At 69.0% G+C, this 54,942-nt stretch carries 59 protein-coding genes, 2 tRNA genes and 1 pseudogene (1 of these 62 only partly in view); 33 read left to right on the top strand and 29 right to left on the bottom strand.

Translation table 11 applies throughout. From position 1 onward, the window contains the following. Window positions 1–390: the 3' portion of a SigE family RNA polymerase sigma factor gene (locus ACWC09_RS17055; RefSeq protein WP_450851327.1), read on the top strand. It extends 168 nt beyond the left edge of the window; the window shows 390 of its 558 coding nt (coding positions 169–558); its start codon lies off the left edge, out of view; the stop codon is at window positions 388–390. 139 nt (window positions 391–529) lie between these two features. Continuing rightward, the gene (locus ACWC09_RS17050) at window positions 530–2,185 is read left to right on the top strand and encodes a long-chain fatty acid--CoA ligase (protein ID WP_450851326.1); all 1,656 of its coding nucleotides are present in this window, start codon (window positions 530–532) and stop codon (window positions 2,183–2,185) included. A gap of 174 nt (window positions 2,186–2,359) precedes the next feature. Here ACWC09_RS17050 and ACWC09_RS17045 read toward each other — a convergent pair whose 3' ends face one another. Beyond that, window positions 2,360–3,559 (bottom strand): MFS transporter, encoded by a 1,200-nt coding sequence (locus tag ACWC09_RS17045; protein WP_450851325.1) that lies wholly within the window; start codon window positions 3,557–3,559, stop codon window positions 2,360–2,362. Between the two features lie 221 nt (window positions 3,560–3,780). Between ACWC09_RS17045 and ACWC09_RS17040 the strand changes: the two genes are divergently transcribed. Beyond that, a complete protein-coding gene (locus ACWC09_RS17040) occupies window positions 3,781–4,362 on the top strand; it encodes a TetR family transcriptional regulator (protein WP_450851324.1) in 582 nt (193 codons plus the stop codon). Between the two features lie 94 nt (window positions 4,363–4,456). Next, window positions 4,457–5,641, top strand: coding sequence for a carboxylesterase family protein (locus ACWC09_RS17035; protein WP_450851323.1), 1,185 nt, complete (start codon window positions 4,457–4,459; stop codon window positions 5,639–5,641). Between the two features lie 88 nt (window positions 5,642–5,729). Here the strand turns inward: ACWC09_RS17035 and ACWC09_RS17030 are convergent, their stop codons facing one another. After that, window positions 5,730–10,715, bottom strand: a complete 4,986-nt coding sequence (locus ACWC09_RS17030; protein WP_450851322.1) for a PAS domain-containing protein — start codon at window positions 10,713–10,715, stop codon at window positions 5,730–5,732. 193 nt (window positions 10,716–10,908) lie between these two features. Next, window positions 10,909–11,445 (bottom strand): SSI family serine proteinase inhibitor, encoded by a 537-nt coding sequence (locus ACWC09_RS17025; RefSeq protein ID WP_450851321.1) that lies wholly within the window; start codon window positions 11,443–11,445, stop codon window positions 10,909–10,911. Between the two features lie 160 nt (window positions 11,446–11,605). On the opposite strand from ACWC09_RS17025, the gene ACWC09_RS17020 reads away from it, so the two are divergent. Together ACWC09_RS17020 and ACWC09_RS17015 are read left to right on the top strand one after the other, a co-directional pair. Next, window positions 11,606–11,696 (top strand) — tRNA-Ser (locus ACWC09_RS17020). A 332-nt stretch (window positions 11,697–12,028) separates the two neighbouring features. Next, window positions 12,029–12,101 (top strand) — tRNA-Arg (locus ACWC09_RS17015). A gap of 82 nt (window positions 12,102–12,183) precedes the next feature. Here the strand turns inward: ACWC09_RS17015 and ACWC09_RS17010 are convergent. From ACWC09_RS17010 to ACWC09_RS16970, 9 genes are all read right to left on the bottom strand, one after another. Further along, a complete protein-coding gene (locus ACWC09_RS17010) occupies window positions 12,184–13,416 on the bottom strand; it encodes a site-specific integrase (protein ID WP_450851320.1) in 1,233 nt (410 codons plus the stop codon). Further along, window positions 13,413–13,619, bottom strand: a complete 207-nt coding sequence (locus ACWC09_RS17005; RefSeq protein WP_450851319.1) for an excisionase family DNA-binding protein — start codon at window positions 13,617–13,619, stop codon at window positions 13,413–13,415. The genes ACWC09_RS17010 and ACWC09_RS17005 overlap by 4 nt, the downstream gene beginning before the upstream one ends. Then, the gene (locus ACWC09_RS17000) at window positions 13,616–14,890 is read right to left on the bottom strand and encodes a replication initiator (RefSeq protein ID WP_450851318.1); all 1,275 of its coding nucleotides are present in this window, start codon (window positions 14,888–14,890) and stop codon (window positions 13,616–13,618) included. The genes ACWC09_RS17005 and ACWC09_RS17000 overlap by 4 nt, the downstream gene beginning before the upstream one ends. A 172-nt stretch (window positions 14,891–15,062) precedes the next feature. Then, the gene (locus ACWC09_RS16995) at window positions 15,063–15,308 is read right to left on the bottom strand and encodes a SpdD protein (RefSeq protein ID WP_450851317.1); all 246 of its coding nucleotides are present in this window, start codon (window positions 15,306–15,308) and stop codon (window positions 15,063–15,065) included. Between the two features lie 25 nt (window positions 15,309–15,333). Next, window positions 15,334–15,528, bottom strand: a complete 195-nt coding sequence (locus tag ACWC09_RS16990; protein ID WP_240869941.1) for a hypothetical protein — start codon at window positions 15,526–15,528, stop codon at window positions 15,334–15,336. Between the two features lie 16 nt (window positions 15,529–15,544). Then, window positions 15,545–15,736: a mobile element transfer protein gene (locus ACWC09_RS16985; RefSeq protein ID WP_360834947.1), complete on the bottom strand. Its 192-nt coding sequence runs from the start codon at window positions 15,734–15,736 to the stop codon at window positions 15,545–15,547. Window positions 15,737–16,003: 267 nt separating this feature from the next. Continuing rightward, window positions 16,004–16,690, bottom strand: a complete 687-nt coding sequence (locus tag ACWC09_RS16980) for a DUF2637 domain-containing protein (RefSeq protein WP_450851316.1) — start codon at window positions 16,688–16,690, stop codon at window positions 16,004–16,006. 83 nt (window positions 16,691–16,773) lie between these two features. Further along, a complete protein-coding gene (locus tag ACWC09_RS16975; protein ID WP_450851315.1) occupies window positions 16,774–18,150 on the bottom strand; it encodes an FtsK/SpoIIIE domain-containing protein in 1,377 nt (458 codons plus the stop codon). Then, window positions 18,150–18,506: an SCO3933 family regulatory protein gene (locus ACWC09_RS16970; protein WP_030938661.1), complete on the bottom strand. Its 357-nt coding sequence runs from the start codon at window positions 18,504–18,506 to the stop codon at window positions 18,150–18,152. Before ACWC09_RS16970 ends, ACWC09_RS16975 begins: the two co-directional genes overlap by 1 nt. Before the next feature lie 183 nt (window positions 18,507–18,689). On the opposite strand from ACWC09_RS16970, the gene ACWC09_RS16965 reads away from it, so the two are divergent. Then, the gene (locus tag ACWC09_RS16965) at window positions 18,690–19,052 is read left to right on the top strand and encodes a hypothetical protein (RefSeq protein ID WP_450851314.1); all 363 of its coding nucleotides are present in this window, start codon (window positions 18,690–18,692) and stop codon (window positions 19,050–19,052) included. 22 nt (window positions 19,053–19,074) lie between these two features. Here the strand turns inward: ACWC09_RS16965 and ACWC09_RS16960 are convergent, their stop codons facing one another. Further along, window positions 19,075–19,866 carry a GntR family transcriptional regulator gene (locus tag ACWC09_RS16960; RefSeq protein ID WP_450851313.1) on the bottom strand — a complete coding sequence of 264 codons (792 nt, stop codon included), beginning with the start codon at window positions 19,864–19,866 and terminating at the stop codon, window positions 19,075–19,077. 109 nt (window positions 19,867–19,975) lie between these two features. Between ACWC09_RS16960 and ACWC09_RS16955 the strand changes: the two genes are divergently transcribed. The 5 genes from ACWC09_RS16955 (at window position 19,976) to ACWC09_RS16935 (ending at window position 23,834) form a co-directional block, all read left to right on the top strand. Then, window positions 19,976–20,383: an NUDIX hydrolase gene (locus ACWC09_RS16955; RefSeq protein ID WP_450851396.1), complete on the top strand. Its 408-nt coding sequence runs from the start codon at window positions 19,976–19,978 to the stop codon at window positions 20,381–20,383. Between the two features lie 46 nt (window positions 20,384–20,429). Then, window positions 20,430–20,858, top strand: a complete 429-nt coding sequence (locus ACWC09_RS16950; RefSeq protein WP_450851312.1) for an ATP-binding protein — start codon at window positions 20,430–20,432, stop codon at window positions 20,856–20,858. Continuing rightward, window positions 20,852–21,235 carry a hypothetical protein gene (locus ACWC09_RS16945; RefSeq protein ID WP_450851311.1) on the top strand — a complete coding sequence of 128 codons (384 nt, stop codon included), beginning with the start codon at window positions 20,852–20,854 and terminating at the stop codon, window positions 21,233–21,235. The genes ACWC09_RS16950 and ACWC09_RS16945 overlap by 7 nt, the downstream gene beginning before the upstream one ends. Before the next feature lie 443 nt (window positions 21,236–21,678). Beyond that, entirely contained in the window at window positions 21,679–22,170 is a 492-nt protein-coding gene (locus ACWC09_RS16940; protein ID WP_450851310.1) for a HEPN domain-containing protein, read from the top strand. Continuing rightward, entirely contained in the window at window positions 22,167–23,834 is a 1,668-nt protein-coding gene (locus ACWC09_RS16935) for a hypothetical protein (protein ID WP_450851309.1), read from the top strand. Before ACWC09_RS16940 ends, ACWC09_RS16935 begins: the two co-directional genes overlap by 4 nt. 59 nt (window positions 23,835–23,893) lie before the next feature. Here ACWC09_RS16935 and ACWC09_RS16930 read toward each other — a convergent pair whose 3' ends face one another. Further along, on the bottom strand, window positions 23,894–24,697 hold the full coding sequence (locus ACWC09_RS16930; RefSeq protein ID WP_450851308.1) for a hypothetical protein: 804 nt from the start codon (window positions 24,695–24,697) through the stop codon (window positions 23,894–23,896). Between the two features lie 345 nt (window positions 24,698–25,042). On the opposite strand from ACWC09_RS16930, the gene ACWC09_RS16925 reads away from it, so the two are divergent. Then, entirely contained in the window at window positions 25,043–25,648 is a 606-nt protein-coding gene (locus tag ACWC09_RS16925; RefSeq protein ID WP_450851307.1) for an SMI1/KNR4 family protein, read from the top strand. 279 nt (window positions 25,649–25,927) lie between these two features. After that, window positions 25,928–26,116, top strand: coding sequence for a hypothetical protein (locus tag ACWC09_RS16920; protein WP_381335886.1), 189 nt, complete (start codon window positions 25,928–25,930; stop codon window positions 26,114–26,116). Window positions 26,117–26,155: 39 nt separating this feature from the next. Here the strand turns inward: ACWC09_RS16920 and ACWC09_RS16915 are convergent, their stop codons facing one another. Next, the gene (locus ACWC09_RS16915) at window positions 26,156–26,374 is read right to left on the bottom strand and encodes a hypothetical protein (RefSeq protein WP_450851306.1); all 219 of its coding nucleotides are present in this window, start codon (window positions 26,372–26,374) and stop codon (window positions 26,156–26,158) included. Between the two features lie 344 nt (window positions 26,375–26,718). Between ACWC09_RS16915 and ACWC09_RS16910 the strand changes: the two are divergent. The 6 genes and pseudogenes from ACWC09_RS16910 to ACWC09_RS16885 all read left to right on the top strand — a co-directional run. Continuing rightward, a pseudogene (locus ACWC09_RS16910) lies at window positions 26,719–26,924 on the top strand (ATP-binding protein); the annotation flags it as partial. Next, window positions 26,921–27,322, top strand: a complete 402-nt coding sequence (locus tag ACWC09_RS16905; RefSeq protein WP_450851305.1) for a hypothetical protein — start codon at window positions 26,921–26,923, stop codon at window positions 27,320–27,322. The pseudogene ACWC09_RS16910 and the gene ACWC09_RS16905, both read left to right, overlap by 4 nt. 102 nt (window positions 27,323–27,424) lie before the next feature. Beyond that, the gene (locus ACWC09_RS16900) at window positions 27,425–27,859 is read left to right on the top strand and encodes a hypothetical protein (protein ID WP_450851304.1); all 435 of its coding nucleotides are present in this window, start codon (window positions 27,425–27,427) and stop codon (window positions 27,857–27,859) included. A gap of 265 nt (window positions 27,860–28,124) precedes the next feature. Next, window positions 28,125–28,340 carry a hypothetical protein gene (locus tag ACWC09_RS16895; protein WP_450851303.1) on the top strand — a complete coding sequence of 72 codons (216 nt, stop codon included), beginning with the start codon at window positions 28,125–28,127 and terminating at the stop codon, window positions 28,338–28,340. A 68-nt stretch (window positions 28,341–28,408) separates the two neighbouring features. Then, window positions 28,409–28,732, top strand: coding sequence for a hypothetical protein (locus tag ACWC09_RS16890; RefSeq protein WP_450851302.1), 324 nt, complete (start codon window positions 28,409–28,411; stop codon window positions 28,730–28,732). Window positions 28,733–28,998: 266 nt separating this feature from the next. After that, on the top strand, window positions 28,999–29,493 hold the full coding sequence (locus tag ACWC09_RS16885) for a nitroreductase/quinone reductase family protein (RefSeq protein ID WP_450851301.1): 495 nt from the start codon (window positions 28,999–29,001) through the stop codon (window positions 29,491–29,493). 178 nt (window positions 29,494–29,671) lie between these two features. Here the strand turns inward: ACWC09_RS16885 and ACWC09_RS16880 are convergent, their stop codons facing one another. Together ACWC09_RS16880 and ACWC09_RS16875 are read right to left on the bottom strand one after the other, a co-directional pair. Next, window positions 29,672–29,896 (bottom strand): hypothetical protein, encoded by a 225-nt coding sequence (locus ACWC09_RS16880; RefSeq protein WP_450851300.1) that lies wholly within the window; start codon window positions 29,894–29,896, stop codon window positions 29,672–29,674. A 58-nt stretch (window positions 29,897–29,954) separates the two neighbouring features. Beyond that, complete coding sequence (locus ACWC09_RS16875) at window positions 29,955–30,173, bottom strand: hypothetical protein (RefSeq protein ID WP_450851299.1); 219 nt, start codon at window positions 30,171–30,173, stop codon at window positions 29,955–29,957. A gap of 230 nt (window positions 30,174–30,403) precedes the next feature. Between ACWC09_RS16875 and ACWC09_RS16870 the strand changes: the two genes are divergently transcribed. Continuing rightward, entirely contained in the window at window positions 30,404–31,942 is a 1,539-nt protein-coding gene (locus ACWC09_RS16870) for a hypothetical protein (RefSeq protein WP_450851298.1), read from the top strand. An 89-nt stretch (window positions 31,943–32,031) separates the two neighbouring features. After that, window positions 32,032–32,733, top strand: coding sequence for a nucleotidyl transferase AbiEii/AbiGii toxin family protein (locus tag ACWC09_RS16865; RefSeq protein ID WP_450851297.1), 702 nt, complete (start codon window positions 32,032–32,034; stop codon window positions 32,731–32,733). Between the two features lie 151 nt (window positions 32,734–32,884). Here the strand turns inward: ACWC09_RS16865 and ACWC09_RS16860 are convergent, their stop codons facing one another. After that, on the bottom strand, window positions 32,885–33,088 hold the full coding sequence (locus ACWC09_RS16860) for a hypothetical protein (RefSeq protein WP_450851296.1): 204 nt from the start codon (window positions 33,086–33,088) through the stop codon (window positions 32,885–32,887). 175 nt (window positions 33,089–33,263) lie between these two features. Here ACWC09_RS16860 and ACWC09_RS16855 point away from each other — a divergent pair, with 175 nt between their 5' ends. Next, the gene (locus ACWC09_RS16855) at window positions 33,264–34,016 is read left to right on the top strand and encodes a phosphotransferase family protein (RefSeq protein WP_450851295.1); all 753 of its coding nucleotides are present in this window, start codon (window positions 33,264–33,266) and stop codon (window positions 34,014–34,016) included. Between the two features lie 52 nt (window positions 34,017–34,068). Here ACWC09_RS16855 and ACWC09_RS16850 read toward each other — a convergent pair whose 3' ends face one another. Next, the gene (locus ACWC09_RS16850) at window positions 34,069–34,599 is read right to left on the bottom strand and encodes a hypothetical protein (RefSeq protein ID WP_450851395.1); all 531 of its coding nucleotides are present in this window, start codon (window positions 34,597–34,599) and stop codon (window positions 34,069–34,071) included. Between the two features lie 78 nt (window positions 34,600–34,677). Continuing rightward, window positions 34,678–34,851, bottom strand: coding sequence for a hypothetical protein (locus ACWC09_RS16845; protein ID WP_450851294.1), 174 nt, complete (start codon window positions 34,849–34,851; stop codon window positions 34,678–34,680). Window positions 34,852–35,016: 165 nt separating this feature from the next. On the opposite strand from ACWC09_RS16845, the gene ACWC09_RS16840 reads away from it, so the two are divergent. From ACWC09_RS16840 to ACWC09_RS16800, 9 genes are all read left to right on the top strand, one after another. Beyond that, window positions 35,017–35,892: a DUF2797 domain-containing protein gene (locus ACWC09_RS16840; protein WP_450851293.1), complete on the top strand. Its 876-nt coding sequence runs from the start codon at window positions 35,017–35,019 to the stop codon at window positions 35,890–35,892. A gap of 121 nt (window positions 35,893–36,013) precedes the next feature. Beyond that, window positions 36,014–36,382, top strand: a complete 369-nt coding sequence (locus ACWC09_RS16835; RefSeq protein WP_450851292.1) for an antibiotic biosynthesis monooxygenase family protein — start codon at window positions 36,014–36,016, stop codon at window positions 36,380–36,382. Then, window positions 36,375–37,280: an amidohydrolase family protein gene (locus ACWC09_RS16830; protein WP_450851291.1), complete on the top strand. Its 906-nt coding sequence runs from the start codon at window positions 36,375–36,377 to the stop codon at window positions 37,278–37,280. Before ACWC09_RS16835 ends, ACWC09_RS16830 begins: the two co-directional genes overlap by 8 nt. A 230-nt stretch (window positions 37,281–37,510) precedes the next feature. Then, window positions 37,511–38,251: a response regulator transcription factor gene (locus ACWC09_RS16825; RefSeq protein WP_026179246.1), complete on the top strand. Its 741-nt coding sequence runs from the start codon at window positions 37,511–37,513 to the stop codon at window positions 38,249–38,251. Continuing rightward, the gene (locus ACWC09_RS16820) at window positions 38,248–39,942 is read left to right on the top strand and encodes a sensor histidine kinase (RefSeq protein ID WP_450851290.1); all 1,695 of its coding nucleotides are present in this window, start codon (window positions 38,248–38,250) and stop codon (window positions 39,940–39,942) included. The genes ACWC09_RS16825 and ACWC09_RS16820 overlap by 4 nt, the downstream gene beginning before the upstream one ends. A 14-nt stretch (window positions 39,943–39,956) precedes the next feature. Continuing rightward, entirely contained in the window at window positions 39,957–41,474 is a 1,518-nt protein-coding gene (locus ACWC09_RS16815; RefSeq protein ID WP_450851289.1) for a glycosyltransferase, read from the top strand. Between the two features lie 2 nt (window positions 41,475–41,476). Beyond that, window positions 41,477–43,711, top strand: coding sequence for a glycosyltransferase family 39 protein (locus tag ACWC09_RS16810; protein WP_450851288.1), 2,235 nt, complete (start codon window positions 41,477–41,479; stop codon window positions 43,709–43,711). Between the two features lie 61 nt (window positions 43,712–43,772). Continuing rightward, entirely contained in the window at window positions 43,773–45,200 is a 1,428-nt protein-coding gene (locus ACWC09_RS16805) for an MFS transporter (protein ID WP_450851287.1), read from the top strand. Window positions 45,201–45,355: 155 nt separating this feature from the next. Further along, window positions 45,356–46,120 (top strand): TetR/AcrR family transcriptional regulator, encoded by a 765-nt coding sequence (locus ACWC09_RS16800; protein WP_450851286.1) that lies wholly within the window; start codon window positions 45,356–45,358, stop codon window positions 46,118–46,120. Between the two features lie 17 nt (window positions 46,121–46,137). On the opposite strand, the gene ACWC09_RS16795 is transcribed toward ACWC09_RS16800, so the two are convergent. The 4 genes from ACWC09_RS16795 to ACWC09_RS16780 form a co-directional block, all read right to left on the bottom strand. Beyond that, window positions 46,138–46,614: a PPOX class F420-dependent oxidoreductase gene (locus tag ACWC09_RS16795; protein ID WP_450851285.1), complete on the bottom strand. Its 477-nt coding sequence runs from the start codon at window positions 46,612–46,614 to the stop codon at window positions 46,138–46,140. A gap of 9 nt (window positions 46,615–46,623) precedes the next feature. Further along, entirely contained in the window at window positions 46,624–47,463 is an 840-nt protein-coding gene (locus ACWC09_RS16790; protein ID WP_450851284.1) for a YceI family protein, read from the bottom strand. A gap of 98 nt (window positions 47,464–47,561) precedes the next feature. Next, on the bottom strand, window positions 47,562–50,093 hold the full coding sequence (locus ACWC09_RS16785; protein WP_450851283.1) for an MFS transporter: 2,532 nt from the start codon (window positions 50,091–50,093) through the stop codon (window positions 47,562–47,564). Between the two features lie 13 nt (window positions 50,094–50,106). Beyond that, entirely contained in the window at window positions 50,107–50,616 is a 510-nt protein-coding gene (locus ACWC09_RS16780; RefSeq protein WP_450851282.1) for a MarR family winged helix-turn-helix transcriptional regulator, read from the bottom strand. 195 nt (window positions 50,617–50,811) lie between these two features. Here ACWC09_RS16780 and ACWC09_RS16775 point away from each other — a divergent pair, with 195 nt between their 5' ends. Next, window positions 50,812–51,015, top strand: coding sequence for a hypothetical protein (locus ACWC09_RS16775; RefSeq protein ID WP_450851281.1), 204 nt, complete (start codon window positions 50,812–50,814; stop codon window positions 51,013–51,015). Window positions 51,016–51,024: 9 nt separating this feature from the next. Here ACWC09_RS16775 and ACWC09_RS16770 read toward each other — a convergent pair whose 3' ends face one another. The 5 genes from ACWC09_RS16770 to ACWC09_RS16750 all read right to left on the bottom strand — a co-directional run bounded on the left by ACWC09_RS16770 (window position 51,025) and on the right by ACWC09_RS16750 (window position 54,459). After that, window positions 51,025–51,717 carry a hypothetical protein gene (locus ACWC09_RS16770; RefSeq protein ID WP_450851280.1) on the bottom strand — a complete coding sequence of 231 codons (693 nt, stop codon included), beginning with the start codon at window positions 51,715–51,717 and terminating at the stop codon, window positions 51,025–51,027. A gap of 39 nt (window positions 51,718–51,756) precedes the next feature. Further along, a complete protein-coding gene (locus ACWC09_RS16765) occupies window positions 51,757–52,647 on the bottom strand; it encodes an RNA polymerase sigma factor SigF (protein ID WP_356352418.1) in 891 nt (296 codons plus the stop codon). A gap of 325 nt (window positions 52,648–52,972) precedes the next feature. After that, complete coding sequence (locus ACWC09_RS16760; protein ID WP_450851279.1) at window positions 52,973–53,839, bottom strand: RNA polymerase sigma factor SigF; 867 nt, start codon at window positions 53,837–53,839, stop codon at window positions 52,973–52,975. A 124-nt stretch (window positions 53,840–53,963) separates the two neighbouring features. Then, complete coding sequence (locus ACWC09_RS16755; RefSeq protein WP_450851278.1) at window positions 53,964–54,257, bottom strand: Dabb family protein; 294 nt, start codon at window positions 54,255–54,257, stop codon at window positions 53,964–53,966. 25 nt (window positions 54,258–54,282) lie between these two features. Further along, a complete protein-coding gene (locus tag ACWC09_RS16750; RefSeq protein WP_450851277.1) occupies window positions 54,283–54,459 on the bottom strand; it encodes a hypothetical protein in 177 nt (58 codons plus the stop codon). Window positions 54,460–54,942: the final 483 nt, after the last annotated feature.

Below are 54,942 nucleotides of genomic sequence, written 5' to 3'. Positions count from 1 at the left end.
GCGCTCACCAAGACGTATGTCGCCTGGGAGCGGATCGAGGACCACCGTGCGCTGGACGGCTATGTGCGCCGGGCCCTGCTGAACACGCGCACCTCGCAGTGGCGCAAGCGCAAGGTCGACGAGTTCGTGTGCGAGGAGCTGCCCGAGCCGGAGCCCGTGCCCGGCGGGGACGACCCGGCCGAGCAGCAGGCGCTGCACGACGCGATGTGGCGGGCGATCATGAAGCTGCCCGACCGGCAGCGGGCGATGGTCGTTCTCAGGTACTACGAGGACCTCAGCGAGGTGCAGACGGCCGAGGTGCTCGGGGTGTCGGTGGGCACGGTGAAGTCGGCGGTGTCGCGTGCGCTGGGGAAGCTCCGCGAGGATCCTGAGCTGGGGCTGGTCCGGTAGTCCTCGACCGCCGAGGGGCCGGATATGTCAACGTGACTTGATCGATCACCGGCACCTAGTGACATACCGAGCGGTATGTGCGCAGAATCAGGCGCAGCCCCTTACTACCGCGTAGGCAATGTCGCCCCGGGAGGACGCCGTGCTGAGCACGATGCAGGACGTACCGCTGACCGTTACCCGCATCCTCAACCATGGGGTGCAGGTGCACGGAAGGTCCCAGATCACCACCTGGACCGGCGAGGGCGAGCCGCAGCGGCGCAGCTTCGCCGAGGCGGGCACCCGCGCGGTGCAGCTGGCGAACGCCCTGCGCGACGACCTCGGCGTCCAGGGCGACGAGCGGGTCGCGACCCTGATGTGGAACAACGCCGAGCATGTCGAGGCGTACTTCGCGATCCCCTCCATGGGCGCGGTCCTGCACACGCTCAACCTCCGGCTCCCGGCCGAGCAGCTGGTGTGGATCGTGAATCACGCGGCCGACAAGGTGGTGATCGTCAACGGTTCGCTGCTGCCGCTGCTCGCGCCGCTGCTGGAGAAGCTGCCGACGATCGAGCACATCGTCGTGTCCGGGCCCGGCGACCGTTCGCTGCTCGCGGGTGCCCGTGCGCGAGTGCACGAGTACGAGGAGCTGATCGCGGGCCGCCCGACGACCTTCGACTGGCCGGAGATCGACGAGCGGCAGGCCGCCGCCATGTGCTACACCTCGGGCACCACGGGCGACCCGAAGGGCGTGGTCTACAGTCACCGTTCCATCTACCTGCACTCCATGCAGGTGAACATGGCCCAGTCGATGGGTCTGACCGACCAGGACACCTCTCTCATCGTGGTCCCGCAGTTCCACGTCAACGCCTGGGGCCTGCCGCACGCGACCTTCATGACCGGCGTCAACATGCTGATGCCGGACCGCTTCCTGCAGCCCGCGCCGCTGGCCGAGATGATCGAGAGCGAGCGGCCGACGCATGCGGCGGCGGTCCCGACCATCTGGCAGGGCCTGCTCGCCGAGCTCACCGCCAAGCCCCGTGACGTCTCCTCGCTCACCCAGGTCACCATCGGCGGCTCGGCCTGTCCGCCCTCCCTCATGGAGGCCTTCGACAACTTGGGCATGCGGGTCTGCCACGCCTGGGGCATGACGGAGACCTCGCCGCTCGGCACGATCGCCCGCCCGCCGGCCCACGCGATCGGCACGGAGGAGGAGTTCGCGTACCGGCTGACCCAGGGCCGTTTCCCGGCCGGCGTCGAGGCCCGCCTCACCGGCCCCGGCGGCGAGCGCCTCCCCTGGGACGGCGAGTCGGCGGGCGAGCTGGAGGTGCGCGGCAACTGGATCGCGGGCGCGTACTACAACGGCCCGGACGCCGAACCCCTGCGCCCCGCCGACAAGTTCAGCGAGGACGGCTGGCTGAAGACCGGCGACGTCGGCACCATCTCCCCCGAGGGCTTCCTCACCCTCACCGACCGCGCCAAGGACGTCATCAAGTCCGGCGGCGAGTGGATCTCCTCGGTCGATCTGGAGAACGCGCTGATGTCCCACCCGGACGTCGCCGAGGCCGCCGTGGTGGCCGTCCCCGACGAGAAGTGGGGCGAACGCCCCCTGGCCACGGTCGTCCTCAAGGAGGGTGCCACCGCCGACTTCGAGACCCTGCGCGCCTTCCTCGCCGGCGAGGGCAGGATCGCCAAGTGGCAGCTCCCGGAGCGCTGGACGATCATCGAGGCGGTGCCGAAGACGAGCGTGGGCAAGTTCGACAAGAAGGTGCTCCGCAGGAAGTACGCCGACGGCGACCTGGACGTCACCCGGCTCTGACACACGCGATCAGCGCATAAGCAGGACGTACGGAAGCAGGACGTACGGAAGCAGGACGTAACGGAAGCAGGACATACGGCAGCGCCGGGCGGGGTTCCCGAAAGCCCCCCGCCCGGCGCACGTCGACGTCACCGCCGTACGGTCACGTCGCTCAACGCCGTGCGGCCGCATCCGTCACCGCCGTGCCGCGGTGGTCGCCCATCCGGCGGTCAGCCACACCCCCGCGACCGCGCACACTCCGCCCCAGCCCCAGTGGCTGAAGGCGACCCCCGCCAGGGCGGAGGCGGTCGCGCCGCCCGCGAAGCCCGCGACGACGTACGCGGTGTTCGCGGTGGCCGGAGTGGAGGTGGTCGTCAGGGCCAGGGTCTGGTTGGCGATGTGGGAGGCGACCAGAGCGGCGTGGATCGCGATCGCCGCCACGAACAGGGCCGCGATCACCTGGCCGCCCAGCCAGAACAGGGGGACGGAGACGGCCGCGAGCAGATACGCGGACCGTACGACCTTGGCCGCGCCGAAGCGGTCCACCAGCCCGCCCGCCAGCGGAGCCACCACGCTCGCCGCGAGCCCGAAGAGGCCGAACAGACCGGCCGTGGCGGTGGAGAAGTCGTAGGAGCCGCTGGTCAGCAGCAGGGCCAGTGAGGTCCACAGGGCGCTCCAGGCGCCGTACATCCCGGCCTGGCGTACGCACGCGCGCCACAGGTCGGGCGAGTGGCGGACCAGGGACGGGAGGGCGGTCAGGCCGGCGAGGAGCGGGCCCTCGCGGCGGTGGGACTCGGACGGCAGGACGTAGGCGGTCGCGAGGCCCAGGACCGCCGTCAGCAGCGCCGCGCCCACGAACACCACCCGCCAGCCGAAGGCCTGTCCGACCAGTCCGCCGAGCACCCGGGCCGCGACGATGCCGGTGAACAGGCCCGCGATGACGGCCGCGACATGGCGGGCCCGGCGGTCGGCCGGTGCGCGCTGGGCGACCAGCGGGACCAGCAGCTGCGGTACGACGGTCGCCGCGGAGGCGACCAGGACGGCGGAGGCGAGTGCGGTGGTGCCGGTGGCGGTCGCACCGGCGGTCAGGGCTGCCGTCGTGACCAGGGACAGGACCGCGACCAGCCGGCGCCGGTCGACGCTGTCGCCGAGCGGGGCGAACAGGAGGAGACCGGCCGCGTAGCCGAACTGCGCGACCGAGGCGATCCAGGCCACCGCCGAGGGCGTCGAGCCGAAGTCATGGGCGATGAGGGGAAGCAGCGGGGCCGCGAGGTAGATGTTGGCGGCCGTGACGGCGGTGCAGAGGGCGATGAGGGGGAGGAGCAGACGGTGAGCGGCGCCTTCCGTGTCGCGGACGGGTGCGTGGCCCTCGCGGGTGGCGGTGGTCGAGGACATGAGCGGACGGGCTCCTTCGAGTTCCTGGAAGAGTTCAAAAGTTCCTGGCGAGGCCTTCGAGCGGTCCTTCGAGCGGTCCCTTCGAGCGGTTCCTTGAGCGGTTCCTTCGAGCCGACTCCAGCAACTAACTGGTTGGTTGGAACGATGGGAGAACAGACTGCATCGCCCCCGAATTCCCTGTCAACCAAATAGTTGGTTACTTGCCCCGCTACCCTGGCTCCATGGCAGCAGTGAGAGACCCCGAGGCCACCAGGGCCCGGATCTTCGAGGCGGCGGTCGCCGAGTTCGCGCGGCACGGCATCGCGGGCGCCCGTATCGACCGCATCGCGTCCGCGGCCAAGGCCAACAAGCAGCTGATCTACGCCTACTTCGGCAACAAGGCGGAGCTGTTCACGCAGGTCCTCGGCAGGAGCATGGTCGACCTCGCCGCCGCTGTCCCCGTCGATCCGGACGACATGGACGGCTGGATCGACCGCCTCATGGACTACCACGCCGCCCACCCCGAAGTGCTGCGCCTGCTCTTCTGGGAGGGCATGGAGTACGGCCTCACCGAACTCCCCGACGAGGACGAGCGCCAGGAGCACTACCGCCGCAAGGTCGCCGCCGTCCAGGACGGCCAGGACCGCGGCGTCATCACCGACGTGATCCCCGCCCGCGACCTGCTCTTCCTGCTGGTCGCCCTCGCCAACTGGGCCACCGTCGTCCCGCAGATGCGCCGCGTCCTGGTGGGTGCCGACGACACCGACACGGACCGCCTGCGCGACTCCATCAAGGAGGCGGCCCGCAGGCTCGTCGCCAAGTGAGCCGTAGGAAGTGCTGGTCGCTGGCCTCGTCGGCCCCCGCGCGAGCGGTGGTTTCCTGAACGGCCCGGAGCAGGCCGCTGGATAGGGTCGGGACGTGGACCGCAGCAGCAGGGAGCCGGACGACGCGTTCGCCGGGGAGGCCCGGGGCGAGCTGTCGCCCCGGGCGGTCCGGGCGCTGTGGTGGGGGTCGGCCGGGTTGGTGCTCGGCGTGCTCGGCACCTCGGTGCTGGTCGCCGGAGCGGACCACGGCCGACGGCTGCCCGTGGCCCTGGCGCTGGTCCTCGCGCAGGTCTGCGCTCTGAGGTGGCAGGCCGCCTTCGGCGGCGACGCGCACCACGTGACGCTGGCCGGCGAGTCGGCGGGCGGCTACAGCGTCTGCGCCCAGCTCGCCTCGCCCGCCGCCGCGGGGCTCTTCGACCGGGCGATCATCGAGAGCGGCCCGTGCACCGGCCGCCCCGACCGGCCGTTCGCCCCGTCCTCCGTCCCGCTGTCCACGGCACGCGCATCGGGCGCGGACCTCGCGGCGAAGGTCGGCTGCGGCGCAGCGCGCGATGTCGTCGCCTGCCTGCGACGCGTGCACGTCTCCCGGCTGCTCGCCGCCCAGGACACCGATCAACAGCCGGCTCACGCGACCCCGTTGCTGCCCGGCGACCCCGCGGGGGCGATCGCCGCCGGCCGCTTCCGCCGAGTCCCCGTCCTCATCGGCGACAACCACGACGAGGGCAACGGCTGGGCTGCCGGGATCGTCCAGGCCGGCAACCCGGTCACCCCCGACACCTGGCCCGATGTCGTGGCCGCCTTTTTCCCCGCCCCGGGGCAGGCGAAGGCGATCGTCCACGAGTACCCCGTGCACCGCACCGACGGGGGCCCGGTGTTCGGCGCGGTCATCGGCGACGCGGACTTCGCCTGCCCGACCGCGCGCACCGACGCCCTGCTCGCCGCCCACGTGCCCGTCTGGCGCTACGAGTTCGCCGATGAGCACGCCCCGCCGCTCACCCCGGGCACACCGCCGTTCCCACTCGGCGCACCGCACGCGAGCGAACTGCCCTACCTGTTCGACCTGGGCGGCCGCCCGCGCGACCTGACCCCGGCGCAGCACCGGCTGGCCGACACCATGATCGACTACTGGACCCGCTTCGCCCGCACCGCCGACCCGAACGGCCCGTCGTCACCGCACTGGCCCCGCCGTACGGTCCTGTCCCTGGCACCGGACGACTTCGTCCCCAGCCGCACGACGCAGCTCCGTCACCACTGCGCGTTCTGGAACGCCCTTGGCTGACGACGCGGACGACCGCCGGGAGGGTCGGCGCCTCTGGTCGGTGCCGGCCCTCCCGGCGGTCAGTGGGTTCAGCCGACCAGCCAGCCGGTCAGTTGGTACCGATCCGCGACAGCAGGTCCACGATCCGCGACTGAACCTCGGGACTCGTGGACCGTTCCGCGAGGAAGAGGACGGTCTCGCCGGACGCCAGCCGCGGCAGGTCCGCCTGGTCGACGGCGGCGGTGTAGACGACGAGCGGGGTGCGGTTGAGCTGCCCGTTCGCGCGAAGCCAGTCGATGATCCCGGCCTGGCGCCGATGCACCTGCATCAGATCCATCACCACCAGGTTCGGCCTGAGCTGCCCCGCCAGCGTCACGGCATCCGCATCGCTCGCGGCCCGCGCCACCTGCATCCCGCGCCGCTCCAGCGTCGCGGTCAGGGCCAGCGCGATCTCCGCGTGCTCCTCGATGAGTAGCACCCGCGGCGGGTGCTGCTCGGTGTCGCGCGGGGCCAGGGCCTTCAGGAGTACGGCGGGGTCGGCGCCGTAGGCCGCCTCGCGCGTCGCCTGCCCCAGCCCGGCCGTCACCATGACCGGCACCTTGGCGGTGACGGCGGCCTCCCGCAGCGACTGCAGCGCGGTCCGCGTGATCGGACCGGTCAGCGGGTCCACGAACAGCGCGGCCGGGAACGCGGCGATCTGCGCGTCGACCTCCTCGCGCGAGTGCACGATGACCGGCCGGTACCCGCGGTCGCTGAGCGCCTGCTGGGTCGTCACGTCCGGCGCGGGCCACACCAGCAGCCGCCGCGGGTTGTCGAGCGGCTCGGGAGGCAGCTCGTCGTCCATGGGCTGCGGGCGCGGCGGGTCCGCGACCTCGACCGCCCCGCCCGGACCGTCCAGTGGCTCGGGCCCCTCGGCGGCGTTCTCGTCCGGTGCGCCTATGGCGTACGACCGTCCGTTGCCCTCGGTCGCCTGCGCCAGCCGCGACTGACCGGCGAGCGACGGCTGGGGCTGCGGCTGCGGTGCCACGGCGGCCTGTTCGGCGGTCGGGTGTGAACGCGCCGCCTGTTCCGAGCCGCCCGGGTCGGGCCGCGTCCCCAGCTTGCGACGCCGGCCGGAACCACCGGGGGTGTTCGGCGCGGGCGTGGCCGTCGGCTGCTGCACCTGCGCGGCCTGCCGGGTGAACGGCACGCCCTGCCCGAGGGTCCGCACGCTGATCGCCCGGCCCTGTGTGGAGTTGGGGTCGACGGGGGCGGCGGCCGCCTCGGCGGGGAGCGGCTGAGCGGCACGCGCCTCCGCCGGGGGCTGCGCTGCGGCGACGGCCCTGGGGGGCAGCGGTGTGCCGGGTGCGGGGGCGCCGGTCGGCGGCACGGGGGCTGCCTCGGCCGGGAGTTGGCCGGAGGCGGCGGCCTGCGCGCCGGGTGCAGGGAGGGGCGGGGTGCCGGGCGTGCCCGGCAAAAGCTGCTGACCGGGGCCGGCCGCCGGGACCGGGGCACCTTGCGCACCGGGCGGAAGGTGCTGGCCGGGGGCGCCTGCCGGAGTTGCGCCCTGCGTGCCGGGCGCCAACTGCGGCTGCCCGGCGGTAGTCGCCGTGGCCGGAGCGCCCGGCGCCGGAATCTGCTGAGCTGCGGCGGCGACGGCCTGGGCGGGCAGCGGCTGCTGCGCGGGTACGGCGATCTGCGCGGGTGCCATCTGGCCGGGAACGGCGGGTGCTTGGGCGATGGCGGGAGTGGAGGCGGGGTTGGGCTGACCGGGGAGGCCTTGCGCCTGGACCGGCTGGCCGAGGAGTCCCTGGGCGGGGACGGCTTGGCCGGGGAATCCCTGGGCCGGAACCGGCTGACCCGGAAGTGCCTGTGCCGGAACCGGCTGGCCTGGGGCCACCTGTGCCGGGATCGGCTGGCCTGGGGCCTCCTGCACGCCGCTCGGCAGGGCACCCTGTGCGGGTACGGCCTGCTGGGCCTGCGGCTGTCCCTGCGGGACGTGCTGACCGGCCGCCGCACCGCCGACCACGCCGGCGTCCTGCGCCGGTACCCCCTGCGCGGGCGTCCCGACCGCCGCTCCCGGCCCTGCCCCGGCACGGCGACGGCGGCCCGTCGGTGCGCTCGTGGGGTGCGGCTGGGGCGGGGTGTGATCACCGGACTGGTCGTGCGGAACGGCGTCGTGCATACCGTCGTCGATCAGAGCGTCACCGGAGACGTCCTGACCGCTCTGCCCGGGGAGCTGCGGCTGCGCGGCCGACTGCGGCTGACCGGGAAGCTGGGGCTGACCTGCGACCACGGGCTGGCCCGGCGCTTGAGGCTGGCCCGAGAGTTGAGGCTGACCGGGAAGCTGCGGCTGCCCGGCGACCGCGGCCTGTCCGGGCGCCTGGGGCTGACCAGGAAGCTGGGGCTGCCCCGAGCTCTGGGGCTGACCGGGTACCTGGAGCTGGCCCCCGGTCTGGCCCGCCTGGCCCTGACCCGCACCCTGCGGTTGCCCCGGCCCTTGAAACTGCGCCTGCCCCAGGACCTGCTCGGTACCTTGCACCTGACCCGGCCCTTGCACCTGAGCCGGCCCTTGCACCTGCCCCGGCCCTTGAAGCTGCGCCTGCCCCAGGACCTGCTCGGCACCTTGCACCTGACCCGGCCCCAGCACCAGACCCGGCCCCTGCACCTGACCCGGACCCTGCACCAGACCCGGCCCCTGCACCAGACCCGGACCCTGGACCTGCCCTGGAATCTGGCCCTGCACCGGCGACTGACTACTGCCCGCCGCCCCGGTGCCCCGGTCCGCCTCCGCCGGCGGCAGTGCGAACACCGTGCGAGGTGCCGCTTCCTGTGCCGCAGCCCGCTCGCCCGCTGCCGCCAGCGCACGCCGCCGACGGCCGGTCGGCTGGCCTCCCTCGGCGGGAACCGCCTGCTCGACCTGGCCACCCGGAGCCGACGAAGCGTCCGCAGCCGAACCGCCGGAGGCCGCCGCACCCGTCCCCGCAGGCAACGCCGCCGCGGGCAGCGCACTCTGCGCGCCACCCCCGTGCCGAGCGCGCCGCCCGCCGCCGACGGGCACGCCCTGCGGCGGAACCGTGCCGCCCAGCCCCGTACCGGCCGCCGCGGTCCCAGCGGCATGCTCCGCGGCCGTCACGACGGCACCCTCGGAGACCCCGCCACCGGCACCCTCGGCGCCGTCACCCGCACCCTCGGCCGACCGCCCGCGCCGCCGCCCGGTGCCGCCGGACACCTCCACGGCCGCCGACGCGTGCGCCGCGGCCGACTCCTCGACCGCACGCCTCCGACGGCGCCCGGTCGGCGCACCGGCCTCCGCGACGGACGTAGCCGCGTCCCCGCCCTCTCCCGGACCTTCGCTGTCCAGGAAGGCGTCGACGGAGGACCGCCGCCGTCCGCCGACGGAGGTCTCGTCGGCAACGGCGAGCTCGGCGGGCGTCGCAGCCGGTACGGCCCCCGCGCCGCCCCCGATGGGGACTTCCAGCACATACGCGCTGCCGCTCATGCCCGGCACTTCATGGGTCTGCAGTACGCCACCATGCGCGCGCACGATCCCGCGCACGATCGGCTCGTGCACCGGGTCTCCCCCGGCGTACGGCCCGCGCACCTCGATCCGTACGACCTCACCGCGCTGCGCGGCGGCCACGACGACCGTGTTGTCCATGTATCCGCCCGCCGACACGGGCGCGTTGCCGGTCGCGTCGACTCCGGCGACGTCGGCGATGAGATGCGCTAGCGCGCCGGCCAGCCGCTGCGGGTCGACCTCGGCCTCGATGGGCGGCGCGTGCACGGCGAACTGCACGCGTCCCGGCCCGATCAGCTCCACGGCCCCGTCCACGCCCGCCGCGACGACCGCGTCGAGCATCACCTTCGTACGACTGATCTGCTCACTGCCCGCGTCGAGCCGCTGGTAGCCGAGGACGCTGTCGATGAGGGTGGTGATCCGCGAGTACCCGGCGGAGAGGTGGTGCAGCACCTGGTTGGCCTCGGGCCACAGCTGCCCCGCGTCATCGGCGGCGAGAGCGGCCAGTTCACGCCGGAGTTCGTCCAGCGGGCCCCGCAACGACTGCCCCAGCAGCGTCAGCAGCTGCTCGTGCCGGCCGGCGAGCGCCTCGTACCGGTCCTTCTCCCTCTCACCCAGCGCCGCGTACCGGTCCTCGCCGATGGCGATTTCCTCGTCGTGCTGTTCCTGGAGGTCCTCGAGCTCGTTGAGGTGCTTCTGGCGCAGGGCGGTCAGCTCGGAGGCATGCTCCTCCTCGATCCGCTCCAGCTCGTCCGCGTGCCGCTTCTCGAGGGCGGTCTTCTCCTCGACGACGGCGTCGTAGGACCGCCGGTCGGTGAAGGTCATGACGGCGCCGACGAGCTGGTCGCCGTCGCGCACCGGCGCGGTGGTGAGGTCGACCGAGACCTTGTCGCCGTTCTTGGCGAACACGACCTGCCCGCGCACCCGGTGCTTGCGCCCGGAGCGCAGGGTGTCGGCGAGCGGCGACTCCTCGTACGGGAACGGCGACCCGTCGGCACGCGAGTGCAGGATGAGGGTGTGCAGCTCCTTGGCGCCGAGGTCGCTGGCCCGATAACCCAGTATCTGAGCGGCGGCCGGATTGACGAGCACGATCCGCCCGTCGGTGTCGGTCCCGACCACGCCCTCGGACGCCGCCCGCAGGATCATCTCGGTCTGCCGCTGCGAGCGCGCCAGCTCCGCCTCGGTGTCCACGGTCCCGGTGAGGTCGCGCACGACGAGCATCAGCAGCTCGTCGCCGCTGTAGCCGTAACCGTCGTAGGCCTGCTGGCCGTTCTCGAGATTGGCGCTGGTGACCTCGACGGGGAACTCGGTGCCGTCCGTCCGCCGGGCGATCATCCGGGTCGGTTTGGTCCTGCCCTGCGGGTCCATGTGGTCGGGCCGGCGCATGGAGCCGGGAATCAGCTTGGAGTCGAACTGCGGCAGCAGGTCCAACAGCCCCCGCCCCACCAGTGCGGTCCCCGGGGTCTCGAAGGCCTCCAGGGCGATGGTGTTGGCGTTGACGACCGTCCCGTTGGCGTTGACCAGCACCAACGCGTCGGGAAGGGCGTCGAGTATGGCTGCGAGGCGAGCAGCACCTCGGGATGGCCTGCTGCTCACGAGACGCTTCCTCCCTGTTACCGCACCTTGCCGACCGCTCGGGCCATCTTGCCAACCTGCCCGCGACGTGTCACGCGAGGGAGTCTAAGGGCAGTGGTTGCGCCCGCGGCGCCGGATGAGAGGGAGGTCGCACGAGGAAGTGACGTAGAACGTGTGACCGTATTCCCGGGCCGGTCTCCTGGCCTGCGCGACTTTACGGAGCCGGTGTTTCCGCCAGGGGAAACCTGTGCACACGTTCGGTGACCGCGAACACGTCATGGCGGTGCCATGACCGTCCCTGCGGCCGCAGATCGGGCAGCAGCGGCACGAGCCGGTCCCAGCGGGCCATCTCGCAGCCGTTGGAGCGGTCGTACGAGGCGTCGACCGGGCGCCCGGCCCAGGTCCCGGTGACATGCGCGGTCGCGGGCCCGCCGTACTGCATGGTGCAGACGCTGCCGTCGGGCACGGGGGCGAAGGTCTCGCGCCCCCACTGGGTGCCGCGGTCGAGGGTCATGCAGGCGCCGGCCACGTCGGGGTGATCGCCGCTGCCGGGGTGGCAGTACAGCTGGTAGGTGCCGTCCCGGCCGGGGCCCGCGTGCCGCACGGTGACGGTGAGGTGATCGCCGGGGCGGTCCTCGTCGCGGACGGGCGGGGGCGGGAGCGGGGCGGCGTACGCGGCGGACGAGGCGGCGGAGAGGGCCGCGGTGGCTACGAGGAGGGCGCGGAGGGCGTTACGGGTGACCTGCGACATGACCTGACTAACGCCGGTCGGCCGGAGACGTTGCGCGCCGGTAAGCCCTTTGCCCTGCGGCGGGGCTGCCTAGTACCGTGGTGGAGGCCGATTGGTGACAGCACGCTCGACTGTGTCATCATCTGCACGCACCACTCGCGCTCGCGCGGGCGGCTGTGCTGGAGGCGTCGCCTAGTCCGGTCTATGGCGCCGCACTGCTAATGCGGTTTGGGCCTTCAAGCCCATCGAGGGTTCAAATCCCTCCGCCTCCGCTCTCCACCTCAGGGAGTCCCTGCCTTTCGGCGCGGGCTCCCTGAGGCGTTTTCAGACTCCCCGTGACCATGCCGCCCGGGGGCGAGTGGTGGGTGTGCACGCCGACGCCGACACCTACGCCGACACCGGCGAGGACGAACGCCAGGGCGGCCGGGCGACCATCGGCGTCGCAGCTGATCAAGCGGGAGCTCTGAGCACCCCGAAACGCCGTTTCCGCAGCTCACAAGGGGTAGAGCAAACGGATTTCACATGACGGCGGCAGTCATGTAATGTTCTTCCTGTCGCCGCGAGCGGGCCGAAAGGACCGGGACGGCGACGGAAAACAGAACAAGCACTCGTAGCTTAACGGATAGAGCATCTGACTACGGATCAGAAGGTTGCAGGTTCGAATCCTGCCGAGTGCACACAGGTCAAAGCCCCCTCGGGATCATCCCGGAGGGGGCTTTGTCGTGCCGTACAGCAGCGAAGTACAGCAACGGGCCTTGACTAGTCGGTGCCGCTGCCGCCCATCGCTTTGGACAGCTTGCCGAGGGCGGCGCGTACTTCTTCCTCGCTGGCTTCGGCGTAGACCTCCATCGTCATGGCGATCTGTGAGTGCCGAAGGATGCGCTGAGCCACCTTGGGATGGACCTTCAGGGCGACGAGTAGCGAACTGCACGTGTGCCGGGTGTTCCGGAGCGGGATGACCCGGAGGCCGGCGCGGCGGGCACGGAGGGCGAACATGCGGGTGAGGTTGCCCGGCTCGATCGGCGTCCCGTACTTCGTGGTGAAGACCAGGCCCCGGGTGTCCTGCCAGAGCTCCCCGGCTGCTTTCTGGTCGCCGGTCTGCTGAGCGCGGCGCATGCGGAGCGCCTTGAGGCAGAACTCCGGGAGGGGAAGGAAGTCGTCGGACTCCTCCGTCTTGGTCTCCCGGTGGAGGATCTGACGGCCCGCGCGCTGGATCTGGTGATCCACGTACAGCTCACCGGTCTCGGAGTCGATGGACTTCCAGGTGAGGCCGAGGACTTCACCACGGCGCAGGCCGAGGCAGAGCACCAGGACCCAGGCTGCGAAGAGCGGATCCTCGCGGGCCAGGGAGTCGGCGAGGAAGCGGCTCGCTTCGACGACGGACCAGGGCTTGATCCGGCGACGCCGAGGTTTGGGGACCTTGACCAGAGAGGCCACGTTCTTGCTGAGCTCTTCCTCGGTCACGGCGTGGGTGAGTGCAGCCCGGAGTGCGTCGCGCGCAGCTTGGACCACGCGCCGGGACGGGTACGCCTCACAGCAATCGCCGACGGCGCAGCAGCGCTGACGCTCCTTGGGCCGCTTGGCGTCTTTGCCCTGAGCGCAGCACTGACAGATGCCGGCCAGCTTGGTCAGCCACTCGCGCACATCCCGGACGGTCAGCTTGTCGAGCCGCTTCGCGCCCAGGTGCGGGGCGATGTAGAGCCGCACCGAGCCCTCGTACGAGACGTACGACAGCGGGGCGAGGTTGGGCTTCACGATCGAGTCGAGCCAGTAGGTGAGGAAGGCCTGCACCGTGCGGTGACGGGTCTGGACGGGACCTCTGGTGGCTTCGTTGTGGAGCTTGATCCACTTCTCGTGAGCGTCCTCGCGCGTCTTGCCGTAGACGTACTTTCGCTTGCGGTCACCATCGGGAGTGGTGACCCAGACGTAAGCGGCGAAGCCGTTCTTGTACGGGTAGATGGACCCTTCGCCGTTGGCGCGCTTCCCGCTCATGCGGCCCACCTTTCGTCATCGGCCGCGCAGCGGTTCACGTACTCGTCGACCCAGGCCGGGAGGATGCGCCGGTTGCGGCCGACCTTCACGGAACGGATCTCGCCGCTGAGTACGAGCGCCTTTGTCTTGGAGAGGCCGAAGCCGAGCATTTCGGCGACCTCAGCTGTCGTGTGCCACTTGCGCTGGATCGTCACTGTGGTCACTTGGTCGGTTCTCCTTCCGTTCCGGGGGCGGGTTCGAGGGATGCGGCGAGCCAGGATTCGGCGGAGGAGAGGCCGGTTCCGGCGAAGACCCAGTGGGCAAGGACGTACGTGGTGTTGGGCTGGTCATGGGTTGGTGTGGTGTCGCGTTGTGCTCGGCGCCATTCGGCGCGGGCGTCGCGGAGGGCGCCGAGGGTGGTGGAGTAGCGGCGGGACTTGGTGGAGAAGTGGCCGCGGAAGCCGAGCATGTGAGCCCAGGCGCGCAGGCGGAGGTGTTCCAGGCTCTTGAGGGCGCCGAGGGTCCAGGCGGTGCGGATGAGGCGGCGGGCGTGGTCGCTGATGTCGAGCTGGGCGAGTTCGGCGGCGAACTTCAGGGGGCGGTCGAGAGCTCCCGTGGCGGTTTCGGCGCCCTTGGTGGCGTACTTGGCGATGTACGCGGCGACCGCGCGCTCGGTCAGCTCCTGGCCGTCGTTGAAGTCGGCGGATCGGATGGTGCGGACGTCGAGTTGGCGTCCGAAGGTGAAGGTGTGGGTGCGGTTGTCGATGGTCGGGCCGTCCACGCGGACCTTGGTGGTGGCGGTGCGGATGGCGTCGGTGAGCAGGTCGGCGGTGGCCCAGGGCGGGGGTGGCGTGTCTCCGCCGGTGGGGCCGTCGATGCGGATGACGGCGTGGAAGTGGACGGCGCCGCGTTTCTGGTATTCGGCGACCTTGGCGAAGGAGACGCGGGCGTGATCGCGGAGGCGGCGTTGTGAGAGGCCTGCGCGCTTGGCGACTTCCCGGCGCAGGTAGGTCGAGAAGCGCCGCCAGAGGGCGCCCGCGTGGGCGTTCCAGAGCACGGCCGCGTCGTAGTCGTAGGTGTCCGGGTCGAGCGGGGTGCCGAGTGCGTCGTCGTCCTGGTCGTGGTGGAGGCCGCAGCGGCAAGTGCGGCCGTTGGAGGGGCGGTTGTGGACCGGGCCGAAGCTGGGGGCGGTGAAGGTGGCGAAGACGCGGGGGTGGGTGGCGACGTGCTCAGGGATTCCCTTCCCGCCACGCAGGCCCGACGTGATCAGGTGGAAGGTGTCGCGGCGGTAGACCTCGGCGCAGGCCGGGCAGCGGGTGGTGCGGCGGTTGTTGCAGCGGACGAGGAGTTGGCCGGCAGGGAGGCTGGTCGAGTCGAGGTGGTGGAGGACGTTGCCGATCTCGCCGGTGGTGGTGTCGACGTCGTATTCGGTGCGGTGGCCGTCGAGGCGGATGGGTGTGGTGCAGCCGCCGAGGGTGGAGAGCTGGCGGAGCATACCGGGGAGCGTGCCCTGTGTGGCCAGGTTCGCGAGTTCCGGGAGTGGGGCCGGAGTGGTGCGGGTGAAGATGGCGTTTCTCCTTCTGGCTGGCTCGGTCGGGAGGGACAGGCCCCGGGGCGGCGAAATGCTTGGTCGTGTGCCGCCGCCCCGGTGGCCAAAGGACGAGGGCTCAGCGCCGGTTGTGGTCTCGGAGCAGAGAGCGCAGGACGACGGCGGCGACGGCGACGGAGATGGCCGTGACGGCGACGGCGGCCAGGAGCGCGGTGAGGACGACTCCGCCGACGAGCACGACCGCGACCGTGTTCTTGTCGATCGAGACCGACGGGAGCGAGCGCGGTATGGGCGCCGGGTCGGTCGGGGTGTGGGTGTGGGCGGGCGGCGGGGTCGGGTTGTCGGGGTACTTGGGCAGGAACACGGCCGGGGACTCCTTATCTACTCGTCTAGTCATGTGAGCCGTTTATGACGTCCACGCCGGACCGGGTGCCGGACTCGATGGCGGGCGCCATGAAGGTGTGGGAGAGCCAGAAGCCGAACAGGGCGATCAGGACCACGACCCAGGTGCGGACGCCGAGGAACTTGACCGCTCCCCAGGCGAAGAAGCCGAGGACGAACACGAGCGGGAGGCTGACGGTCACGGGTGCGGGGGTCCTTTCAGCGGACGGGGCAGCGGTGGGTGCGGGCGGCCAGTTCGGCGGCGGCGCGGCTGTCGTAGTCGGCGGAGAAGCCGCAGCGCGGGGCGGTGCAGGCAGCGGTGTGCTTCTCGCGGCCCCGGTCGTCGTACGCGGTGGCGACCTGGACGGGGCCGATGCGGGTGACGTTGCGGAAGCGGCGGTTGGCGGTCACGGATGATCTCCTTTTCGTTGATCGCTCACCCAGGGGGTGCGAGGGCCTGTAGACAGGCGGCATGTCACGAAGAACACGGGGGCTGATCGCCTTCGGCGGGATCGCATTGATACTTGGGCTCGGGGCCGCAGGGGGACGGTGGTGGCTGGGCGAGTCCTGGGCCACCGTGATCACGATGGTCTGTTTTTGCCTGCTGCTCCTTTTGGCCAACGCAGGAATTCAGCGAGTGCGGCGGAAGAGGTAGCGCCTCCCGGTGAAATCCGGCCTTCAGAGTTGGGCGGCGATGGCGTCGGCCATGGGTGCGGGAACTCCCAGGCGGGCGCGGAGGGTTGGGGTGTCGATCGGGGTTCCGGTGCGGGTGTGGTGTTCGGCGGCGACCTTGCGGGCGTGGTCGACGAGGGCGGCCGGGACGGAGACGGTGGGGCGCTCGGGCGGTGCTTCGATGGCCGGTTGGGCGGGTGGTTCAGGGGTGAGTTCGGGCGTCTCCTCCTGGTCCTCGATGGCCGGTTGGGCGGGTGGTTCGAGAGCGGGTTCCGGCGCGTCCTCCTGGTCCTCGACGTCGAGCTCGATGTCGTCGTCCGATGCCACCGTTGGGGCGGAGTGGGCCAGGAGCGTGCCGCCGAGGAAGGCGACCGCGGGCCAGCCTGCGACGAGGATGCGCAGCCAGGCCGGCACGTGGGTCACGTCGAGCAGTCCGGCGGTGGCGACGTTGGCACCGAGGGATGCGGTCAGGGCGATGACGAACCAGCACCAGCCGGACGCTTTCGCGTCGCCGGAGCGCAGTCGGCGCCAGGCGGCGACGAGCAGCAGGTCGACGCTGATCGGGTAGGCCCACGCTTTCCATCCGTCCTGTCCGGCCGCCGCAGCGATGTCGTGCAGGTGGGCGAAGGACAGGGCGGCGGCAATGAGCGCCTGGACGAGCACCGCGTCGACACGGGCCAGTAGGGCGCGCATGATGCGGCTCCTTCCGGGTTTCAGACATGGCGGGGGTAGGGACGTGGCGCGAGGCGGTCACGCCGACCGGGGTGCGGGGGAGGTCAGTCGGTCACCGGGTGCGGTGTCACGACCGGGGCCGGGGCCTCGACCGGTCGTACGGGCACGTCCGGGCGGAAGGGCTTGAGTGCGGGCAGGTCGGGGACCAGGTGCGCGGCGTCGCGGCAGGTGTCGGCGGCGTCGCTGAGGGAGAGGTAGGGGGTGCGGATGCGGGACCAGCCGCCGGAGGTGTCACCCGCGACGGCGAGGCCGGGGCGTTCGGGGGCGATGGCGCAGGCGGCGTAGACCGCTTCGGGGGCGATGTCCCCGAGCGCCATTTTCGCGGAGGCTTCGTCGTTGACGCGGTGGCAGACACGGCCGGTCAGCTGGGCCCGCAGCATGGTCGCCCCCTTGCCGAGTTCGGCGCCGAAGCGCTGTCCGCAGACTTCCAGGTAGATGCCGGCGGCGCGGCCGAGCTGGGCGAGCCGGATGAGGTGGGTGACCATCTCGTCGCGGCGTTCCTCGTCCTTGCGGGTGGCGACGAGGAAGAGTTCGGCCACTTCGTCGACGAACAGCACAATCGGCGTGGGTCGTTCGTGCTCGGGCAGGCCCCAGATGTCGGAGGTGATCTCCTCGTCGGGGGTGTCCAGGGCGATGCCCTGCCGGGCCTTGATCCGGTCGTATCGGTCCTCCATTTCCTTGACGAGCGCGGGCAGCAGCTCGGCCGCCTGCTCAGGGTCGGTAGCGAGGGCTGAGAGCCGGGGCGCGAACGGCGCCAGTTCGACACCCCGCTTGCAGTCGATGCCGACCATGGCGACCGGCTGCGAGGCGAGCCCGGCGATCAGGTGCCGCTGATACATGGACTTGCCGGACAGCGTTGCGCCCAGGGTGAGTTGGTGCGGGATGGTGCGGTAGTCGCGTACGAACGGCATGGCGTCCTCCCGCAGCGCCACCGGGATGCGCAAGAACTCGCTGTCGGCCGTGCGCGGCATCCGCACCCGCCGCAGCACATCGAAGCCCACGAGCCGCAGCTCCACGACGCCCGGCTTGACGGTGGTGACGTAGACGGCGTGAACGCCCCAGGCATGCCGCAGCCGTTCGGCCGAGGCGGCGACGTCGGCGGGTTCCTGCCCCGGCGCGAGCCGCAGCCGGATGCGCAGCCCGGTCGAGGTGGGCCGGATGAGACCCCGCCGGGGCGGGACGGGCCGCACCTCCCGGCGGGTGGTGGCCTTGACCGCCAAGGCCCGCAGCCGGGACGGCGCCACGGTCAGCCCGCAGGCCTCCATGACCGAGCCGTAGGAGCCAAGGAGCCGGGCCGTGGATATCGGCAGGCCGATGGTGGACCAGTACACGCCCGGGTGCTTGGCCCGGGTGTAGGCGGCCCCGCCGCCGAGCGCGGCGAGGGGACCACCCACCTCCAGAAGCGTCGTCAGGTCGGACATCAGGCGGCGGCCCCCGCAGCGGCCGGGAACGCGGCCGGGGTGACGGCAGCGGCGCGGAAGGCGATGCCGTGCCGCTGCTGCCCGTTGAACACGCTCTCCCACGGCCGGGCGACCAGACCCGGCAGCGAGACCGGTGCCCCGAGGTTCAGCCCCTCAGACACACCGCTCTCCGGAACGGTGACCTTGATCAGCGACGACTCGCCGTCCTCGATGTGAACGACACCGATCGTCATCAGCGCCTCACCGCTGACAGCATCCTTCGCGATCTCGCCCGTCTGACGGTCGCGGACCTTGGGCTCGGGAGCCTCGGTCAGCAGGATCGTCGCGGCCGAGGTCTCAACACGGATGGTACGCAAGGCAGTTTTCCTATCTACTCGTCTATATATGTAGCGGTCCACGAACCCGGTTACCGGGAACGTGCGGACCACCCTGCCACACAACTTGCCCACTCGTCTATACGAGTATGCGCGTTGGAGTGTACGAGTTTGAGAGACCTGCTCAGGTGCCCGAGTGTCAGACCCTTCCGCCATGCTCTGCCCATGCTGATTGCGACCAACAGTCGGGGCCATGTGGTGAAGCGCCCTTCGGAGCCGGAGATAGGAACGATGCTTGCCGACCTGGATCAGGGCGATCACCTGATCCTTGAGCGGCAGGACGAGAGCCAGGAAGGCGACTGGTATATCCAGGTGCTGTCCAGCGGGGACGACACCTACCAACTGGAGTACCGCGACGGCGTTCCCGCGGAGCACTACCAGACACAGGCCGTGTCGCAGGAGAAGGTCCTGCAAGCACTCGTCAGCTGGGTGGCCGACAAGCCCACCTGGCGGGAGGGCTTCACGTGGACCAACATCGGCCACTGGTTCATGCCGGCCCCCGAGGACGAGGGCCATCCGACGGTCTAGTACTGCGCCGCCGCTCATGTGATCAGGTCGCCGGGAGCTGGTACGACAGCACGTATGCGTCCGCCGCCATGACCGTGTCGCACACCTCGACGGCCCGCCCCTCGGTGTCGAAGGCGGTGCGGATCAGGTGGATGACCGGCACGCCGGAGGCCAGCCGGAGGGTCTTCACCTCGACGGGCGAGGGCATCCGGGCCCGGATCTCCTCCTCGAAGTGGTCAAGGCGATGGCCGAGTTCTTCGAGACGGGCGTAGATGCCACCGGGCCCGGGGTTGGGCTCGGCGATCTGCGTACCGCGCGCGATGTCGAGCGGCAGGAAGGACGTGGCGAACTCGACCGGCCGCCCGTCCAGCAGATACCGCCGCCGACGGGCCAGCACCCGCCGCACGGACCCGAGCCGCGCGGACACGTCAGGACTGGCCTTCTCCTCCTTCACCTCTAGCGAGTCGACCTGCGGGTGACTGCCGGCGGCATCGGCCTCCACGATGAACGCGGACTTGCCCTGCTCCCGGTGCCGCCGCGCGAACCGGTCCGAGGCCAGACGCCGCACGGGCGGCCGGGGCCGCACGAAGACGCCCTTGCCGTGCTCGGCGTGCACGAGCCCTTCCCCCTGGAGGATGGAGAAGGAGTTTCGAACCGTCATACGGGATACCCCGTAATGCTCGACCAGGTCGGCTTCCGAGGGCAGCTTGTCGCCCTCGTGGAATCGCCCACGGTCGATGGCCTCGCGCAGCTGGTCGGCGATCTGCCGGAAGACCGCACGATCACTCGTGGGGTCCAGGTCGCCGAGGAGGCCGGAAGGAAGAGAAGGGCTCACGCGCGTACTCCTTTAGGTATCTAGACGTGTGGGCGAGTCTTGTTGCTACGGTGGAGAGCCTAGCCAGCCGAGAGGGCCGAGGAACGTGAGCACCGACCGTCCGCACTCCGTGAGCGTCGCCGGAGTCATCGTCGACGCCGAGAACCGCGCCCTCCTGATCCAGCGCCGCGACAACGCCAAGTGGGAACCCCCGGGCGGCGTCCTCGAACGCGAGGAAACCATCCCCGAGGCCCTCCAACGCGAAGTCCTCGAAGAAACCGGCATCAAGATCGCCCTCCCGGCGACCCTGACCGGCGTCTACAAGAACATGACGGGCCTGATCGTCTCGCTGGTCTTCCGCTGCCAGGCCGCCGACGGCACACCCACCACCGGCGACGAGACCCGCGCCCTGCGCTGGGCCACCCGTGAAGAAGTCTCCGACCTTGCCGACGAGGCGTACGCGATCCGCGTCCTGGACGCACTCGACGCGACGTCCCCGCCGGCCATCCGCGCCCACGATGGCGTGAAACTCGTCTAGCCCGAACCCGCTGCACATGGCGGCCTACCAGCACGAAGGAACTTGTATGCACGAGTATACGAGTACAGCCCGGGTCTGGGGGCTCACTTGCCCAGGATTTCCGGAAGAGGTCAGCCGAGCCCGCCGCTGGACCCGCGACATCCTGCGCGGCTCACCCCTCGCCGAGGACGCCGGGCTGATCGTGAGCGAACTGAGCGCGAACGCGGTTCTGCATACGGCCAGCGGCCGGGACTCGGGCAGCTTCCATCTGGCTCTGGCGGTCTCCTCGCAGGTCATTGCCCTGTCGGTGACGGACGGCGGAGGTGCCGGCACGACCCCGAAGGTCGAGCACCAGGACCAGGAGGCCGAGCACGGCCGGGGTTTGGGCATGGTCAGTGCTATCGCGCACCGGGTCGTGGTCCACGAGAGCGACGGTGGCCACACGGTCACCGCGGAACTCTTCACGGGCGCCCGTGTGGGAGGCCACCTGTGGTGACCAATGCAACCCGTCGCGGCTACTGGTGCGAGTGCTGGACCCAAGACCCTGCCGAACCGGAACGACCGACGCTCCGCGGCTCCTTCGACGCCTACTCAGCCGCTCAGGCAGACAGATGGGTAGCAGTTGCACTGCGCACGATCTCTCCGGCACTCGACTCCGGAGCGTCCGATGACGCATGGACCTGGCTGTACCAGGGCCGCATAGCGACACGGCAGGCTCTTCTGCGCAGGCAGCCGTGCCGGGTTTCAGTGACTCATGACAGAACCTGCATCACATGGACCATCCGTCCGGTGATCTTCCTGCCGCTCGCACACCGCCAAGGCGCCGAACTCCCAGCCTGCGTAGACGACTTCAAGCCCCACGCGTCCGACTGAGTTACAACTTTCTCTACTGGTTCAAGGCGGCTCGCTCCGCTCACCGCGCGCGGCCCGGCCCCCGGCCGGGCCTGCGCTCCTGTCTCTGCCCCGCTCCAGCCCGGCCGGCGCCCGTGCCGCGCTCAAAGCATGCAGCCACCTGATGCCAGAGAAGGAGTACGTGGCTGGGGCGGTCGGCTCCGCGGCTTTACGGAGCCACTTTGGCGCGAGCCTCGAAGATCATGGCCCCAACGTCGTGCTTTACCGGGCAGGTCCACAGACTGCCCGACGCGCCGGAAGCTTACGGGGCCATGATCACTCGCGCCAAAGCAGCGCCACCCCAAAGCCGCTCCACCGACCTCACTCGGTTGTCAGGCCCGCGACCCAGGACACAGATAGAGTGGCTCGCTGTGAGCACACCACCTCCCAGCGGAGCGCCAGCGCAACAGCACCTGTTACTACGGGTGAGCAAGGCCAATAAGAAGACGCTGGGACTCTTCGCCGAAGGGATCAACCTGGCGAATGCAACCGCCAGGACCCTGGTGGACCTACAGCATCAATCGTGCGCCGACAGGATACTTCTCGCCAAGACTTTCCTAAAGTCTGGCGATCGACTGATGAGAACGCGTCCGCCCGAGTACCGAAGTGCAATTAGTCGATACTACTACTCGATGTATCACGCACTTCGGGCAGTCGCCTACTTCAACGAAGGCGGAGATGACAAAGAATCTCACGCCGCACTGCCAGGAGCAGTACCTCACGATTTCCCTGACAGTGCAATTTGGCAAAACGAGCTCAAGGATGCACGCTCGCGCAGAAATGAAGCCGACTATGATCCATACCCCATCAACCCGAGGGATTGGCGGGATGTGGCAAAAGACCTCCAAAGCAAAGCGCCCAAGCTGTTGCTGCTAGCCGAATCATACCTTAAGCAGAAGGGGTGCAGTCATCTATGAGCTCTGCCAGCGAAAATGTTCCGGAATTCCTTCGCCAGGAGTTTCGGACGCGGGGAGGAATCGAGGTTCTCGACGTATCGGTGCGGGCATATCCGGATGAAACTAACTATATCGTCCTTGTTGACGAACAGGACTTGCCGGAAGCCGCCCAAATTGGCAACTCACTTGATGACGTAATCTCTTCACCCGAGAGCCGATCCTTCGTTATTGTCAGGAAAGCGCCGAAGGAGCTCGTACGGACTTCGTCTGCTCCATTGAGTGCAGGCGTTCAAGACCCTCGCGCGACGGACCTTTCGCGCCTAATTAGTGCCCGTTCTCGCGTATCAGAAGCCCAGCCCAGCCTTTCCTACGTGCGAGACGTCGAATTCAATCTATCCGCCGTCACCGCCTCCCGACACCATCTAATCTTCGGTAGGCGGGGGGCTGGAAAGACAGCACTGCTAGTAGAGGCGAGGAGGAAGCTCTCCAGCGAAGGGGCAATTTCATGCTGGATCAATATGCAGACCCTTCGCAACGAAACACCAGACCGAGTATTCCTCTATGTCCTAGAAGAGATCTCGGAATCGATTGTATCTAAACAGCAGCAACTTAGGCCCGAGTCCATCATTTCCGTTATGGCTGTCGAACTGTACGAAAGTGTGCGGCGCCTGCTGTCTTCCACGGGCGAAGTGGACACGAAGGAGGTAATGCGGCTAATCCCGCAGGCTCAGAGGACGATTCACCGATTCTTGGAAATGAGTGACCTCCGCTTCTACATCTTTGTGGATGATTTCTACTACCTACCCCGGAATGATCAGCCTAGAATTCTCGATATGCTGCATGGTGCAGTTCGGGATTGCAACGCCTGGTTGAAAATTGCTTCTATCCGTCACTTGACGCGATGGTTTCAGTCTTCTCCCCCATTGGGCCTTCAGACCATGCACGACGCAGATCTGATTGATCTGGACGTCACATTGCAGGACCCTCAGCGTGCCAAGACCTTCCTCGAAAACATCTTGCACCAATACGCAAAGCATGTAGGCGTCGCGTCACTGGGCCGTCTATTCCACGCGGCAGCGCTGGATCGATTGGTTCTGGCCTCAGGGGCGGTGCCGCGCGACTATTTGGTATTGGCCGGCAGTGCGATCTCGAAGGCACAGCGACGGCAAAACGCCAAGTTGGTCGGAGTGCAAGATGTGAATCAAGCTGCTGGCGATGCGGCGCAAGTGAAGTTGCAGGAGCTCGAAGATGACATGGCAGCAGACGTAGCTTCAGCTACCCGCACAATCTCAGGCCTCAAGGCCATTCGAGATTTCTGCCTTGAAGAGACAAGCTTCACTTACTTCCTTGTTGGCTATCGAGACAAGGAAGACAACCCTCACCTCTATAGCATCATCACAGATCTTCTGGATGTACGCATGATTCACCTAATTGATGCCGGGGTTTCTGATGCTCACGCAGCAGGTCAACGATCCGAAGTTTACATGTTGGATCTGAGCCAATTCTCAGGTTCCCGCTTGAAGCAAGGAATCCAGGTTTTGGACTTCTCTGGCGGAAAGATCGTTTCTCGCAAAACTCGCACTTCAGATACAGCAAAAACAGGTAACACACCCCGCCAAGTTATTGCCATTTTGCGAGCTGGGCCAACATTTGAACTACGAAGGCTAAGTGAAGTGATCGCCTAGTAGTCGCGGGAGGCAAACTCTGGCGCGCTATGAAGAGCTACCTCTACTAACCCGGCCACCTACAGCGTATCGATGGTGTAGTCATTTTCGAATAGCTTATGAACCGGCATACTTCGCACATCTGCAGCGGTGTAAACAGAAGGTCCGGAGGGCCTAGGCCTGAAGTACCAATCCCTCCTTACAGTCCTCTGCACCTTGCCACCATAAAGGCCGTTCCTGAGCCCCGGATAAACTCGGTATGCGCGATCAAAGGTTGGCGTACAGCCAGTGAAGGGATATACGGATACTTTTCCATGCTTCCGCTTGAAAGTAAGCCCTGCGCCTGCAGCTACATCAAGGGGAACACCAGCTTGTACCGGAGCGGAAACACTGAATTCGACAGAGGCGTTAGCTGACTGAAAGATCGCAGCAAAACCCGAGTAGGCGCGCAAATGCTCTGTGACGAGCACCCAATCGAGACGCCACTGGCCTGCTGCAAGTGTTTCCCTTAGCGCTCTGACAAGCTCACCCTCATTGGCTAGGCTGAACGCTTCCCCATCCTCGATGTAGAGGATGCATCCCGCCCCGCCATCTATTGATACGGTAAGGGTTCCACCTGATTCGAGTGCATTGACTCCAGCACCCAAGTCAAGTGAGAAATTGCCCGTATCACCAATGATGGTGCGACTGAGCCGGTTTCCAGCAAGCGGTGCGGGTTGAACACCCAAAGCGTTCAGTGCACTATCAACCTTCACGAACTTCTTCGTGGGGTTGAAATACCCGACGTCCCCTAGAGCAACTGTTTCGTACGGCTCCCACGTGCCCCAGTCGCCTGTCGCAGCGTTGACCCAACGAACATAGCTTTCGGAAGTTGCCTGTGCCATAGGTGCTCCCGCTGTCGCATCAGAGTGGACGCAACCCTGATTCCAGGATGCGCCGAACGGCCCGCTGACGCACGTCGAGGGATGGACGCGGTTCTGCACACTCTCTGACCCCAATCACGTCGTCGTCGACGAGTTGGCACTGCAGATGTCCTGGGATCCCGGCAAAGGCCTTCGTGACGTCGACCGTGGCGGCGAGCATGCCGAGAATCGATAACTATTGCCGGCACCCACGTGCAGACGTGCCAGACCCGTGCCAGATCGTGCGGGGAACCACGGGGAACACTGGGGAATCAGTCGGCCACCTGCCAGGCTCCGACACCGCTTCACCGCAGGTCAAGGTCATGGTTGGCCTCGAAGCACACGAGCTTCCCAAGCTCAGAGCGCGGGCACCGCCTGTTTTACGATCTCGACAACCTGAGCAGCGTCACCCAGGATCACGATGTGACCGACGACGAACTGATCCTGGCTACCCGTGCACGCGTGGCCGGCCGGGGACTACCCTGTCCCGCGTCCGCCGAGGACGTCACCAAGGTCGAGCGAATCGTGGGCCACCGGATGCCCGAACTGCTGAAGCGGATGTACCTCGAAGTCGCCAACGGCGGCTTCGGCCCGTCGAAAGTGCCGTCCCTCACCGACACAGGCAAGTGGTTCGGCGACCGCGCGGACATCGCCATGGCCTACGACGACTTCGCCAAGGACCCCGATCACCCACTCCCACCGGGAATCGTGCCTCTCATGAACCGCGGCTGCGCCATGTGGACACTGATCGACTTCCGCACCGCAGACGGGCAGATATGGGACTGGGACCCCAACCTCTGCTGCCTCCCCCACGCCCTCGCCCCGCTCGAACAATCACTGGCCCAGTGGCTCACCGACTGGCTGCACGACGTCATGCCCGACGGGCCCTACCCACACCGCGAACTGTCCAGCAGGGATTGCCCCCACTGGTGACGTCCAGGATGAGTCCGCCGTCTCACTTTCCGTCTCATTCATCACCGTTCACGGCCGTTCAGGCGAGACCGAGAGCCGTCCCAAGACTGGCGGCGAGCCGCCCATGAACCCAGATGAACACCCCCGTACCCAGCCCAAGCCCCTACCCCCACAGTTGGAAAGCGTGTGGGCCGACGGACGCATATCGCCTCGCCTGGACGACCGCAGCCTGCGTAGGGTCACGCGTTAGAGACGACCGGGGCCATGGGGGTCCACGCCGCGCCGGGGGACAGGAGGACGGTGAGCAGGAGACGCTACGTCGCCAAGGGGGTTCCGGGTGGCTATCGCATCTGGGACAACCGAGGACGCCGATGGTGGGGAGACCTCTACGAGCTCTGTCCTGACGACCTCCTGACAGAGCTCAACGGCCAGGCGGACCCAACGCGGATCACAGCGCTGATGAAGCGCTACAGGGCCCAGAAGCGATGAGTGGCGTTGTGCCGTCGACGACTCCGACGCTGGGAGCCGTCAGGGGAGCTTCTTCATCACCCGCAACCCGATCCAGTACGCGAGGACGGCAACCGCGAGGCTGACGAGCGCAGCGGCTGTATTCGGATACTCCTGGGTCAGTTGCTTCGCCGTTTCAAGAGCCGGCCCGCGACTGAAGAAGAAGCCGGTTGTGGCCGCCAGGGTGGCTCCGGCCTTGTCCTTGGTCCACCGCACCTTTGGCCCGGAGTTGCTTGTCACCGGATGGTTGTATCGGGGACGTGGGCGGTGCGCAAGATCTGGGCGACCAGGAGAGACCACCCTTCCGCTCCGTGGGTGCGCGGTACAGCAGCGAAGTACAGCAACCCCAGCAACCGGTAGCACCCCACACCGGCCCGCAAGGGTCGCCAGGCAACCTCTATGACCTTCAATGGCCGATCTCTGCAGAGCTACGGATCAGAAGGTTGCAGGTTCGAATCCTGCCGAGTGCACACAGGTCAAAGCCCCCCCCGGGATCATCCCGGAGGGGGCTTTTTCGTGCCGTACGGCAGTCGAGCGCGGCCCGGTGGACCTTCAGGCCGGCCAGGAGCGAGCTGCAGGTGTGCCGGGTGTACCGCCTGGCGGTGACGGGCGGCGGCGGCGCCGGCACGGCCTCGAAGGTCGAGCACCCGGACCAGGAGGCCGAGCGCGGCCGGGGCCTGGGCATGGTCAGTGCCATCGCCCACGGGTCGTGGTCCATGAGAGCGACGGCGGCCACACGGCCACCGCGGAACTCTTCACGGGCACCAACGCGGGAGGCGACCTGTGGTGACCAAGGAGATCCGTCGCCGCTACCGGTGCGAGTGCTGGACCCAAGACCTCACCACGGGACGACGACCGGCACTCCTTGCCTCCTACGGCGCCTCCACGGCACCCGAGGCAGACAACCGGGTCGCCGCCACCCTCCGCACCCTCACACCAGCACTCGACCCGGAGATTTCTGACGAGGCGTGGGACTGGCTGTGTGAGGGCCGTATCAAGGCCCGCAGAGCATGCTGGTGCTTCGGCCCCTGTGAAGTGTCCGTCACCCAGGCCGACTTGTGCATCACCTGGACGATCCGGCCCGTGCTCCTGCTGTCGTTCGCGCATCGTCAAGGCGGTCAACTACCAGCCTGTGTACACGACTTCAAGTCTCCAGCCACCGACGACTGGAAGCCTTCCATCATCTAGCCCACACCCTCCGCCGCCCCTCGGTCGCCGTCATGTCGCCATCGTGACGGGCCTATGAGAAAGTGGTCTTTGTGGAAGGTTTCGGAAGAAAGGGATCAAATCATGCCTCTTCCGAGCGGAAGATTCAGGCTCCACAGCTACCAACACAATGGCCAGTGGCTCTTCGTTGCCAACGACACAAGAGGCCCTGACCGAGTCGTAGAAGCGCATCCCTACAAGGACGAGGTCCGCAACGAGTTCGAGGCCAAGCCCGACGGCAACGGCGGGATCCACCTCTACAACCCTGCGACGGACTGCTACTTGTTCGTCTCCAACGACACCGAGGCCGGCGACCGGGTAGTGGAAGCGCACCCATACGAGCACGAGCCCCGGAACAGCCTCTACCCCAACGCGCAGTCGGACGGTAGCTGGACGTTCTGGAGCGCTGATGCCCAAGGATTTCTGTTCCTGTCCAACGACACCGAGGGCGGCGACTACATGATCGAGTCACACCCGCCCGATGAGATCCGCAACCGCTTCTACGCGGAACCCATTTGACCCACTCACCGCCCCACTCACCGCCCCGCTCGCCATCCCCGAGCTGGGCGGTGAGCACGTCCAGAGACAGTTCGCAGTCCCACGCGACCGACTGAGGTGCGACCTCATCACCAGTCACCGGGCTCAGACTCCCCGCCCGGAGCGGTTGGACGTGCCGGATGTGTGCCACATCCCGCGGAGAGCGGCGCACCGCGCGCCCGAACTGCCGGTCGTGACGGGCAACTGGTTCTTGGCAAGGAGCCCGTTGCCCTGTCACGATCAAGCCGTGGTCGACCTTTCGAAAGTCGCGAGGCGTGTAGACGTCCTCGCCGACCTGTTGGGCCCGGCGGTCGGCGTCATGCTGCTGGTGATGGGGATCAGGACGTACCGCGACGGGGGCTCCATGGGCTGGCCCGTCGCGGGATTGCTCATCCTCCTGATCAACCTCTGGGTGGCCGGGCGTCGGCTCGCCCGGCGTAGGAAACCCAGACCATCGTCGTAGGGACACGAAGCAGCGGAGCACAGCAGCCCCCAACTGCAGCCGACCGCCAAGGACTCAAGGGAGCTGGGATGCCGCGGTTCATGGACTGGTCCGTAGTCGCGATGGGATGCGCGCTGGTCCTCGCGAGTCTCGGCGGCCGGTGGTGGGAGCGGACCAACGCTCGCAACGGAGCCGGCTTCGATCAGGGCATGCGCTTCTTCTGGGCATGGCTCCCCCTCCTCATGGGCCTGGGGATGATCGGCACCAACGTGCCGCGCCTGCTGCACGCGTCCCACAGCATCGTGATGATCGCGGACACTCTCAACGTCGTATCGGCGGTCACGACGCTGCTCCTGGCCCTCCGAGCGGGTCGTCACCTCTTTCGGACGCGAGGTCTTCGCACCCTCGAATGACGGCAAAGCCGGCAAAGCCGGCAAAGCCGGCGACGACGAGCACGGACGGCGCCGGGTCGCAGAGAGGCAGCGGGGCACGGGACCGTCTGGGGCTTGGCCCTTGATGATGGAGTTACCCAGGCCCTCGGTCTGGAGCCCCACAGGTCCGTCGCATGGCTGGAGGTCATCCGGCTGTGCAGGCGGGCCGTTCGGCTCTACCGGCCGTCGGCGACCGCGGTTAGCTTCGTGTGCGTAACCGGAGCCGGTCGGGCATGTGGGAGGTCGCCATGTCGGTCGAGCAACGAGCCAAGACACCGTGGCTGCCGCCGCGCTGGTTCATCCGCCTGGCCTGGTACGCGCACCGGGGTCTGTACCGGGTCTTCGGAGGCCGTCTCGGCCTGTGGCGGCCACGTGCCAACGGCTGGGGCGCCCTGCGGCTGACCACCACCGGCCGCCGCACAGGCCGCCGGCGCAGTGTCATCATCGGGTATTTCGAAGACGGGCCGAACCTGGTCTCGCTCGCGATGAACGGGTGGGGTGAGGGTGAGCCCGCCTGGTGGCTCAACTTGCAGGCGCACCCGGACGTGACCGTCGATCTGGTCGACGGGCAGCGGCTGGTTCACGGTCACGCCGCATTGGGTGAGGAGCGGTCGCGGCTGTGGGCCCGGTGGCGCGAGATCGACAAGAACCTGGACGCCTACGCGGCACGCCGGCCGCACGACACCGCAGTGGTGGTTCTGGAGCCCCGAGCCAGTGTGCCGGACCCTCCGCAAGGCGACTGATCGGCCGACGCCCCATCTTCAACTGGCACCTCATCTTCAACTGGCACCTCATCTTCGACTGGCACAGGCGCCGACCGGTGGTCTACTACTGAAATCCAGGAGGACTCACAGGTCCGAGCCGTCTCGACCTTGGTTCATGACCGGCTGCCTCAAGGCCCCCTCGCGGCAGGGGAGTGCGTCAGGCGCTTGTCTCCGGGCCCCAGCGTTCCGGCCCCACCCCGTGCCAGTCGATCCACGGCGCCTCCGCGACCTCGGCAGGGTCGATCTCCAGGCCTGCTCGGCGGAGGAACTCGGCGACGTCGGCGACGTTGTGGGCCAGGCCGAGGATCTCGCCGTCCACGCGTACGCGCCGGCCGCCGGTGGGCGACGGCGGGTGCACGATCACGCGAATCGGTCCGGACACGTCTTCAGGATCATCCGGGATGTACGGCCCCGCATTCCAGCGCGTCATTCGAGCACCCTCAGCTCACGTCCCGGTCCGAGCGTCCCAGGTCACGCAGGTCCCACCACTCCGCGGCGCTTGGCCGCCGCTGCCGCCAGTAGGGGTGGAAGAACAGCCGAGCCGACAGCCGGTACAGACGTCGGCGCACCTCGGTACGGCCGGGCTGCTCCGCCAGTAGCCGGTAGGTGGCGCTCCACTCCTGCTGCGCTCGGGTGAGGTCGGCGGGAAACGGTCGCATGCATAAATTCAATCATGTGTTCGATTTATGAGTCCATCGAGGAGGACGACCTCTCCTGTGATGTTCATGCCGCATGGTCCGGCACAGCCCTCACGGCAGCCTGTATGACCTTCGATGAGCGATCTCCGGGGCCCCCTGTGTTTCTGGCCTTTCGGGGACCCGGTGACGGCTGTGTGGATTCTGTGCGCTACGGTGGCTCGCTTTTGTCGTGTACACCTATGGGGGGTCTGATGCGGCGAACCGCAGCGGCCGTGAGTGCCGTCACCGTGCTCGCGCCGCTTCTTCTGGCCGGCGCTTCCACGGCGTCGGCCGCGACCACGGGGTCGCTCACCGTCAGGACGTTGGACCGCAGTGGCAAGGCGGTCTACGCGCAGGTGGCGGTCTACAACACCAAGACGTACGACTTCCGCTACATCGACGGGAACAAGAAGACCTCTCTGCCCAACGGGACGTACGAGCTCGCCACGTCCTTCGTCGGCGGCAACAGCGAGGACGCCGTCGTCGGCGGTCACAGTGTGAAGGTCTCCGGGGCGACTACAAGCACGTTCGACGGGCGGAAGGGGCGTGCGGTCAAGGTCTCGCTCAGTCCCACCCCGGGCAGCGGGTACGACCACACGGTCACCGCGTCCGTCTGCGCCACCGACAACAGCCCCGCCAGCATGAGCATTTCGGCGGACGCGGGCGACCTGTACGCCATCCCGAACAGCAGCAGGGCCTACGAGCTGTCCTACGGCACCACGTACGAGCCGCAGTCGACGACCGGCGGGGACTTCTGGATGGCCTCCGCCACGCACAGCCGCGGTGTGCCGTCCGGGGTGTCCGCGACGCTCAGGAAGTCCGGGCTGACCAACCTCAAGGTGTCCGCCCGCTCCGGCCCCGACAGCGGGCAGGCGCAGTTCTCCTTCACGTACTCGTCGGGGGGCGGCGACGACTGCTCGATGCAGACGAACGGGCTCTGGTTCCAGCGTGACCTGCCCAACTCCTTCAACGTCCACATTCCGTCCGGCAGTTGGGACGTGAGCCAGCAGAGCCACGACCTCGTCTACAGCGGCCACCACACCTACGCGGCCGGCAGGACCACCTCGCTGTCCTTCGGCCACGCGGTCTGGGGACCCGGTGGGCAACTGCCGTACACCTGGTACCACCAGCTGTACTTCGGGGACATCAACCCGTTCGCCGACCCCAAGTTCACGGGGGGCGGCGTGCTGGCCTCCGGCACCCTGAAACTGACTCACGCGGGCAAGACGCTGTACAAGCACGACTTCACCCCCTCGCAGGAGCTCGATCCGCATCCGCGGATCCCCGGGTCCGGTTGGTACACGCTCACCGAAACCGCCCACCGAGGCGGCCTGCCGTCCGGTTCGCTGTCGACCTCCTCCAGCCTCTCGCTGCACTTCTACGCCGACGCCGGCAAGAACCAGCAAGTCCGGGACTACATCGCCCGGTTCTGGCCCGAGGGGCTCAACTCCAGGAACCAGGCGGCCGCCGGCTCGACCACGACCGTCGACCTGGGCATGCAGCGGCTCGGCACGGGCGACAGCACGATCGGCCGGTTGTCGGACGGCGTGAAGTCCGTGCATGCCTGGTACACCACCGACAACGGCGCCCACTGGAACGCCGCCACCGCGAAGCTGTCCGGCGGCAAGTGGACCATCGCCGTCCACAACCCGACCTCCGGTCCCGGCCGCATCGGCCTGCGCTCGACGGTCACCGACACCCACGGCGACAGCTCGACGACCACGGTGTACAACGCGTACGCCGTGAGCTGAGGGCGCGGCACAGCTGAGAGGCCCTGGAATGCGCCACGCGTCCGGGGCCTCTTTTCGTTGTCCGGGCGTACGACGGCCATACTCGGGCCATGGCTCCAGCGCCCCCCACCGTCTCAGAGCCGTGCCACCGCCTGCTCGCCGACGTACTCGCCGTAGGCGCCCCCTACCCGCTCGCGCTCACCGGCGACTACGCCGTCCAGGCACACGGCCTGGGCCACCGTCTCGGCCAGGACTTCGAATTCGCCACCGAGAGCGCCGAGGACATGGAGCGGATCGCCGCCGCGCTGCGGGCGGGGCTGTGGGGACGGGGCTGGCAGGCAGGGGCGTTGGCGACGGACTCCCTCTCCGCGTGGCTGATCGTCACCGATCCGGACAGCGGCGAGGAGTGCGAGGTGGGCGTTCTCAAGGAGCTGCTGTGGCGGCCGCCGGTCCGGACCGGGTACGGCCTCGCCCTCTCCCTGGAGGACGTCGTCGGCACCAAGGTCCGGGCGCTGGCCGACCGCGGCCTCGTCCGCGACCTCATCGACGTCCGCGCCGCCGCGAACCACTGGACCGCCCCTGAGCTGGAAGAACTCGGTCGCCGCCATACCCGCGACGACACCCTCGACCTCACCGACCTCCACATGCGTCTGACCGGCCTGGACTGGATCGACGACACCGCCTTCACCACGTACGGCCTCGACACGGACGCGATCAGCGAGCTGCGCGGGTGGGCCCAGGGGTGGGCGGACGACATCGGGGAGCGGTTGCTCGAAGCGGGCGATCCGGAGGAGGACGCCGGTCAGGCGTAGGTCCGGCGCCAGGCGTTCGAGCTGTACGTGCACTTGATCGCCGTACCGCTCGCCGTGGTCGTCCTGGTGACGGTGACCGTCGCGGTACGGGCGCCGCGTACGGGTGCAAGAACTGATGGGCTCGTGACTTTGGGTGCTGTGGGGCGCTGATTCAGGCGGCGATTTCGGGCCGCCGCTGCTCCGCCAGACGGTGGAACGCCTGTGTGGTGCGAGGGTGGGCGAGTTCGTCCAGCACGTGGCGCCACTCGGGGTCGGCGGCGTCCGGGTGGGCCTGGTCCCAGGCGGTGAGGAGCGGCGAGAGCTCGCTCTCGTGGCTCTCGCGCGGGACGGTCCTGGAGGGCTGCTGCGCTTTCATGAGGTTTCCTCTCCTGCATCGATTCCTGCATCGATTCCTGCATCGAGTCGTCCTGCATCGAGTCCTGGATCGATCCGATGCTTCTACGATGCCGCTGTTCCGGCGCTGCCACCATGAAGCGTCCTACCGGATCGGGGGTGCAGCCACCTGCACCCCGTAAGGGGGCGTATGCCGTATGGAGAACGATATTCCGCTGTCCGGCGGCCGTATCACCCCTGGCGTCGTCAGGGCCGGCGACACCGTACGGCGGCCGGTCACCGCGGCCTCCCCCTTCGTCGCGGAACTTCTCGGCCATCTCCAGCGGCGGGGTTTCACCGGCGCCCCGCGCCACCTCGGGACCGACGCCGCGGGGAGGGACGTCCTCAGCTATGTCCCCGGCTCGGTGCCCGCCCGCTTCCGCCACTGGAGCGACGCCCAGGTCGCCGCGGCCGGCACCCTGCTCCGTGGCCTGCACGACGCCACGCGCGCGTGCGGCCTCGTCGGCCGGCACTCCGTGGTGTGCCACCACGACCCGGGGCCGAACAACACCGTCTTCCGCGACGACGTCCCCGTCGCCTTCGTCGACTTCGACACCGCAGCCCCGGGTGAACCCCTCGAAGACCTCGGCTACATGGCGTGGACCTGGTGCGTCGCCTCGAAGGCCGAGGCTCCGCCGGTCGGCGTCCAGGCCACGCAGGTCCGCGTCCTCGCCGACGCCTACGGACTCGACGGGGCCGCCCGCTCCGGACTCGTCGACGCCATGCTCGAACGGCAGACACGCAACGCCGGTTGGTGGCGCGACCGGCTCTCCGGGGCTGGTGACAGTGACCGGCCGGCCGGTGCAGCGGACAGTGACCGCGGACGGATCATCCAGAGCATCCGCTGGTCCGAGCGTGAACGTGCGTATACGGCGGCCAACCGCGCCGTGTTCGCGGCAGCCCTGCGCTGATCGCCGAGCACGGACGCGGCAACCTGCCCTGGTCGCCCACGCTTCCTTCTCCTTACGACGCCTGCGCCACGGCCACCGCCGGCGCGAACCACACCGCACGCGCGCGCGTGCCCACCGACTCGGGCCTCCCGGCCCCGGCCCTGGCAGCGGCCCCGCTCCCGCCCGCGAACACGAACAGCCGCAGGACCAGGAAGCGGCCGACGCCGGCGAGGGCGGAGGCGCCCAGGTAGACGACCTGCTCGGTCGCCATCGAGGGGGACGACTGCACGGCGTGCAGGACGAACATCGCGGCGCAGGTCACGACGTAGGCCGCCGTGGCCGAACCCGCCGACTGCCAGTGCTCGCGCAGGCCGGGGCGGCGCCCGGTGCCGAAGGTCACGCGCGCGTGGAGCTCGGTGCAGAGGAGGGTCGAGACGACCGTGATCACCGCGTTGGCCACCGCCCACGGCATCGACAAGGCCACGACCGGGACCGCCGCACTGGAGAGCAGACCGACACCGCCGCCGCACACCACGAAACGGAGGAAGGAGGCGAACGGGCCGATCGGGCGCGCCGACTTGGCCTTCGTGCGCTGCGTCTCCATGGGGGTGTCCACGGTGTCTTCCCTCCGGGCGGGAGTCGGTGCCGATCAAGTGGTGATCAGCTGTCTCCAACGATCCCGTCAGCGGCTCACCGCGACGATGGGGCGCACTCCCGAAGCCGAGGTAGGGCTGGCTCCACCATTCGGTCCGTCCGGCAGTGCTTCTCCGGATACCCCGCCGCCGATCACGTAGGCGAAGCAGGTCAGGTCGGTGATGCGGCCGACCTTCTGGGCCATCTCCTGCTGGCCGATCATGCTCGTCGCGACGGTCGCCGGGTGGACCGGTTCGGCGGCCGCGACCGCCGGGAGCGTGGCGGTGAGCGTGCCGGTGACGTGGCTGCCGCACCTGCCCGGCGGGGCGAAGGCGAGGATGCCTGGTCCCCGGCTCGTTGTCAGTGCTGCCGTCTAATCTCGGAGGCAATGGCACAGGCATGGAAGTGCTCGGGGCTGCGATGGGCGGAAAGTGGGCCCGAGCTGGTGTGGGACGGCGGGCGGCGCAGTGCGCTGACCTGGGGGAAACGGGTGGCCTTCGGGGTCGCGGACGGGGGTGTGCGGACATGTGTGGGAGCGCGGGGGCATGCGTGTCCGGTGCGGGCGGCCGTGTCGGGGCGGAGCACGGGGGCGCGGTGCGAGGAGTGTGCGCGGCTGGACCGGGCACACTCGGTGGCCGCCGACACGATCGCGGACGACCCACGGCCGTACCACGTATATCTGGCCTGGTTCGGGCCCGGCATGGTCAAGGTCGGCATCACCGCCGAAGAGCGGGGCTCCGCGCGGCTGCTTGAGCAAGGGGCGGTGTGCTTCAGCTGGCTGGGCCTGGGGCCACTGATGGCGGCACGGCGGAGTGAGGAGCTGCTGCGGGCGGCTCTTGGGGTGCCGGACCGGATTCCGTACGGCGAGAAGCGGGCCGTGCGGTCCCGGTTGCCGGCGTCGGCGGCGGAGCGGGCGGCCGAGGTGGAGGCGCTGCACGGGCGGGCCGTGGGGTTGGGTGGCTGGCCCGAGTCGCTGGAGCGGGAGCCCTGCCAAGTCGTCGACCATGTCGGGGTGTTCGGGCTGGAGGGGTTGCCGGGTGCTCTCGGGGAGGTGGGTGAGCTGGTCGCCGGCGGATGGGTGAGCGGGGAGCTGGTCGCCGCCGCGGGACCGGATCTGCACCTTGCCACCGGGCGGGGAGTGGTGGTGCTGGACACCCGGCTGATGACGGGGTGGGAGATCGTGCCCGCCGGGGAGGAGCGTGGACTCACGGTCCCGGTGAGGGAGTTCAGGGAGGCCGCAGGGGTCCAGGACGGGTTGTTCTGAGCTGTCGAGGGTGCCGGATGGTCAAGAGTTGGATCCCTCACGGATCCCTTTGGGCAAGGCGACGGATCCCTTTCGGCAAGGTCCTGGACGGGGCGCCGGTCCGGAACCGATCGTGAATGACATGAGCGATCACCGCATTGCACCTGTCACCCGCGTGACGCCGGTCCCCGCCCACGAACCCCCTTACTACGCCGTCGTCTTCACCTCACTCCGCACCGAGGGCGACGACGGCTACGGCGAAACCGCCGCGCGCATGGGCGAGCTGGTCAAGGAGGTGCCCGGCTTCCTCGGCGAGGACTCGGCCCGCACACCCGGCGGGCTCTCCGTCACCGTCGCCTACTTCCGGGACCTGGCAGGGATGGAGGAGTGGCGGAACCACGCCGAGCACCGGGCCGCGAAGGCGTACGGGAGGGAACACTGGTACGAGCGATACTCCCTGCACATCGCCAGGGTCGAGCACAGCCACGGTTTCGAGAGGGCGCATGACTGAGACAGGCGCGGGGGCGGAGACGGGTGCCGAGGCCGAGGAGGTCCGGCGGTTCTGGGAAGGGCTCGGGCTGCCGGGGATCGTCGACGTCCACACCCACTTCATGCCGGAGCGGGTGATGCGCAAGGTCTGGGACTACTTCGACGGGCTGGGACCGATGACCGGCGGGCTGGAGTGGCCGATCACGTACCGGAAGGAGGAAGAGGAACGGGTCGCGTTGATACGGGAGTTCGGGGCGCGGGCCTTCACGGCCATGCTCTACCCGCACAAGCCCGGCATGGCGCGGTGGCTCAACGGCTGGGCCGTCGACTTCGCCGCGCGCACCCCGGACTGTCTGCACACCTCGACTCTCTTCCCGGAGGCGGGAGCCGAGACCTACGTCCGGGAGGCCCTGGACGCCGGGGCGCGGGTGTTCAAGGCGCATGTGCAGGTGGGTGCGTACGACCCGGCGAGCGAACTCCTCGACTCCGCCTGGGGGTTGCTCGCGGAGGCCGGGACGCCGATCGTGATCCACTGCGGGTCCGGGCCGGCACCCGGCAAGTACACCGGGCCCGAGCGGATCGCGCGCGTGCTCGCCCGCCACCCCCGGCTGCGACTGGTCGTGGCACACATGGGGATGCCGGAGTACGAGGACTTCCTCGACCTGGCCGAGCGGTTCGAGGAGGTGCGGCTGGACACGACGATGGCGTTCACGGACTTCGCCGAGCGGTTCGCGCCGTTCCCGCGGCGGGCGCTGTCCCGGCTGGCGGACCTCGGCGACCGCATCCTGCTGGGCACCGACTTCCCCAACATCCCTTATCCGTACGTCCGGCAGCTGTACGCCCTGGAGGGGCTGGGGCTCGGGGAGGAGTGGCTGAGGGCCGTGTGTCATGACAACGGGGTGCGGTTGTTCGGGCTCTGAGCCCGGTTGTCATCCAGGCCGCCATCCGGGCTTTGGCGGGGTCCTCAGTCCACCCACAGGGATCCTTTACGCCCTGATCACCAGGGCGTGACCGATGATGGAGGCCGACGCGCGCGTTTCGCCCGGGCAAGAGATTCCCAGGGGTTCCCTGAGAGGCGCCTGTGCGTTTCTTAGGGAAATCACAGGTTGTCGAAAGGGTGCTCTCAGAGGATCCAGACAGTGTGTCCACCATGACCACGACCTCGCCCCAGGGGCGCACCGAACTGCTGAGGCCGGACGGGAGCCCCGTCCGAGTGCTTGTGGTGGACGACGAGTTGTCGATCACCGAGCTGCTGTCCATGGCCCTGCGCTATGAGGGATGGCAGATCCGGAGTGCGGGGGATGGCACGGGCGCCATCCAGACCGCGCGGGAGTTCCGGCCCGACGCCGTCGTTCTCGACATGATGCTGCCGGACATGGACGGGCTGACCGTCCTCGGCCGCCTGCGCCGTGAGCTGCCGGACGTGCCGGTTCTGTTCCTGACGGCGAAGGACGCCGTCGAGGACCGTATCGCCGGGCTCACCGCCGGTGGCGACGACTACGTCACCAAGCCGTTCAGCCTCGAGGAGGTCGTGGCCCGACTGCGCGGCCTGATCCGCCGCTCGGGTGCGGCCGACCGCCGCTCGGACTCCGTGCTGGTCGTCGGCGACCTGACGCTGGACGAGGACAGCCACGAGGTGTCCCGCGCCGGCGAGGGCATCCACCTCACCGCGACCGAGTTTGAACTGCTGCGGTTCCTGATGCGTAATCCCCGGCGTGTGCTGAGCAAGGCGCAGATCCTCGACCGTGTGTGGTCGTACGACTTCGGTGGGCAGGCCAATGTGGTCGAGCTCTACATCTCGTATCTGCGACGGAAGATCGACGCGGGACGTGAGCCGATGATCCACACCCGGCGTGGTGCCGGTTACCTGATCAAGCCTGCGGCGTCATGAGCGGGCGACGACGGCCGCATGCGCAGCAGCGACGAGCAGGTCAGCCGCGCACCCTGCGGACGCGGCTCGTCGTCGCATCCGTGGTGCTGATCGCCGTCGTGTGTGCGGTGATCGGCACGGTCACGACCCTTGCGTTGAAGTCGCATCTGTACGACCAGCTCGGCGACAAGGTGAAGGAGTCCGTCGGCCGTGTTGCGGGTCACATCCCGGGCGACGTCACCGGAGCCCCGGGCGGTATTCCCGGCAAGCCGAACAGCGCACCCTCGGGCTCGGCCCCTTCTTCATCGACGCAGTCCACATCCCCAGACCAGGACACGGACACGCCGTCCGCCAAGGTCAACAGGTTTCTCACCAACGGGCCGACAGCGGAGAAGACCGTTGCCGCCTATGTGAAGAAGGGCAAGATCGCCCAAGCGGGGTACAGCAAGCAGCAGAAGTACAGCAACGGCGCGTTCAAGCAGATGAGAGCGGTCGATCTCACTTCCGCCCAGAAGCAGGCCCTGGCATCCGTGCCGAAGGACGGCAAGAAGCACATCGTGTCCCTGCCGGGACTCGGGAGCTATCTTGCGCAGTACGTCCCGACCAACAGCAGTAGTGACGCGTACTACGTGGCTCTGCCGACCAAGGACGTCGACAACACCATCAACACCCTCATCATCGTCGAGGTGAGCGTCACCGCCGCCGGTCTCGGTGCAGCCGTCATCGCCGGCTATGTCCTCGTAGGCGTAGCCACCCGTCCCCTCCGCCGCGTCGCCACCACCGCGACCCGTGTCTCCGAACTCCCTCTCCACACCGGCGAGGTGAACCTCAGTGAACGCGTCCCCGAGTCCGAGACCGATCCGCATACCGAGGTCGGCCAGGTCGGCGCGGCGCTGAACCGCATGCTGGACCACGTCCACGGCGCCCTGCACGCCCGCCAGCAGAGCGAGATGCGCGTGCGGCAGTTCGTCGCCGACGCCAGTCATGAGCTGCGCACCCCGCTCGCGTCCATCCGCGGGTACGCCGAGCTCACCCGGCGTGGCAGAGAGCAGATCGGGCCCGACACCCGGCACGCCCTCGGCCGTATCGAGTCCGAGGCGGGCCGTATGACGCTGCTCGTCGAGGACCTGCTCCTCCTCGCCCGTCTGGACGCGGGCAGACCCCTTCAGTTCGAGCAGACCGACCTCATCCCGCTCGTCGTGGACACCATCAGTGACTCCCGCGCGGCCGGCATGGACCACAACTGGCGGCTGGACCTGCCCGACGAACCGGCCCTGGTGTCGGCGGACGCCGCACGTATCCAGCAGGTACTCGTCAACCTGCTCGGCAATGCCCGTAAGCACACTCCCGAAGGCACGACCATCACCGCGCGCGTACAGCGGCGCGGCCCCTGGATGTGCGTGGACGTCGAGGACAACGGGCAAGGTATTCCGCCCGAGCTGCTCCCGCACGTCTTCGAGCGGTTCGCCCGCGGTGATTCCGCGCGCTCCCGTGCCACCGGGTCCACCGGTCTCGGTCTCGCCATCGTGCAGGCCGTCGCGACCGCGCACGGTGGTGCCGTGACCGTGGACAGCGTTCCGGGGCGCACCGTGTTTACCGTGCATTTGCCTGCTCTTGCCCCGGCGGCTCCTCGCCCGGCGCCCGAAACGAATTGGCAATCGCACTCACAGGTACAGCACAGTGCCAGCACATGGGTGCAACAGGGCACTTGACCAGAGTCGTTTCCATGCGAACCGACTCTTCTCCCGGCACCCTGCCGGCGCGGGAGCACCTCCCGGCCGGCGACGCCGGTACGCCTGTCCTGGACGTAGTGATCCCCGTCTACAACGAGGAGAAGGACCTCCAGCCGTGTGTGCTGAGACTGCACGAGCACCTCAAGCGCACGTTCCCGTACGCGTTCCGCATCACCATCGCGGACAACGCGTCGACGGACACCACCCCCCAGGTGGCGGCGCGGCTGGAGGCGGAGATCCCGGAGGTCAGCAACTTCCGGCTGGAGCAGAAGGGGCGGGGCCGGGCCCTGCGGACCGTGTGGTCCGCCTCCGACTCCCCCGTCCTCGCCTACATGGACGTGGACCTGTCCACCGACCTCAACGCCCTGCTCCCGCTGGTGGCCCCGCTGATCTCCGGTCACTCCGACCTGGCGATCGGCTCCCGGCTCGCCCGCTCCTCCCGTGTGGTGCGCGGTCCCAAGCGGGAGTTCATCTCCCGGACGTACAACCTGATCCTGCGCGGCTCGCTGCAGGCCCGCTTCTCGGACGCGCAGTGCGGATTCAAGGCGATCCGGCGTGATGTCGCCCAGGTGCTGCTGCCGATGGTCGAGGACACCGGCTGGTTCTTCGACACCGAGATGCTGGTCATCGCCGAGCGCGCGGGCCTTCGTATCCACGAAGTGCCCGTCGACTGGGTCGACGACCCGGACTCCACCGTCCACATCGTGAAGACGGCGACCGAGGACCTCAAGGGGGTGTGGCGCGTGGGCAAGGCCCTGGCCACCGGCTCGCTGCCGCTGGACCGGATCACCCGGCCCTTCGGTGACGACCCGCGCGACCGCGAGATCCAGGACGTGCCGAAGGGGCTGGCCCGCCAGCTCGTCGGGTTCTGTGTCATCGGCGGTCTGTCGACCCTCTTCTACCTGCTGCTCTACAGCGGTTTCCGGACCTTCAGCGGCTCGCAGGTCGCCAACGCGCTCGCGCTCCTGGTGTCCGCCGTCGCCAACACGGCGGCCAACCGGCGCCTCACCTTCGGGGTGCGCGGCAAGGGCGGCGCCGTCCGGCACCAGGCGCAGGGCCTCGTCGTCTTCGGTATCGGCCTCGCGCTGACCAGTGGCTCGCTCGCCGCCCTGAACGCGGCGACCTCCGACCCGGCGCACTCCACCGAGCTGGCGGTCCTCATCGCCGCCAACCTCGCGGCGACCGTGCTGCGCTTCCTGCTCTTCCGCGCCTGGGTCTTCTCCGACCGGCGCGAGGACCAGCCCTCCACGGTGGTGGCCTCGCACACGCCGGTGCAGGTCCCGTCCTCGCCGACCTACACCACGGCGCAGTACCCCCAGTACCAGGGCCAGTTCTCGCAGCCCTACCAGCCGCAGCCCCCGCTGCCGCAGCGCCCGACGGCGCACTCGAACGCGTACCAGAGCACCCACACCACCCAGTTCCGCGCCGGTGAAGTCGCGGACCGCCGATGGGAGGACGCCACCATGCATCTGCAGCCGGTGCGTCCGACCGACACCGATCCGAGGGACTGACGATGACCACCGACTACGACCGTCCGACCTATCAGGAGGGGGCCTCCAGCCCCTCCTCCTGGGGGCCGGAACCGACCACGGCCGTACAGGAGCCCGTCGCTCCGCCGGCGCCCGAGGCCGGCGAGCCCCAGCAGCCCTTCGTACGGAGACTGTGGCGCGGCCGCCCCGAGGACCCCCGCTGGGTGCGCCCGGCCTTCTGGGCCCTGCTCCTCGCCACCGGCCTGCTCTACCTCTACAACCTGAGCGCCTCCGGCTACGCCAACTCCTTCTACTCGGCGGCCGTCCAGGCCGGCAGCAAGTCCTGGAAGGCGTTCTTCTTCGGCTCGCTGGACGCGGGCAACGCGATCACCGTCGACAAGCCCCCGGCCTCCCTGTGGCCGATGGAGCTGGCGGTCCGCCTCTTCGGACTCAACTCGTGGGCGATCCTGGTCCCCGAGGTCCTCATGGGCGTCGGCGCGGTGGCCGTCGTGTACGCGGGTGTACGGCGCCGGTTCAGCCCCGGAGCCGGTCTGATCGCGGGCGCGGTGCTCGCGCTCACTCCCGTCGCGGCGCTGATGTTCCGGTTCAACAACCCGGACGCCATGCTGGCCCTGCTGATGGCGCTGGCCTGCTACTTCGTGGTCCGCGCCGTCGAGGACGGCAAGACCAAGTGGCTGCTGTGGGCCGGTGCCGCGATCGGCTTCGCGTTCCTCGCGAAGACCCTGCAGGCCTTCCTGATCCTCCCGGCCCTCGCGTTCGTCTACGCGATCTGCGCGCCGGTCTCGCTGAAGAAGCGCTTCGGCCAACTCGCCGCCGCCACCCTCGCGTTGGTGGTCTCCGGCGGCTGGTGGGTGGCGATCGTCGAGCTGTGGCCGGCCTCCTCCCGCCCGTACATCGGCGGCTCGCAGAACAACAGCTTCCTGAACCTGACCTTCGGCTACAACGGCCTCGGCCGCCTCAACGGCGACGAGACCGGCAGCGTCGGCGGCGGTGGCGGCGGCAACGGCGGCACCAGCATGTGGGGCGCGACCGGCTGGAACCGGATGTTCAACTCCGAGGTCGGCGGCCAGATCTCCTGGCTGCTGCCGGCGGCCCTGATCCTGCTCGTCGCGGGCCTCGTCGCGACCGGCAAGCTCAAGCGGACCTCCGTGACCCGCGCGTCCTTCCTGGTCTGGGGCGGCTCGCTGCTCATCACCATGGTCGTCTTCAGCTACATGGCGGGCATCTTCCACCAGTACTACACGGTGGCTCTCGCCCCCTACATGGCGGCCGTGATCGGCATGGGCGCCGGCATCCTGTGGGAGAAGCGCAGGGAGATGTGGGCCTCGATCACCCTCGCGGCCGCGGTGGTGGCGAGCTCCGCCTGGAGCTACGTCCTCCTCAACCGCACCTCCTCCTACCTCCCCTGGCTGAAGTACCTGATCCTGGTCGGCGGTCTGACCGCCGCGCTCGGCCTGATCTTCGCGGGCCGCATCAACCGCCAACTCGCCCTCGCGGCCGCGTCCGTGGGCCTGGTGGCCTCGCTGGCCGGCCCGACCGCGTACACGATCAGCACCCTCCAGACGGGCCACACCGGCTCCATCGTCACGGCCGGCCCGGCCGGCGCGAGCATGATGGGCGGCGGACCCGGCGGCGGTGGCGGCGGTATGCGGGGCGGCATGGGCGGCGGTATGCCCGGCCAGAACCAGCAGAACGGCAACGGCAACACCCAGGGCCAGAACCAGCAGGGCAACGGCTTCCCGGGTGGCGGCACCACCGGCAACGGCAACACCAACGGTGGCTTCGGCGGTGGTATGCCCGGCCAGAACCAGCAGAACGGCAACGGCAACACCCAGGGCCAGAACCAGCAGGGTGGCGGCGGCATGGGCGGCGGCGGTGGCGTCGGCGGCCTGCTGAACGGCGCGAGCGTCTCCTCGCAGGCCAAGAAGCTGCTGGAGACCGACTCCGCCAAGTACACCTGGGTCGCGGCGGCCATCGGCGCCCAGAACGCGGCGAGCTACCAGCTCTCCACCGGCGACCCGGTCATGGCGATCGGCGGCTTCAACGGCACCGACCCGTCCCCGACGCTGGCCCAGTTCAAGAAGTACGTGGCGGACGGCAAGATCCACTACTTCATCAGCAGCGGCACCGGCGGCGGCATGGGCGGCAGCAGCACCGGCACGTCCTCGCAGATCACGTCGTGGGTCGAGAAGACCTTCAAGAAGGTGACGGTCGGCTCGTCCACCTTCTACGACCTGACGCAGAAGGCGAGCAGCTGACGGAGAACCACTGAGGGAAAGTGTTGTACACCGTATAGCAACCAGCTATACGGTGTATGGCATGTCTGCGCCCCAAGGCCACCCCCAACGCTGGCTGATCCTCGGTGTCGTCTGTCTCGCCCAGCTCACCGTGCTGCTCGACAACACCGTCCTGAACGTGGCGATCCCCTCCCTCACCGAGGAGTTGGGTGCGGAGACCTCCGACATCCAGTGGATGATCAACGCGTACTCGCTCGTCCAGTCCGGTCTGCTGCTCACGGCGGGCAGCGCGGCGGACCGCTACGGCCGCAAGAAGATGCTGATCGCGGGCCTGGCGCTGTTCGGCATCGGCTCGCTGGTGGCCGGACTGGCCGACACGACCGGGCAGTTGATCGCCGCGCGGGCCGGCATGGGCGTCGGCGGCGCGCTGCTGCTCACCACCACCCTCGCCGTGGCCATGCAGATCTTCACGCCCGAGGAGCAGCCGAAGGCGATCGGCATCTGGGCCGCGGTCAACGCGCTCGGCTTCGCGGCGGGGCCACTGATCGGCGGGTTCATGCTGAACCACTTCTGGTGGGGCGCGATCTTCCTGATCAACCTGCCGGTCGCGGCGCTGGGGCTGGTGGCGGTCGTGGTCCTGGTCCCGGAATCCAGGGCCGGATTTTCCCGGGGGACAACCCCCGGACCCCCGGCACGCGGTGACCGCCCCGACCTCCTCGGCGCGCTGCTCTCCACGATCGGCATGGCGTCCCTGGTGTTCGCGATCATCTCGGGACCGGAACACGGATGGGCGTCGACGCGGGTGCTGGTTCCCGGGACCGTGGCGGTCGGGGCCCTCGGTGCCTTCGCGTACTGGGAGAGCCGTATCCCGTACCCCATGCTCGACCTGCACTTCTTCAGGAACCGCCGGTTCACGGGGGCGGTCGCGGGAGCCGTACTCATCACCTTCGGGATGGGCGGGGCGCTGTTCCTGCTCACCCAGCATCTGCAATTCGTGCTTGGTTACGGCCCCCTGGAGGCCGGCCTCCGTACGGCGCCGCTCGCCCTGACCGTCGTCGTGCTGAACTTCTCGGGCTTGTCGGCGAGGTGGTCGGGCAGGCTCGGTACGCCGGTCTCCATCGCGCTGGGGATGGTGCTGATGTCGGCGGGGCTCGTGTCCATCGCGCTGCTGGACGCCGGTGGCTATGCCGGGACGCTGGTGGGGTTGTTGCTGATCGGCGGTGGTTGCGCGATCGCCAACCCGGCGATGGCGCACGCCATCATGAGCGCGATTCCTCCGGAGAGGGCGGGAGTGGGGGCGGGGATCAACGGGACGCTGGCGGAGTTCGGGAACGGGCTGGGAGTTGCCGTGCTCGGGGCTGTGCTCAGTTCTCGGGTGCCGTCTGCCGGGCTGGCCGCGGGCTTGGAGGCGGGGCAGCTGGTGGGGGCCGTGGCCGTGTTGCTGGGTGGGTTCGTCGCTGCGGCGTTGCTGCGCCTCGCGGAGCGGGCAGACTCGGTGGTGGTCGCCTAGAAGCTCGGGTGGTTCAACACATGGGCGGCTGCAGGCGGCAGGTGGCTTGTCGCGCCCACACGGCGGCAGCCGCACATCGACACAGCCCCGCGCCCCGTGGGCCGGCTGCCGCCTAGCATCATGATCAGTGAACGTAAGTCTAGGAAGGTGCGCCAATGGTGAGGGCAGCCGAGCGGGCGGCGCGGACCAGTGTGTGGCTGGAGGGGAAGACACGGCGGGGCGGGCGCAGCGGTGGACAGCCGTCCGGGCTCGACCGGGACCTGATCACCGAGGTCACCGTCCGCCTTCTCGACGCCGAAGGGCTGGCCAAGTTCTCCATGCGCCGGCTGGCCGGCGAGCTGAACGTCACCGCGATGTCCGTCTACTGGTACGTCGACACCAAGGACGACCTCCTGGAACTCGCCCTGGACGCGGCCTACGGCGAACTGGACCTGCCCGACCCGGAATCCGACCAGGACTGGCGGGACCAACTGCGCACGCTGGCAAGGGAGTACCGCGCCCTCCTGGTCCGCCACCCGTGGCTGTCCCCGCTGGCCGGCACGTTCCTGAACATCGGCCCGAACTCCCTGGCCTTCTCCCGGGTCGTCCAGCAGGTCATCCGCAGGACGGGCCTGCCCGTGCACGGCCTGACCGGCGCCATCTCGGCCGTCTTCCAGTTCGTGTACGGCTTCGGCACCATCGAGGGCCACTTCATCGCCCGCTGCGCCACGGCCGGCATGAGCCAGGACGAGTACTTCCAGCACGCGATGAGCGCGGTGACCCAGTCCCCGGAGGCCGCCGAGATCGTCAAGGAGAACGAGGAGATCATGGCGGCCCGAGGCGGCGACACGGTGGAGGAGATGAGGGCCCGGGACTTCACCTTCGCCCTGGACCTGCTGATCGCAGGAATCGAGGCGATGGTGGAGAACACCGGCGACTGAAACGTCCTGAGGGGCAGCTATGAGGCGTCCGGCGAAGCCAACCGTGCCGGGAAACCGCCGGTGGCAACCGGCCCCCACCGCTCCGGCGTCACCCGAATGATCGACTTCCCCTGCTTCACCATCGCCTCCCGGTACTCGTCCCAGTCCGGATGCTCCCCGGAGATGTTCCGGAAGTACTCCACCAGCGGCTCCACGGAATCCGGCGAGTCGATCACCTCGGCGCGCCCGTCGACCTGGACCCACGGCCCGTTCCAGTCGTCGCTCAGCACAAGGACGCTGACCCGCTCGTCCCGCTTGGCGTTCCGCGTCTTCGCCCGCTCGGGGTACGTGGAGACCACGATCCGCCCCGAGTCGTCGACCCCGCACGTCAGCGGGGACGCCTGCGGGCTTCCGTCGCCCCGCCGCGTCAGCAGGATGGCGTGGTGACGGGGCCGTACGAAGTCCAGCAACTCGTCAAGGGAAACCGTCGTGTTCGTCGCGATGTTCGGTGCCATGCGCTCAGCCTAGGCCTGCGGCAGCGACTCCCCCTGCACCGCCTGGATGTCCAGCTCCACCTTCAACGTCGTACCGATCGCCGCGATCCCCGCCTGCACCACCTGGTTGTAGTTCATGGCGAAGTCCTCGCGGTGGAGTTCCGCCGTCGCGCGGAAGGCGGCCCGCGTGCCGCCCCACGGGTCCGCGCCCGTCCCCAGGTAGGCCAGGTCCAGGTCCACCGGCCGTACGACCCCGTGCAGGGTCAGCTCCCCGTGCACCGTCCAGCGGTCGCTGCCCGCCGCCGTGAGACCGGACGACCGGTACGTGATCTCCGGGTGCTTCTCCACGTCCAGGAAGTCCGGCGAGCGCAGATGGTCGTCCCGCATGCCGTTGCCCGTGTCGATGGAGGACGACCGGATCACCGCCTCCACCCGTGACTTCTCCACCTCGTCCGGCGCGATCTCGATCCGTGCCGAGAAGTCGGTGAACCGGCCGTGCACGCTGGAGATCCCCAGGTGCTGGGCGACCGCGCCCACGGACGAGTGCGCCGGGTCGACGGTCCACGGCCCGGGCGGCGGCAGCTCGGTGCCGCCCTGCCGGGCCAGCGTGACCGCGCCCAGCTCGGCGCGCCCTCCCCCACAGGGGGTGCCCCCAGCGGTGACGATGGCGGTGGAGGCGGTGGGCGCGTATCCGACGGCGGTGACGATCACGACGTACGGCCCGGGGGCCAGGGACGTCGAGTCCCGCACCGCGCCCTCCGCGTCGGCCTCCGCCCGCAGCACCTGACTGCCGGCCAGGTCGGTCACCGTGACGACCGCGTGCGACACGGCCCATCCGTCCCGCGTACGGATCTTCGCGGTCAGTCCCATCCCGTTTCTCCCTGCGTGTCCAACTGGTCTCGAAGTAGACCGGCCCATGGCAGGCGTACCTCGACAGAGGACACACCCACCACGGGCCGGGGTTCGAACTACTCGGCCGGGTGGGCCAGTTCGATGTCGTGGCCGTCCACGCCACCGCCGTTCACGGTGAGCGCGGTGGCGACCGGCGGGTAGCCCGTCGCGATGACCGTGTACTCACCGCTGTTCAGGTCGGTGAAGGCGTACGCCCCGTCCGCCCCGGTCGTGGAGGTGCCCACGACATTGCCGGCGGCGTCCACCAGCGTCACCCGCGCGTCGGCCAGCGGTCCGTGCGGCGCCCGTACGACGCCCTGGAGCTGGGCCCCGGAGTCCAGGTCGACCTCGATCCGGGTGACCCCGGCGCCGCCGACCTCGACGGGCAGCGCGCGCGGCCGGAACCCGGCGGCGTTCACCGCGACGGTCACGGCACCCGGCACCAGCTCCGCGAAGCTGAACTCGCCCTGCTCACCGGTGGACCCGGTGGCCAGCAGATCCCCGCGCACGTCGGTCACGATGACCATGGCGTCCTTGACGGGCAGCGTGTTCTCGGCGGCCCGCACCACACCGCTCAGCCCGCTGGTGCCGCTGAGCAGGATGTCGTACGCCACCGGCTCGCCGCCCACCACGACCGTGGACGCCTGCGGCTGGAACCCGTCCGCGGAGGCGATCAGGACGTACGACCCGACGCTCGGCGCGTCCAGGGCGTAGGAACCGTCGGCCTGCGTGACCGACCGGCCCAGCTGCCGTCCGGCGAGCGAGATCAGTGTGACGGCGGCCTGCGGGACGGGCGCGCTCTCGTTGCCGCGGACGAAGCCGCGTACCGGAACCCCTCCGGAGCCGGCACCGGAGGCCTCCTCGGGCCGGGCGAGGGTGGCCACGGCCGCCAGCCGCTGCGTGCCGTCGACGGCCGGCTCCGTGTCGGAGGACACGGCCCAGCTCGGAGTCTGCACCGCGGCCGGAGCCTGGGCCGTGGTGGCCTGCGCCGGGACCGCCGGGGTCTCCTCCGAGGCCGCGGCCTGCGCCAGGGCGCCCTTGGTCTTCAGCGGGACCTCCTTGATGAACAGGGTGATGAGGAAGGCGATGGCCGCGAGGCCGCCGGCGATCAGGAAGACGTCGGCGATGCCGTGACCGTAGGCGCTCTCCATGAGGGTGCGCACGGGGGCCGGCAGCTTGCTCAGGTCCGGGATGCTGTCCGTGGAGGAGCCGGAGCCGGCCAGCGCGGCGCGGTACTGCGGGTCGAGGGCGGCGATGCCGTCCTTGACGTAGTGGGTGATCCGGTGGGCCATGACCGCGCCGAGCGCGGAGACGCCGACCGCACCGCCGAGGGAGCGGAAGAAGGTGACCGTGGAGCTGGCCGAGCCGAGGTCGCTCGGGTCGACCTGGTTCTGCGTGCAGAGCACCAGGTTCTGCATCATCATGCCGATGCCGAGACCCAGCAGGGCCATGAAGATCGACATCTTCCAGTAGTCCGTGTCGTACCGGATGGTGCCGAGGAGGCCGAGACCGGCGGTCACGAGCACACCACCACTCACCAGCCATGCCTTCCAGCGTCCGGTGCGGGTGATGAACTGCCCGGAGACGGTGGAGGAGACGAACAGACCGCCGATCATCGGGATGGTCATCACGCCCGACATCGTCGGGGACTTGTCGCGGGCCAGCTGGAAGTACTGGCTGAAGAAGACCGTGCCGGTGAACATCGCGACACCGACGAACAGGGAGGCCAGCGACGCGAGCGTGATGGTGCGGTTGCGGAACAGCCGCAGCGGGATGATCGGCTCGCCCGCCCTGGACTCGACGAGCACGAAGATCAGACCGAGGACGATCGAACCGCCGACCATGGCGTACGTCTGCCAGGACACCCAGTCGTACTTGTCGCCGGCGAAGGTGACCCAGACCAGCAGCAGCGAGACGGCGGCGGCGACGAAGAACGCGCCGGCCCAGTCGACCTTCACGTCCCGCTTCACGACCGGCAGGTGCAGGGTCTTCTGCAGCACGATCAGCGCGACGACCGCGAAGGGGACACCGACGTAGAAGCACCAGCGCCAGCCCAGCCACGAGGTGTCGGTGATGACGCCGCCGAGCAGCGGGCCGCCCACGGTGGCGACGGCGAAGGTCGCGCCGAGGTAGCCGGAGTAGCGGCCGCGCTCACGCGGGGAGATCATCGCGGCCATGACGATCTGGGCGAGGGCGGACAGACCGCCCACACCGATGCCCTGGACGACACGGCAGGCGATCAGCATGCCGGCGTTCTGCGACAGACCGGCGGCCGCGGAGCCCAGGACGTAGATGACCAGGGCTATCTGGACGAGCGCCTTCTTGCTGTACAGGTCGGCGAGCTTGCCCCACAGGGGGGTGGTCGCGGTCATCGCCAGCAGGGAGGCGGTGACGACCCAGGTGTAGGCGGACTGGCCGCCGCCGAGGTCGCTGATGATGTGCGGCAGGGCGTTGGTGACGATCGTCGACGACAGGATCGCCACGAACATGCCGAGCAGCAGGCCGGAGATGGCCTCCATGATCTGCCGGTGCGTCATCGGGGCGTACTCGGCGGAGCCTCCCCCGTGATCGGCATGAGCCCGCACACCGGCTGGTGTGGTCGTTGCCATGGGCTTCCTTCTCTTATGTGTTCGCGGGTGTACGGGTGGTCGCTTCTGGTTCCTCGAACGCGGGGGGCGGCAGCCGGGGCGGCACGGCGGCGACGCGGCTGTCGTCGAAACTGGCGCGCAGGCGTGCCATGAGCCGGGTGAGCTCGGCGACGTCCTCGTCGCTCCAGTCGGCGAGCCGCCCGGCCAGCAGCTGGGCGGTGCGCTCGGAGAGCTGCTCCAGCCGGGCCAGGCCCTCCGGCGTGAGGTGCACGATCCGGGACCGCTTGTCCGACGGGTCGGGGGAGCGGTCCAGCCAGCCGCGGTCGGCGAGGTGGGCGACATGGCGGCTGGTGACCGACATGTCCACGGAGAGCAGCTCGGCGAGCTTGCTCATGCGCATGGCGCCGAAGCGGCCCAGCAGGGTCAGCACGGCGGCGCTGCCGCTCGGGCAGTCCGACGGCAGAATCCGCCCGAGCTCCCGCCTCACGGCACCGAAGGCGCTGAACTGCCGGATCAGCTCCTCGTACTGCGCCCGCTCGGCCATCACACCTCCCGCATTCGTTGCTTAGGGCAACCATAAGAGTTGTTGGTTGCTGCAGGTAAACAATTTGGGGTGAGGTCGGCATAAAAACTTGGCAAAGGTAAGTATTGCGAACGTAAATACGCAGGTGGGAAGGGCTACCGCTGCTGGTGGACCCCCACTTGGGTCACCATGACGGATTCGCTAGGGTCTCCAGCTATGGCTAACCCCCAGAACCCCCAGGGCAACCACGACCCCGCCGGCAGCACCCAGATGTTCCGTGCGTTCGTGGACGAGGGCCCGCAGGGCCGACAGGCTCAGGCCCCCGCTTCGGCGTCGGCCGGCCCCCGCATCGGCCTGATCGTCGGCATCGTCGTCGCCGTGGCGGTCGTGGCCGCCGTGGCGTGGCTGGCGCTCAAGTAGGGCGTACCGCTACTTCCACCGGACGGTGACGTCCCGCGTCTCGATGTGCATGCCCAGCGGCACCCGCCACGCGTCGACGCACACCGTCCAGGTCTTCTCCTTCCGCGCCCCGCCCCCGATCGGCGCCGGAAGCGCCACATCCGACTCGACGGTCCCCCAGTCGATGCCGAGCAGGCCGATGATGTGCGTCCCGAACGTCACCGTGCCCGAACGCACCGCTGCCTGGCCGGAGTTGGTGAAGGTGAGGGCCACGTCCTCGCACCAGCGCTTGTCCGTGGCCTTGCGGGTCGGGTCGCTCCAGGTGAGCGCGGCGGGTGCCGTACTGCTGCGCGTTGCCGTCGGAGCCGGCGAACCCGCCGTGGTGCGACCGGACTTGGTGCCGTCGGCTGACGGAGAGGCGCCCGCACCCGGTGTCGTCGCCGAGTCGTCCGGCGAAGTTCCTCTGCCGGCAGGGGAGTTGCCCTTCTCGTCCGGCGTCCCGCCGGCCCTCGTCGGTCCGTTCAGCGGCACCAGCGTCACCGCGCCGGTCGGTGTCACCCTCGTACCGGACGGCTGAGGCGCACCTCCCACCGATCCGGTGGCGACGTACGCCTCCCGCCCGTCGCCTCCGCATGCGGCCAGCGCGGCACCCAGACAGACGACGGCCGCCGACGCGCCCAGCAGGGCGCCCCGGCGGCCACGTGTCCATGTCGTCCGAAGCATCGCGCCAGTGTGGCTGACGCTCCGTCAGTTAGGAAGGGGTCAGTCCGAGATGAGGCCCTCCCGCAGCTGCGCCAGGGTCCGCGTCAGCAGTCGGGAGACGTGCATCTGCGAGATGCCGACCTCCTCGCCGATCTGTGACTGGGTCATGTTGGCGAAGAAGCGGAGCATGATGATCTGCCGCTCGCGGGGCGGGAGCTTGGCCAGCAGCGGCTTCAGCGACTCGCGGTACTCGACGCCCTCGAGCGCCGTGTCCTCGTAGCCGAGGCGGTCGGCCAGGGAGCCCTCGCCGCCGTCGTCCTCGGGGGCCGGGGAGTCCAGCGAGGAGGCGGTGTACGCGTTGCCGACCGCGAGGCCGTCGACCACGTCCTCCTCGGACACGCCCAGTACGGCGGCGAGTTCGGGGACGGTCGGGGAGCGGTCGAGCTTCTGGGAGAGCTCGTCGCTGGCCTTGGTGAGGGCCAGGCGCAGCTCCTGCAGCCGGCGCGGGACGCGCACCGACCACGAGGTGTCGCGGAAGAACCGCTTGATCTCGCCCACGACCGTCGGCATCGCGAACGTCGGGAACTCCACGCCCCGTTCGCAGTCGAAGCGGTCGATCGCCTTGATCAGGCCGATGGTGCCGACCTGGACGATGTCCTCCATCGGCTCGTTGCGCGAGCGGAACCGGGCCGCCGCGTAGCGCACGAGCGGGAGGTTGAGCTCGATGAGCGTGTCCCGGACGTAGGCGCGCTCGGGGCTGTTCTCGCCGAGTGCGGCCAGCCGCAGGAACAGGGAGCGGGACAGGGTGCGGGTGTCGATGGACTCCGACGAAGACGGAAGAGCCGGGGCCGGCACGGCCTCCAGCACCGTGACGTCGTCAAGCGCGGCGTCGGGCGCTGATTCGCTCTTCGTGAGCGTGAGCACCTTCGAGCTGCCCTGTTCTGCGGACATGCCACCCCCTCTGGGTCGCGGGACGGTCGCGGCCGAACCTCGCCGTGTGGCGAGGAGTTCAGCCTTCACCTGAATACCGGAGCCGAAGCCACGGCAAACGCGCTTGGGGAAGAATGTCACATGTCGGCAACACGCTGTAGTGACATGTCGACACGTGAGACGTGAATCGGCCCTGGAAAGAGAGGGTCTGGGCGTTTTTCGGCGCAGAACTGTCGGGAACAGCCCTGGTGAGCGATTCGCTCGTGCCGGTTACCACTCGATCCTGCTTGCGAACTGCGGTGTTCCGGCGTGTTCTCCGGTGTGCGCCTGTGCGCCTGTGCGCCTCTTATGCCTCGATCCGATTCGCCGAACGCAGCCGCTGGAAGCTACGCGCGAGTAGCCGTGAAACGTGCATCTGAGAGACGCCGAGTTCCGCGCTGATTTGCGACTGGGTGAGATTGTTGTAGTAGCGCAGCAGCAGGATTCGCTGTTCGCGTTCCGGGAGTTGGACGAGGAGATGCCGGACGAGATCGCGGTGCTCCACGCCGTCCAGGGCGGGGTCCTCGTAGCCGAGCCGGTCCAGCAGCCCGGGGAGCCCGTCGCCCTCCTGTGCGGCCTCCAGCGAGGTGGCGTGGTACGACCGCCCGGCCTCGATGCAGGACAGCACCTCGTCCTCGCCGATGCGCAGTCGCTCGGCGATCTCGGCGGTGGAGGGGGAGCGGCCGAACGCGGTCGTCAGGTCCTCGGTCGCGCTGTTGACCTGCACCCACAGCTCGTGCAGGCGGCGCGGTACGTGGACGGTCCGTACGTTGTCCCGGAAGTACCGCTTGATCTCCCCGATGACCGTCGGCATCGCGAAGGTCGGGAACTGTACGCCCCGGTCCGGGTCGAAGCGGTCGATGGCGTTGATGAGCCCGATGCTGCCGACCTGGATCACGTCCTCCATCGGCTCGTTTCGGGAGCGGAAGCGGGCCGCGGCGTAGCGCACGAGCGGGAGGTTGGCCTCGATCAGCGCCCCGCGCACCCGGTTGTGCTCCGGAGTGCCCGGCCGGAGCTCCTTGAGCTCGGCGAAGAGCACCTGGGTCAGCGCCCGGGTGTCGGCGCCGCGGCTGCGCTGCGGGGCGGCAGGCGCGACTTCCGTGGCCTCCTGGGGAGGCGCAGTACTGGCCGACACGGTCAACGCCACCTCTTCATCGGTCAACTCATCCGTCAAAAGCGGTCATAGCATCACAAGACATGTCCACTGTGTGCAAGCACCGCATAACGCAGCGTTGCTCCGTGTTGAGACGCAGAAAAGCCTCCCGCCGTTCCGGTGGGAGGCTCGGGAGCACTGGTGCTCAGTACTCGTAGTCGGCGATCACCCAGGTGGCGAACTCCTTCCACAGGGTCACACCGGCCTGGTGTTCGGGGTGCTCGACGTACCGCTTCAGCGCCGCCGCGTCCTCGAACCCCGAGTTGATGGCGAAGTCGTAGGCGATGGGGCGGTCGCTGAGGTTCCAGCCCAGCTCCCAGAAGCGGATCTCGGGGATCTTCCCCTCCAGCGACCGGAAGGCCTCGACGCCCTCCAGGACACGTGGGTCGTCGCGCTCGACGCCCTCGCCGAGCTTGAAGAGGACGAGATGGCGGATCATGATCGCTCCTCACTCCGGGCCGGACTCACTTGGCCCCGTTGGCCAGCCAGGTGAAGAAGTCGCCGATGGACTTCGCGGCGTCCGAGATGCCCTCGAACGCTATCTGGACGTAGTCGGCGGCCTTGGCCGGATCCGTGATGATCACATACAGCGCGAAGACCACGAGCACATAGACGGTGATCTTCTTCGCGTTCACCGCCATCGCGGCCTCCCTGTGACTGATGTGCTGCTAGGGCCCCCTGGTGCCGCGGGTGAGTGTAACTTCACACAGACTTTAAGGACCAACGGCCCGCAGGTCCGGGGCCTTTGCCGGGCCCACGAGCGCCCGCCGGGACGCAGGATGGAAGCAAGCCCGGTGGATCTGGCAGAAGTCCCCAGGGCTCGGGACCGAACCCCACTGCGGGGTGCGCGCCGCCGCTCTCCCCCGTCGGCGACGCGCACTTGAGGGTCCGGTATGCACGAAGGGCCCCGTCTCTCGACGGGGCCCTTCTCAAGCCGTACGGCATCCTGAGCCGTGATCACGGCCGCGGTGTCTCCCGACTCGGCGGCGCCGTTCCCGATCTCGGATCGCACCAGGTTTCCCACCGAGACGGAAGACCACGAAGGGCCCGGTCCACCGGACCGGGCCCTTCGTCTACCTGCGGTAGCGGAGGGATTTGAACCCTCGGTGACTTGCGCCACACTC

The sequence above is a fragment of the Streptomyces sp. NPDC001617 genome, from assembly GCF_053596855.1.
The sequence above is the reverse complement of the archived record's forward strand: the minus strand, read 5'-3'. Positions and strand labels throughout refer to the sequence as shown.

Coding starts and splice junctions, on each gene's coding strand:
- ACWC09_RS16830 (WP_450851291.1), top strand. CDS start 36,375: ATGACTGAGACAGGCGCGGGGGCGGAGACGGGTGCCGAGGCCGAGGAG.
- ACWC09_RS16825 (WP_026179246.1), top strand. CDS start 37,511: ATGACCACGACCTCGCCCCAGGGGCGCACCGAACTGCTGAGGCCGGAC.
- ACWC09_RS16835 (WP_450851292.1), top strand. CDS start 36,014: ATGAGCGATCACCGCATTGCACCTGTCACCCGCGTGACGCCGGTCCCC.
- ACWC09_RS16775 (WP_450851281.1), top strand. CDS start 50,812: ATGGCTAACCCCCAGAACCCCCAGGGCAACCACGACCCCGCCGGCAGC.
- ACWC09_RS16805 (WP_450851287.1), top strand. CDS start 43,773: ATGTCTGCGCCCCAAGGCCACCCCCAACGCTGGCTGATCCTCGGTGTC.
- ACWC09_RS16755 (WP_450851278.1), bottom strand. CDS start 54,257: ATGATCCGCCATCTCGTCCTCTTCAAGCTCGGCGAGGGCGTCGAGCGC.
- ACWC09_RS16950 (WP_450851312.1), top strand. CDS start 20,430: ATGCACGAGTATACGAGTACAGCCCGGGTCTGGGGGCTCACTTGCCCA.
- ACWC09_RS16860 (WP_450851296.1), bottom strand. CDS start 33,088: ATGAAAGCGCAGCAGCCCTCCAGGACCGTCCCGCGCGAGAGCCACGAG.
- ACWC09_RS16890 (WP_450851302.1), top strand. CDS start 28,409: ATGCCGCGGTTCATGGACTGGTCCGTAGTCGCGATGGGATGCGCGCTG.
- ACWC09_RS16875 (WP_450851299.1), bottom strand. CDS start 30,173: ATGCGACCGTTTCCCGCCGACCTCACCCGAGCGCAGCAGGAGTGGAGC.
- ACWC09_RS17025 (WP_450851321.1), bottom strand. CDS start 11,445: ATGTCGCAGGTCACCCGTAACGCCCTCCGCGCCCTCCTCGTAGCCACC.
- ACWC09_RS16935 (WP_450851309.1), top strand. CDS start 22,167: ATGAGCTCTGCCAGCGAAAATGTTCCGGAATTCCTTCGCCAGGAGTTT.
- ACWC09_RS16965 (WP_450851314.1), top strand. CDS start 18,690: ATGCTGATTGCGACCAACAGTCGGGGCCATGTGGTGAAGCGCCCTTCG.
- ACWC09_RS16930 (WP_450851308.1), bottom strand. CDS start 24,697: ATGGCACAGGCAACTTCCGAAAGCTATGTTCGTTGGGTCAACGCTGCG.
- ACWC09_RS16885 (WP_450851301.1), top strand. CDS start 28,999: ATGTCGGTCGAGCAACGAGCCAAGACACCGTGGCTGCCGCCGCGCTGG.
- ACWC09_RS16800 (WP_450851286.1), top strand. CDS start 45,356: ATGGTGAGGGCAGCCGAGCGGGCGGCGCGGACCAGTGTGTGGCTGGAG.
- ACWC09_RS16865 (WP_450851297.1), top strand. CDS start 32,032: ATGGCTCCAGCGCCCCCCACCGTCTCAGAGCCGTGCCACCGCCTGCTC.
- ACWC09_RS16820 (WP_450851290.1), top strand. CDS start 38,248: ATGAGCGGGCGACGACGGCCGCATGCGCAGCAGCGACGAGCAGGTCAG.
- ACWC09_RS16815 (WP_450851289.1), top strand. CDS start 39,957: ATGCGAACCGACTCTTCTCCCGGCACCCTGCCGGCGCGGGAGCACCTC.
- ACWC09_RS17010 (WP_450851320.1), bottom strand. CDS start 13,416: ATGAGCGGGAAGCGCGCCAACGGCGAAGGGTCCATCTACCCGTACAAG.
- ACWC09_RS17045 (WP_450851325.1), bottom strand. CDS start 3,559: ATGTCCTCGACCACCGCCACCCGCGAGGGCCACGCACCCGTCCGCGAC.
- ACWC09_RS17000 (WP_450851318.1), bottom strand. CDS start 14,890: ATGCTCCGCCAGCTCTCCACCCTCGGCGGCTGCACCACACCCATCCGC.
- ACWC09_RS16850 (WP_450851395.1), bottom strand. CDS start 34,599: ATGGAGACGCAGCGCACGAAGGCCAAGTCGGCGCGCCCGATCGGCCCG.
- ACWC09_RS16795 (WP_450851285.1), bottom strand. CDS start 46,614: ATGGCACCGAACATCGCGACGAACACGACGGTTTCCCTTGACGAGTTG.
- ACWC09_RS16900 (WP_450851304.1), top strand. CDS start 27,425: ATGCCTCTTCCGAGCGGAAGATTCAGGCTCCACAGCTACCAACACAAT.
- ACWC09_RS16765 (WP_356352418.1), bottom strand. CDS start 52,647: ATGTCCGCAGAACAGGGCAGCTCGAAGGTGCTCACGCTCACGAAGAGC.
- ACWC09_RS16975 (WP_450851315.1), bottom strand. CDS start 18,150: ATGTCCGACCTGACGACGCTTCTGGAGGTGGGTGGTCCCCTCGCCGCG.
- ACWC09_RS16750 (WP_450851277.1), bottom strand. CDS start 54,459: ATGGCGGTGAACGCGAAGAAGATCACCGTCTATGTGCTCGTGGTCTTC.
- ACWC09_RS17040 (WP_450851324.1), top strand. CDS start 3,781: ATGGCAGCAGTGAGAGACCCCGAGGCCACCAGGGCCCGGATCTTCGAG.
- ACWC09_RS16870 (WP_450851298.1), top strand. CDS start 30,404: ATGCGGCGAACCGCAGCGGCCGTGAGTGCCGTCACCGTGCTCGCGCCG.
- ACWC09_RS16845 (WP_450851294.1), bottom strand. CDS start 34,851: ATGATCGGCCAGCAGGAGATGGCCCAGAAGGTCGGCCGCATCACCGAC.
- ACWC09_RS16980 (WP_450851316.1), bottom strand. CDS start 16,690: ATGCGCGCCCTACTGGCCCGTGTCGACGCGGTGCTCGTCCAGGCGCTC.
- ACWC09_RS16855 (WP_450851295.1), top strand. CDS start 33,264: ATGGAGAACGATATTCCGCTGTCCGGCGGCCGTATCACCCCTGGCGTC.
- ACWC09_RS16780 (WP_450851282.1), bottom strand. CDS start 50,616: ATGGCCGAGCGGGCGCAGTACGAGGAGCTGATCCGGCAGTTCAGCGCC.
- ACWC09_RS16790 (WP_450851284.1), bottom strand. CDS start 47,463: ATGGGACTGACCGCGAAGATCCGTACGCGGGACGGATGGGCCGTGTCG.
- ACWC09_RS16770 (WP_450851280.1), bottom strand. CDS start 51,717: ATGCTTCGGACGACATGGACACGTGGCCGCCGGGGCGCCCTGCTGGGC.
- ACWC09_RS16840 (WP_450851293.1), top strand. CDS start 35,017: ATGGCACAGGCATGGAAGTGCTCGGGGCTGCGATGGGCGGAAAGTGGG.
- ACWC09_RS16810 (WP_450851288.1), top strand. CDS start 41,477: ATGACCACCGACTACGACCGTCCGACCTATCAGGAGGGGGCCTCCAGC.
- ACWC09_RS16785 (WP_450851283.1), bottom strand. CDS start 50,093: ATGGCAACGACCACACCAGCCGGTGTGCGGGCTCATGCCGATCACGGG.